The sequence below is a fragment of the uncultured Parabacteroides sp. genome, from assembly GCF_905196875.1.
In the GTDB taxonomy this organism is placed as follows: Bacteria; Bacteroidota; Bacteroidia; order Bacteroidales; family Tannerellaceae; genus Parabacteroides.
The window spans coordinates 1-41,406 of the sequence record NZ_CAJJWO010000046.1 but is presented as its reverse complement, the minus strand read 5'-3'; the positions used below and the strand labels follow the sequence as shown (position 1 = coordinate 41,406).

At 47.5% G+C, this 41,406-nt stretch carries 37 protein-coding genes; 19 read left to right on the top strand and 18 right to left on the bottom strand.

What is annotated here, in order from left to right; genetic code table 11:
• Positions 1-221 precede the first annotated feature (221 nt).
• The 3 genes from QZ076_RS14940 to QZ076_RS14930 all read right to left on the bottom strand — a co-directional run bounded on the left by QZ076_RS14940 (position 222) and on the right by QZ076_RS14930 (position 3,368).
• Positions 222-1,439 carry a sugar MFS transporter gene (locus QZ076_RS14940; RefSeq protein WP_293714368.1) on the bottom strand — a complete coding sequence of 406 codons (1,218 nt, stop codon included), beginning with the start codon at positions 1,437-1,439 and terminating at the stop codon, positions 222-224.
• Positions 1,440-1,449: 10 nt separating this feature from the next.
• Complete coding sequence (locus QZ076_RS14935) at positions 1,450-1,791, bottom strand: L-rhamnose mutarotase (protein ID WP_075558471.1); 342 nt, start codon at positions 1,789-1,791, stop codon at positions 1,450-1,452.
• Positions 1,792-1,883: 92 nt separating this feature from the next.
• Positions 1,884-3,368 (bottom strand): DUF4153 domain-containing protein, encoded by a 1,485-nt coding sequence (locus QZ076_RS14930; RefSeq protein ID WP_293714365.1) that lies wholly within the window; start codon positions 3,366-3,368, stop codon positions 1,884-1,886.
• A gap of 159 nt (positions 3,369-3,527) precedes the next feature.
• Here QZ076_RS14930 and QZ076_RS14925 point away from each other — a divergent pair, with 159 nt between their 5' ends.
• Complete coding sequence (locus QZ076_RS14925) at positions 3,528-4,010, top strand: ferritin (RefSeq protein ID WP_293714363.1); 483 nt, start codon at positions 3,528-3,530, stop codon at positions 4,008-4,010.
• A gap of 166 nt (positions 4,011-4,176) precedes the next feature.
• Here the strand turns inward: QZ076_RS14925 and QZ076_RS14920 are convergent, their stop codons facing one another.
• The 5 genes from QZ076_RS14920 to QZ076_RS14900 all read right to left on the bottom strand — a co-directional run bounded on the left by QZ076_RS14920 (position 4,177) and on the right by QZ076_RS14900 (position 8,534).
• On the bottom strand, positions 4,177-4,953 hold the full coding sequence (locus QZ076_RS14920) for a GDSL-type esterase/lipase family protein (protein WP_293714361.1): 777 nt from the start codon (positions 4,951-4,953) through the stop codon (positions 4,177-4,179).
• A complete protein-coding gene (locus QZ076_RS14915) occupies positions 4,901-5,839 on the bottom strand; it encodes a glycine betaine ABC transporter substrate-binding protein (RefSeq protein WP_293714359.1) in 939 nt (312 codons plus the stop codon). The genes QZ076_RS14920 and QZ076_RS14915 overlap by 53 nt, the downstream gene beginning before the upstream one ends.
• A 30-nt stretch (positions 5,840-5,869) precedes the next feature.
• Positions 5,870-6,685 carry a proline/glycine betaine ABC transporter permease gene (locus QZ076_RS14910; protein WP_075558476.1) on the bottom strand — a complete coding sequence of 272 codons (816 nt, stop codon included), beginning with the start codon at positions 6,683-6,685 and terminating at the stop codon, positions 5,870-5,872.
• Positions 6,682-7,908 (bottom strand): glycine betaine/L-proline ABC transporter ATP-binding protein, encoded by a 1,227-nt coding sequence (locus QZ076_RS14905; protein ID WP_293714357.1) that lies wholly within the window; start codon positions 7,906-7,908, stop codon positions 6,682-6,684. The genes QZ076_RS14910 and QZ076_RS14905 overlap by 4 nt, the downstream gene beginning before the upstream one ends.
• Positions 7,909-8,111: 203 nt before the next feature.
• The gene (locus QZ076_RS14900; protein WP_293714355.1) at positions 8,112-8,534 is read right to left on the bottom strand and encodes a hypothetical protein; all 423 of its coding nucleotides are present in this window, start codon (positions 8,532-8,534) and stop codon (positions 8,112-8,114) included.
• A 705-nt stretch (positions 8,535-9,239) separates the two neighbouring features.
• Here QZ076_RS14900 and QZ076_RS14895 point away from each other — a divergent pair.
• The 10 genes from QZ076_RS14895 to QZ076_RS14850 all read left to right on the top strand — a co-directional run bounded on the left by QZ076_RS14895 (position 9,240) and on the right by QZ076_RS14850 (position 21,264).
• Entirely contained in the window at positions 9,240-10,088 is an 849-nt protein-coding gene (locus QZ076_RS14895) for a DUF3298 and DUF4163 domain-containing protein (RefSeq protein WP_293714353.1), read from the top strand.
• Positions 10,089-10,097: 9 nt separating this feature from the next.
• Complete coding sequence (rsmG, locus tag QZ076_RS14890; protein WP_129732467.1) at positions 10,098-10,718, top strand: 16S rRNA (guanine(527)-N(7))-methyltransferase RsmG; 621 nt, start codon at positions 10,098-10,100, stop codon at positions 10,716-10,718.
• Positions 10,715-11,353, top strand: coding sequence for an MBL fold metallo-hydrolase (locus QZ076_RS14885; RefSeq protein ID WP_293714348.1), 639 nt, complete (start codon positions 10,715-10,717; stop codon positions 11,351-11,353). Before rsmG ends, QZ076_RS14885 begins: the two co-directional genes overlap by 4 nt.
• A gap of 14 nt (positions 11,354-11,367) precedes the next feature.
• Entirely contained in the window at positions 11,368-14,220 is a 2,853-nt protein-coding gene (gene gcvP / locus QZ076_RS14880) for an aminomethyl-transferring glycine dehydrogenase (protein WP_293714346.1), read from the top strand.
• Between the two features lie 19 nt (positions 14,221-14,239).
• On the top strand, positions 14,240-15,352 hold the full coding sequence (locus QZ076_RS14875) for a hypothetical protein (protein WP_293714344.1): 1,113 nt from the start codon (positions 14,240-14,242) through the stop codon (positions 15,350-15,352).
• Positions 15,353-15,464: 112 nt separating this feature from the next.
• On the top strand, positions 15,465-16,853 hold the full coding sequence (locus tag QZ076_RS14870; protein ID WP_293714342.1) for an MFS transporter: 1,389 nt from the start codon (positions 15,465-15,467) through the stop codon (positions 16,851-16,853).
• A gap of 154 nt (positions 16,854-17,007) precedes the next feature.
• Positions 17,008-17,916 (top strand): electron transfer flavoprotein subunit beta/FixA family protein, encoded by a 909-nt coding sequence (locus QZ076_RS14865; protein WP_293714340.1) that lies wholly within the window; start codon positions 17,008-17,010, stop codon positions 17,914-17,916.
• Between the two features lie 4 nt (positions 17,917-17,920).
• Complete coding sequence (locus tag QZ076_RS14860; RefSeq protein WP_293714338.1) at positions 17,921-18,940, top strand: electron transfer flavoprotein subunit alpha/FixB family protein; 1,020 nt, start codon at positions 17,921-17,923, stop codon at positions 18,938-18,940.
• A gap of 4 nt (positions 18,941-18,944) precedes the next feature.
• A complete protein-coding gene (locus tag QZ076_RS14855) occupies positions 18,945-20,651 on the top strand; it encodes an acyl-CoA dehydrogenase family protein (protein WP_293714336.1) in 1,707 nt (568 codons plus the stop codon).
• Positions 20,652-20,745: 94 nt separating this feature from the next.
• The gene (locus QZ076_RS14850) at positions 20,746-21,264 is read left to right on the top strand and encodes a transposase (protein ID WP_293714334.1); all 519 of its coding nucleotides are present in this window, start codon (positions 20,746-20,748) and stop codon (positions 21,262-21,264) included.
• Positions 21,265-21,296: 32 nt separating this feature from the next.
• Here QZ076_RS14850 and QZ076_RS14845 read toward each other — a convergent pair whose 3' ends face one another.
• The 5 genes from QZ076_RS14845 to QZ076_RS14825 all read right to left on the bottom strand — a co-directional run bounded on the left by QZ076_RS14845 (position 21,297) and on the right by QZ076_RS14825 (position 27,062).
• Positions 21,297-22,589 carry an MATE family efflux transporter gene (locus QZ076_RS14845; RefSeq protein WP_293714332.1) on the bottom strand — a complete coding sequence of 431 codons (1,293 nt, stop codon included), beginning with the start codon at positions 22,587-22,589 and terminating at the stop codon, positions 21,297-21,299.
• Positions 22,590-22,806: 217 nt separating this feature from the next.
• Complete coding sequence (locus QZ076_RS14840; RefSeq protein ID WP_293714330.1) at positions 22,807-24,879, bottom strand: BT4734/BF3469 family protein; 2,073 nt, start codon at positions 24,877-24,879, stop codon at positions 22,807-22,809.
• A gap of 155 nt (positions 24,880-25,034) precedes the next feature.
• The gene (locus QZ076_RS14835; protein WP_293714328.1) at positions 25,035-25,421 is read right to left on the bottom strand and encodes an HU family DNA-binding protein; all 387 of its coding nucleotides are present in this window, start codon (positions 25,419-25,421) and stop codon (positions 25,035-25,037) included.
• 286 nt (positions 25,422-25,707) lie between these two features.
• A complete protein-coding gene (locus QZ076_RS14830; protein ID WP_365325836.1) occupies positions 25,708-26,541 on the bottom strand; it encodes a HAMP domain-containing sensor histidine kinase in 834 nt (277 codons plus the stop codon).
• Entirely contained in the window at positions 26,538-27,062 is a 525-nt protein-coding gene (locus QZ076_RS14825; RefSeq protein WP_046150452.1) for a response regulator, read from the bottom strand. Before QZ076_RS14825 ends, QZ076_RS14830 begins: the two co-directional genes overlap by 4 nt.
• 176 nt (positions 27,063-27,238) lie before the next feature.
• Here QZ076_RS14825 and QZ076_RS14820 point away from each other — a divergent pair, with 176 nt between their 5' ends.
• From QZ076_RS14820 to QZ076_RS14810, 3 genes are all read left to right on the top strand, one after another.
• Positions 27,239-29,581: an FtsX-like permease family protein gene (locus QZ076_RS14820; RefSeq protein ID WP_293714324.1), complete on the top strand. Its 2,343-nt coding sequence runs from the start codon at positions 27,239-27,241 to the stop codon at positions 29,579-29,581.
• A gap of 47 nt (positions 29,582-29,628) precedes the next feature.
• A complete protein-coding gene (locus QZ076_RS14815; protein ID WP_007653611.1) occupies positions 29,629-30,309 on the top strand; it encodes an ABC transporter ATP-binding protein in 681 nt (226 codons plus the stop codon).
• Positions 30,310-30,476: 167 nt separating this feature from the next.
• Entirely contained in the window at positions 30,477-32,093 is a 1,617-nt protein-coding gene (locus QZ076_RS14810; RefSeq protein ID WP_293714321.1) for an arylsulfatase, read from the top strand.
• Here the strand turns inward: QZ076_RS14810 and QZ076_RS14805 are convergent.
• Both QZ076_RS14805 and tpx read right to left on the bottom strand, forming a co-directional pair.
• Entirely contained in the window at positions 32,041-33,276 is a 1,236-nt protein-coding gene (locus tag QZ076_RS14805) for an MFS transporter (protein ID WP_293714319.1), read from the bottom strand. The genes QZ076_RS14810 and QZ076_RS14805 overlap by 53 nt on opposite strands.
• Positions 33,277-33,564: 288 nt before the next feature.
• Entirely contained in the window at positions 33,565-34,068 is a 504-nt protein-coding gene (gene tpx, locus QZ076_RS14800; protein WP_293714317.1) for a thiol peroxidase, read from the bottom strand.
• Positions 34,069-34,227: 159 nt separating this feature from the next.
• On the opposite strand from tpx, the gene rmuC reads away from it, so the two are divergent.
• The 5 genes from rmuC (at position 34,228) to QZ076_RS14775 (ending at position 38,363) form a co-directional block, all read left to right on the top strand.
• Positions 34,228-35,505: a DNA recombination protein RmuC gene (gene rmuC / locus QZ076_RS14795; protein WP_293714315.1), complete on the top strand. Its 1,278-nt coding sequence runs from the start codon at positions 34,228-34,230 to the stop codon at positions 35,503-35,505.
• 2 nt (positions 35,506-35,507) lie between these two features.
• Positions 35,508-37,091, top strand: a complete 1,584-nt coding sequence (locus tag QZ076_RS14790; protein ID WP_293714312.1) for an AbgT family transporter — start codon at positions 35,508-35,510, stop codon at positions 37,089-37,091.
• Positions 37,092-37,129: 38 nt separating this feature from the next.
• Positions 37,130-37,507, top strand: a complete 378-nt coding sequence (locus QZ076_RS14785; protein WP_293714310.1) for a diacylglycerol kinase family protein — start codon at positions 37,130-37,132, stop codon at positions 37,505-37,507.
• 74 nt (positions 37,508-37,581) lie between these two features.
• A complete protein-coding gene (locus QZ076_RS14780; RefSeq protein WP_293714308.1) occupies positions 37,582-37,758 on the top strand; it encodes a DUF4250 domain-containing protein in 177 nt (58 codons plus the stop codon).
• Between the two features lie 38 nt (positions 37,759-37,796).
• Positions 37,797-38,363, top strand: a complete 567-nt coding sequence (locus QZ076_RS14775; protein ID WP_293714306.1) for a phosphatase PAP2 family protein — start codon at positions 37,797-37,799, stop codon at positions 38,361-38,363.
• 94 nt (positions 38,364-38,457) lie between these two features.
• Here the strand turns inward: QZ076_RS14775 and QZ076_RS14770 are convergent, their stop codons facing one another.
• From QZ076_RS14770 to QZ076_RS14760, 3 genes are all read right to left on the bottom strand, one after another.
• Positions 38,458-39,711 (bottom strand): ABC transporter permease, encoded by a 1,254-nt coding sequence (locus tag QZ076_RS14770; protein WP_293714304.1) that lies wholly within the window; start codon positions 39,709-39,711, stop codon positions 38,458-38,460.
• Positions 39,712-39,730: 19 nt separating this feature from the next.
• On the bottom strand, positions 39,731-41,026 hold the full coding sequence (locus QZ076_RS14765; protein WP_293714302.1) for an ABC transporter permease: 1,296 nt from the start codon (positions 41,024-41,026) through the stop codon (positions 39,731-39,733).
• 80 nt (positions 41,027-41,106) lie between these two features.
• A partial coding sequence (locus QZ076_RS14760; RefSeq protein WP_293714300.1) for an FtsX-like permease family protein occupies positions 41,107-41,406 on the bottom strand: 300 nt, incomplete at its 5' end.

The following is a 41,406-nucleotide window of genomic DNA, read 5'->3' as shown; positions in this document are numbered from 1 at the left end:
TTCGTTCATTTTTTTATTATACAAATCGTCCGATAAATGACTAAAAAAAACGACCCTTATTTTTAGTCACACCAATTAACATCCGTACCTCTTATTTTTCAAGATACAAAGTACAATTTATCCTCGTTTTTTAACAATTGTTTTTTCTCTTTCCTCGGAAGATTAGAAAAAGAATGTTAAGGCTTTGATCATTGGTTTGAGACGTATCATATTGTGAAAATTTATTTGCACTTAATGGCAAAATAAAGAATATAAAGGAAAGCAATCAGGGGTACGAAGAAACCGATTGCCATATTTTCCGCTCCGATATATCCCATCAACATCGGACTGAATGCGCCACCGGCAACTCCCATTACAATATAAGAAGAAGCCTTTTTGGTGTAGCCTCCCATACCTTCCAGACCCAATGCGAAGATAGTCGGGAACATGATCGACATAAAGAAGAAAGAAAGATAAAGCGCGTATAAAGAAACCGTTCCGGCCGAGACAACCACGAGAGCCATACAAACGGCATCCGCCAGGGCGAACCAGGTCAATAGCTTACCGGGCGACATCCATTTCATTGTGAAGCTACCAGACAGGCGGCCGATCATGAACAACGCCATACCGCCGAAAGCCAGGATACGAGAGGCCTCGATATTCGTCATCCCAGGGTCGAGCTCTGTTACATAGTTGATGAAGAAACTAAAAATTCCGGTCTGTGCCGCACAGTAGCAGAACTGGGCAATGACCGCACGCACGAACTGGCGGTGTTTCCAAATGCCGGTGGCAGGCAATTTCACGTCCGCCGGAGTTTCTTCCTGATCCTCCGCTTTTACTTCCGGTAGGCGGGTAAAGAAGAAGAGGACAGCAACCAATAATACGATACTTCCGACAAGGATATAAGGCTTTGTCAAGGCAAAGGCATCGCCCTCGGCACCTCCGAAGATCAACGCGCCACCGACCAATGGCCCGAGTATCCATCCCAATCCGTTGAACGACTGCGAGAGGTTCAGACGTTGTGCACCCGACTCCGACGGCCCCAGGATCGTGGAGTACGGATTAGCTGCCGTTTCCAATATACACAATCCGCAGGCGATGATGAATAGTGCGACCAGGAAAGGCGTAGCCGAATGCAGGAATGCTGCCGGGATGAAAGCGAACGCGCCGGCCGCAAACAACAACAATCCGAGGATGATACCTTTCTTATATCCGTAGCGTTTCATAAACATTCCTGCGGGAAGGGCCATCAGGAAATAGGCGATATAGGTAGAGAATTGCACCAGTCCGCTTTCGGCTTTCGTCATGGTGAATGCGCCCTGGAAATGCTTGTTCAGTACGTCGAGTAATCCGTGAGCGAATCCCCACAAAAGGAACAGGCTGGTGATAAGTATAAAAGGTAACAGGTATGATTTACCGTTCGGAGCGGCGAATAAGCTTTGTTTGTTTTTCTTTTCCATCTGATTATTTTTATTCGGGAAGTTTGAATATCCGGTCCATGAGCTGCCATTTTTCTGCCGAGGAAGCACCGGGGGCGACCTGTTGGTAGCGGGCTACAAAGTCCTCCCATTCGGCCTGCCGGTCGAGGGTGGCGAGACGGGCAAAGGCGGTGTCCCAGTCGAAGTCGTCGGGTGTTTCAAGGATCATGAACAGGCGGTTACCGAGGCGGTAGATCTGCATATCCAGTATGCCTACTTCACGGATACCCTGGCCGATCTCGGGCCAAAAATTCTCAGGCGAATGCCAATACATGTATTCCTGTATCAGCTTTTCGTCGTCTTTCAAGTCTAGTGTCTGACAATATCTCTTCATAACTAAAATATTAAGGAAACGCAAAGGTACTATTTTCTGTTAATAAATGAAGGCATAATTAAGGCGTCCGGGAATGCCGGACGCCTGGCGGGTTATTTCTTTTGCAGGTAACAGGCCGGAGTCATGTAGGAAACCCGATAGGCCGAATCGGACGAAGAACGGTAGAGGCTGATCGTCTGAAAAACGAGCTTTGCCGAATCCATATCAAACTCAAGAAGAATGGGAAAAGCCTCTTCGGGGATGGTGTCGCCGGGCTGGATGCCAGCTTTGGAAAGCTGGTTATTCCAGAAGGTGGAGATAGCTTCGCTGTAAACAGTCTCTTCCGCTTTGTTAAAAATATAAAATGTGTCCCGTTCGATGGCCGTCCACATACCGTTGCCACTTCTGTATCCGCTGATGGGTATCAATGTCCGGTAACCGGAAATATCGACCGGAGAATTGCCATCGATCTCTACGAAGGAACGGTAATCGTAGGTCGTTTCCTTCGGGGGATAATTGCCGCGCCGGGTTTGTGAGATCCGTTCGATATCTTCTGCCGTGATACCGGGTATATAGGTTACGGCCGACAGGAAAACGATAGCCAGGCATGCTGCATACAGGTAACGTCCCCACTGCCGGGTGAGAAACAGTCCGACAAGGCCGGTCAGGATACCCCCGACTGCCACCAGATAAACGCGCGGCTCGGTGAATCCGTACTGGTTGATGCGGTAGTAGACCCCGATCCAGTACATCACCAGTGCGGGTAATACGGCGAAGCTGGCATATCGGTAAAACCAGTCGTAATACCGTTTCGAAAGAAAGACCTGGCATCCCTTCAAAATAAAGGTAGCCGAAACGAAGCTGACAACGATATAGGCGACCGCTCCTTTCGGCAACGACCAGAGGACAGCTATCTTCACGAAGTAAAGATACAGGATCACCGCGTAGATCAACAGGGCCGGCGAAAGTACATAGTTCAGTAAAACTTCAAACAGGCGGTTGCGGCTCTCCTCCCCTTCCTCTTTCGCCTGGTTGAACATCAGGAACAACAGGGGCATGGCGCACATATATATAATGTAGGCGGCTTCGGTATAGAACCGCCGGTCGCCTCCCTGCCATATCTCGAATATATATTGTATGGAGACGTAGATCGAAATCGCCAACAGGTATGCGATACCCGCTAACAGTCCGGCCGACAGCATCGCTTTCATATACCGGAGGGCAACGCGCACAAATTCATCGTTCTCTTTCTTCCAGCCGCTCACCAGGTAGACGAGTTGCACGATGATAAGCGATACGAGGTACTGGGGCGTCCATATCTTCTCCATCGTCCACCAGAAAAAAGGCAGGCAAAAAAGGGCGGACAGGTAATAGATCCAGCGGTAGGACGTTTGCGAGAAGAGTCCGTTCAACGTATAGGTTGCCAGGAACAGGACGGGGAAATAGACCAGCGGAGTTTCCAGAAACTTATATTCGTATCCGCTTTCGAAATGGATGCATCCCAGCAGTGCGAAAGCTACCGATAGCAGTACTTCCACCGGATGCAGGCGGATGGCCAGCCGCAGCCGGGCAATCAGTATCTCTGTTTTCTTTTTCATATACGATATTTTTAGTTATAAAACGAAGATAAGGATTTCTTATTACATTAATATAAAGGATAGCATATATCCGATGCAACAAATCGTATTCTATCCGAACAAATTCGGAAGCTGTTTGTTTTATAAGTAAAACTATAAACATATATAAAACATACAGCTATGACTTTAAGTAGAAAATTATCCGATGCTCTTAACGAGCAGATCCTTGCAGAGATGTGGTCTTCAAACCTTTATCTGTCGATGTCCATTCATTTTGCCCAATTGGGGTTGGACGGTTGCGCACACTGGATGAAAAAGCAGTCGCAGGAAGAGTTGGAACATGCGTATTCAATGATCGATTATTCGATCAAGCGGGGTGGACAGGTTAAGCTGGACCAGATCAATGTGGTTCCGACAGCCTTCGGTACGCCTCAGGAGATATTCGAACATGTATATCAACATGAAGTACATGTATCCGAGTTGATCGACAAACTGGTAGACGTGGCCGCAGCCGAGAAGGACAAGGCTACCCAGGATTTCTTGTGGGGTTTTGTGCGTGAACAGGTTGAAGAAGAAGCGACTGCCAGGAATATTGTGGAGAAGCTCAAGATGTATGGCGAACATCACATCGCCATTATGGATCATCATTTGGGTAAAAGATAAATATAGGCTATTAGTTATTATTGAGTTTTTCTGTTAAAATCCGGCTTGTCGCTTTTCTGCCATTAAGCTGCATCCGGTAAAAATAAAAAATCCATCCGGAAGAGATTCGTTTCCCATCCGGATGGATATTTTTTTGCCCATAGGTATTTCCTAATTAACGGATTCTCTATTCTAATGCTTTCATGATCGCTTTTCCCCAAAGCTGCCCTAAAACGGCTGCTCCCTTCTCATTGGGGTGAAGGTAGAAAGTTCCGGCATTCCCGTCTTCGGGGAAAAGATCCGTTTGATAATTCTCTTTGAAATAATCGAAGCCATCGGTATCTCCCATGAAAACCTGGCCGGGGAAACGTTTGCCGTAGTCCGTCACCAGCGATTGCAATACGGGGTAATAGTTCTGCAAACGGTTCAGTCCTTCTTTCAGGTACATCGCCCCGTTATAGGTGTTCGGACTATACCATACCGGACGATGCAGGACAATCTTGCAGTTCGGATATAACGCCAATAACCGGTCGATGATCGCCTTCATGTTCTCTCCATATTTTTCCGGGGAAGCCGGGGCACCGTTCGGGCCGGTAATCGCGCTGTCGTTCGTTCCGAGCATAATGGAGAAGACCAGTGTGGCCCATGTTTCGTCTGCAAACTTGTCGGCCGCCGCTTTTGCTATCGGGAAAAGTTTTTCCGTCTGGGGCAGGTAGTCGGTAGTCGTGCAGCCGCTCACGCCCTGGTTCGAGTACTTTACCGAAGTGACGGAGGGTTGTTTAGTCAGGTACAGGGCAGCTTTGACGGGCGGAGCATCATGCGTAGGGTTCTTGATCAACGCTCCTTCCGTTATACTGTTTCCTATAAATACGACATTCAAATTTTTCATATTCTCTCCTTTAATAAAAGGACTACCGATTGCCAGTGCCAGCAACAGGCATGTTATTTTCCCGGTCAGTTTCATATTCGTTTTGCAGAGTTAATTGATTTGTTTGCGAAGATAAAAATAAATCAACTATTTCCGGATGCTTTTTCAACCAAACTTTCGCTCCTTCCAATTCCCGCATCGGATACTGCTCCATGATGTCCATAAGCTCACTCAACTGGTCGCCTGTGAACTTGAAGTTACGGAAGAACCGGGCTACGTCGGGATGTGTTTGCGAGAAGCCTTTGGTAGCAACGGCTACAATATGTTCGGCATCTCCGTAAATTCCTTTGCGGTCTTCCAGAAACTTCAAATTATACCGTGAAAACATCCAATGGGGCATCCAGCCGGTGACAACGATCCATTCATTATGCTCGACCGACTTCTGCAAAAAAGCGGTCATGGTCGGCCCGCTCGATGGCATCAGTTTCAGTGACAGGTCATATTCTTTGACGACCTCTTCCGTCAGGTTCATCAGGCTGGCACCGATATCGATACCGATAATTTCGTTGTTGAAGCGTTCCTTATTCGTCTCCAATTCCTCTATCGTATTGATTGTTACGTAGGAAGGGACGGCCAAACCCAGACGTGCATTGTCGAACGGCACACCGACTGCTTCCAACCGGTCGCCGTATTGCCGCATGTAGTCGACATGCGTATTCGGAAGCCAGGCATCCAGGAAAAGGTCTACTTTTCCCGCAGCGACTGAAGTAAAGATAGGCGCGATGTCTGCATTTTTCAACGTGACTTTGTATCCCTGCTCCTCCAACATCGCTTTAGCCAGATAGCTCATGGCAATCCCTTCCGACCAGTTCACGTAACCGATCGAGATCTCTTTCGGATCTTTCTCCCGGCTACACCCGGAAAGGAACATAATGACTGCCAGAAGCAGGATTAAACTGATAAGTATAACTAATCTTCTCATAAAAATTTCTTTTTTGTTAATCACTCGGGATTATCTCTTACGGACAAATCCCTGGGTTATACGGTCGAGCACGATAGCCAGAATCACAACGGCTATACCTCCTTCAAAACCGAGCCCGATCTTCATCTGGGTAATTCCTTTCAATACGATCTCGCCCAAACCTCCGGCAGAAATCATCGCAGCGATCACTACCATCGACAAGGCCATCATGATCGTCTGGTTAACTCCGGTCATAATCGTCGGCAATGCTAGCGGCAACTGCACCTTAAACAATAACTGCCGCGAAGTCGCTCCGAACGACCGGGTCGCCTCCACAATATCCTCCGGAACCTGACGGATACCCAAGTCTGTCAGGCGAACTACCGGCGGCATTGCAAAGATCACCGTGGCAAAAGCTCCCGGTACAGGCCCAAGCCCGAAAAATAATACGGCAGGAATCAGATAAACGAAGGCAGGCATCGTCTGCATCAAATCCATTAGCGGACGGATTATTTTGGCGGCTATGTTGTTGCGTGCCGTCCAGATTCCTAACGGTACACCCAGTACCAGGGCGATAACCGTAGAGGATAAGACCAGGGCTACCGTTTGCATCGTCTGTTCCCAGAAGCCCATCCCATAAATTAGGAATAGCCCCAGCAGGGTAAGTACCGCTGTACCTTTCCCCGCTTTAAACCAGGCTAAAACGGTTAGTGCCAGGATCATCACATAAAACGGTATCCATAATAAACCGTGTTGGAAGCCGTCGATAAAGCTACCGATGCCATTATTTATTATATCAAAGAAAGGGGCCCAATGTTCTGTCAGCCAGTTGATGGCTATTTCTATATATTGTCCGATATTAATCATAAATCTATTGCGTTTTGAATTATTTCTTCTATTTCTTTCTGGTCTTTCCCGGTCATTTCAATGATGATGGCGGAGGGGGAGACAACTCCGATCAGCCGGTTCCCATCATCGACGACAGGTAAAGCTTGGCGTACTTTCGGAAGCAACGGAAGCATATCCTCCACCGTCGTGTTCTCCAATACGGAAGGGACTTCCTTGAGGACAATGGAAGCAACATCTTTACTTCCCTCTTTTCGCAACTTCAGAACATCCTTATATTGTATTTCGCCGATGAACTGATCCTCACTTCCTATGACCGGCAAAGCATATAAACGTTTCTCGCGCATCTTGCGCAGGATAGTCTCAGGCCCTTCTTTCCGGAGCCTGACCACGACCGGCTGTTTCAGCATGATCGAAGAAGCTGTGACGATACGTCCCCGGTCTACGCTCTCTGTAAAACGGGTGACATAGGCGTTGGCCGGATCTGTCAGTATCTCTTCGGGGGTACCGACCTGTACGATCTCGCCGTCTTTCATAATTGCAATACGGTCGCCGAGCTTGATCGCTTCGTCCAGGTCGTGGGTAATGAAGACAATCGTCCTTTTCATCTTTTCCTGTAACAAGAGCAACTCGTCCTGCATCTGTTCGCGGATAAGCGGGTCGAGGGCGGAGAAGGCCTCATCCATCAGAAGTACCTCCGGGTTGTTTGCCAATGCGCGGGCCAGCCCGACACGCTGTTGCATACCTCCCGACAATTCGTCCACCCGCTGCTTTTCGTATCCTTTCAGGCCGACAAGCAAAACACTTTCCTGCGCTTTCTTCTCCCGTTCTTCTTTAGGAACACCTTGCAACTCCAGGCCAAACGACACATTGCTTAATACCGTACGGTGGGGTAATAGTCCGAAATGCTGGAAAACCATAGCCAGTTCTTTTCTGCGTATTTGTAATAACTCTTTATCGGATGAACGGGTGATGTCGACACCGTCCAGACGAATCTCCCCCATCGAAGGTTCGTTCAGCCGGTTAATGCATCGCAGTAATGTCGATTTTCCGCTACCGGACAGTCCCATGATTACGAACATCTCTCCTTCTTCTATCTCCAGGTTGGCGTTACGTACAGCTACAGTGCATCCTGTCGCCTTGAGGATCTTCTGTTTACTTTTTCCTTTTAAAATCATCTTTTTCGCTTTGGCCTTCTCAGGTCCGAAAAGGATAGATAAGTTTTTTATTTCAATTTTTGCCATATATATTTTGGGTTTATGATACAACGATCTTAACTCCCCGAACGCATCGTTCAGACAAGTATTATTCTGTGCCGGATTCATCGTGTGAGTCCGGCAAATTTCTAACCGTAAAATTTTGAATTATTTTATCTCAGGTGGTGACCTTTACTCTATGCCACATTTATAAAACAAGCAAACGTTGATTTAGTTCATTTAAAGCACATTTATAAATAAAAAGTTTTTATTACATACTCTTTCAAATGCCACCAGGCAAATTGTATATTTCCACTAAATATCCAATACCAGACCAACAAAGGGTTTGCATCCGGATGGTTCTTTTCGGGGCAAATATCTATTAATTTCCAGGCCGAAGTGTTACCGGATAATAAATAAACATACCCATTTCTTAATAAGACTTCTAAACTACCTTGAAATTCAAGAATATGAATGACATCTGAAAAATATATGATATTTTTGCGGGAAGAAGTCTCCTGCAGGTTCGGAGTTATGGAATCAGGATAAAGAACCAGTCGGGAAGTCTCCGGCAAGATCAATGCAGTATCTGTGAAGTGTATTTGATGTATTGCTGCATAAGTCTGGACCTGCCAGCAAATTTCAAAAGGGCTAACCGGCTCCAGCTGTTTCAAAAAGTAAAGGGTTAATTTATCTTTGAGATCTTTTTTCAGAAACATACCATACATGATTCAAGGCTAACAAACTATCCATCAATTCCCCGACTGGATAAAACAAAAAAAGAAGCGTGGAAACTGTTTATATATAGACATTGAGGCTCTCGACAGGCCCCCCAACAATATATATAACAGTACCACGCTCTTATCCATATACACGAATCAATTTTAAACAATTCTATATTGTGCATAGATAGACAAGAACATCTGCATTCACTGCCTATTATTTGTTGGGAATGAAATTGTCGAGATTTCAATGCCAAATAATATTTAAAACGCTTATGTCCAATAAAAAAAGCAATGCGCATTGCAACTCCTTGCATTTCATGCGCGGGACAAAGATAAGCAGAAGATTTAAATAATCAATTTTTCGTAAAAAAATATATGCTAAATCTTCCATAAACAGCCACTATACCGCCTGTTTCCTCTACAACAGATTTTATCTTATGACATCAATCAGATCGTTTCAATAGTCATATGATTAGTTAAAAAATATTACCCGGTAGGCTAATTTCATTTACCCGGTATATTAATCCTATTTACATGACATAGTATGACAAATTGATAGATGGAGAAGATTTATAAAATCGGTTATCTATTCGGTAATTCGGAGATAAACATGTACATTTGCAATTTAAAGTATAAAATTAAATCTGTATCACAATGAAGACGCAATTATGCCAGAAATTGGTGGCTCTATTTCTTATAAGTATTTTTGTCAGTGGTTGTAATATCGGGACAAAAAAGACAGCGGATAACGATATAAAATTCGACTCGATCAGTGTGGATAAAACCTATCATTTGCTTGAAAATCCGGAGAACCCGAATTGTAACCTGCAAATAAACTTTACATTTCCGGTACAGTCAGAGAATAAAGAGATACTGAAAAAGATCCAGCAGCAATTCGTGTCATCCTACTTTGGTGATAACTATGAGACATTGTCTCCCGAAGAGGCTACCGCCAAATACACGGAAGATTATCTGAACAGCTATAAAGAATTGGAAGAAGAATACAAGGCTGAAGTTGCGAAAGCAGATGAAACTCCGGTCGGAGCTTGGTTCTCTTACTTTGAAATGTCGTCGGATGATATTGCTTATAACAAAAATGATATTCTGAGTTATACAGTCAACTTTGACAACTACACAGGCGGCGCGCATGGTGCACACTCGTTCACCAACCACGTCATCAACACAAAAACAGGAGACCTGATCAAAGAAGAAGATATATTTATCGAAAACTTCCAGGACGATCTGGCTCAGATATTGGTAGACCGGATTGCTAAACAAAACAATGTTGATAATCCTAAAGAACTGGAAAGTGTTGGGTTTTTCAGTGTAGAAGAAATTTTCCCTAATGGGAATTTCCTGATAGACGACTATGGTATTACCTATACATTTAATGAATATGAGATCGCAGCCTATGTAGTCGGTGCAACGAATGTACATCTTCCGTATGAAGAAATACAATACCTGCTCAAAAAAGATAGTCCGATCGCTCATCTGGCATTTTAAAAACAATCTATGGAACTTATAAAAACTTATTTCCCGGAGCTAAGTGAAAAGCAACTGACACAGTACGAAGCTCTGTATGATTTATATACTGATTGGAATTCAAAGATCAACGTCATATCCCGTAAAGATATAGAGAATCTGTATCCGCATCATGTGCTCCATTCACTGGGGCTAACTAAAATGATGAAGTTCAAAAACGGCTCTACCGTAATGGATATAGGTACAGGGGGGGGATTTCCGGGAATTCCCCTGGCAATCTTCTTTCCGGAAGTGCAGTTCCATCTGGTCGACAGCATTGGAAAAAAGATCAAGGTCGGACAGGCGGTAGCGGAAGCAATCGGCCTGAAAAACGTAACTTTCCGTCATTGCCGTGCCGAAGAAGAAAAACAACAATTCGACTTCGTTGTCAGTCGGGCCGTTATGCCTTTAGGCGATCTGATCAAAATTTCCCGTAAAAACATAAAAAAGGAACAGCAGAACGCACTTCCCAATGGGCTGATCTGCCTGAAAGGAGGCGAACTCCAACACGAGATACATGCTTACCAGAAACAAGCGATCGTTATCGAATTGGGGGAGCATTTCAAAGAAGAATTTTTCCAAACTAAAAAAGTTGTATACGTACCGCTATGATTACAATACAAGCATTTCAATTTAATTACTTTCAGGAAAACACCTTCGTATTGTATGACGATACGAAAGAAGCAGTCATTATCGACTGTGGTTGTTGCCGTAAAGAAGAAGAGAAAGCACTGAGTGACTTTATCTCCGAAAATAAGCTGGTAGTAAAGCATTTGCTCTGCACCCATCTTCATCTGGATCATGTCTTCGGCAATCCGTTTGTATATAAGACGTATGGCCTGAAACCGGAGGCAAACAAGGCGGATGTTGAACAGCTTCCTGCTCCTGAAGAGCAAGCGAGACTATTCGGCGTTCCCGGTAAAATGGAAAATATTCCGGTTGGGAAATACCTGGCAGGTAATGAAGTGGTCAAATTCGGGCATTCCGAATTAGTGGTACTGACCGTTCCCGGACATTCACCCGGCAGTGTAGCGTTCTATAATAAGAAAAACGGCTTTGTCATTGTGGGTGATGCCTTGTTTGCAAACAGTATCGGACGTACAGACTTGTGGGGCGGAAACCAGGAAGTCCTGATAGCCGCAATTAACGATAAACTGTTATCTCTTCCTGACGAAACAGTCGTTTATCCCGGTCACGGTCCGGAAACAACAATCATCGACGAAAAATTAAACAATCCTTATTTATAAACACATTAAATACTATGGACACAAATAAATTTGTAAACCGTCATGTCGGCATTGCAAAGGAAGATATTCCGGCTATGCTCGAAGCTATCGGTGTTAAATCGGTTGACGAACTGATTGACCAGACCATTCCGGCCAATATCCGTCTTAAAGAACCTCTGAATCTTCCGGAACCGATGACGGAACGGGAATATGCCGAACATATCTCTGAACTGGCATCCAAGAACGAAGTATTTACATCCTATATCGGCATGGGCTGGTACGATACCATCTGCCCTGCCCCTATTCAGCGGAACGTATTCGAAAATCCTGCATGGTATACTTCCTATACTCCGTATCAGGCAGAAGTATCGCAGGGACGTCTGGAAGCTTTGCTTAATTTCCAGACAGTGATCAGCGAACTGACAGCATTGCCTCTTACCAACTGCTCCCTGCTGGATGAAGCAACTGCTGCAGCCGAAGCTGCTACGATGTTTCACGGTAGCCGCAGCCGTGCACAGGCTAAAGCCGGAGCCAATACATTATTTGTAGATGAAAATGTATTCGCCTCCACACTTGCAGTTATCAATACCCGTATGATCCCGCAAGGCATCAAGGTGGTAACAGGTGACTACAAGACATTCGAATTCACTCCTGATGTATTCGGTGCAATCGTTCAATATCCGAATGCAAGCGGTTCGATTGAAGATTATAAAGATTTTGTAGCCAAAGCTAACGCTAACGAAACCCGTGTAGCCGTAGCAGCCGACCTGATGAGCCTGGTATTATTGACTCCTCCGGGCGAATGGGGAGCAGATGTCGTATTCGGTAGCAGCCAGCGTTTCGGTATCCCGATGTTCTACGGTGGTCCGTCTGCTGCATTCTTTGCAACAAAAGACGAATATAAACGTGCTATTCCGGGACGTATCATCGGTATTTCGAAAGATGCTTACGGACATCCGGCTTATCGTCTGGCTTTGCAGACACGCGAACAACACATCAAACGTGAAAAAGCGACATCTAATATCTGTACCGCGCAGGCTCTGCTTGCCACAATGGCCGGATTCTATGCCGTTTATCACGGTGCAGATGGTCTGCGTGATATTGCCGGACGCATCCATGCATCAGCAGGCTTCCTGGCTGCAGAACTTGAAAAGTTGGGTTACAGACAACTGAATAAGGATTATTTCGATACGTTGAAGATCGAATTACCGGCTCATGTTTCTGTAAACGTTCTTCGCGAAATCGCATTGGAATGTAAAGTAAACCTTCGCTACTTCGAAGCCGGACAAGTAGGTATCAGTATCGATGAAACAACGCAACCGACTGATATAGGCGTGTTATTATACATCTTTGCCGGAGCTGCCGGAAAAGATTATATGTTGGAAGAAGCTATTCCGGAAAAGACTTATTTCGATAAGAAATTTGCCCGTGCGTCCGACTTCCTGCAGGAAGATGTATTCAAGAAATATCATACGGAAACAGAGTTGATGCGTTACATTACCCGCTTGGGACGTAAAGACGTATCACTGGCACAGTCGATGATCTCCCTGGGTTCATGTACCATGAAGCTGAATTCAGCCTCAAGTATGTTGCCACTGGGCCGTCCCGAATTCCAGAATATTCACCCGTATGCTCCGGAAGAACAAGTGGAAGGCTACAAAGAGTTGATTGAAAATCTTTGTAACTATCTGACAGAGATCACCGGATTTAAGGGAGCTACCCTGCAACCGAACTCAGGTGCTGCCGGCGAATATACCGGTCTGCGTGTGATCCGTGCTTACCTGGAAAGTATCGGACAAGGACATAGAAACATCGTCCTCCTTCCGGCTTCCGCACACGGTACAAATCCGGCAAGCGCAATCCAGTGTGGCTATACAACCGTTACTGTTAAATGCGACGAAAACGGAAATATCGATCTGGAAGACTTCCGTGCCAAAGCAGAAGAAAATAAGGAGAACCTGGCAGCAACCATGATCACTTATCCTTCCACACACGGTATCTTCGAAGTCGACATCAAAGAAATGTGTGATATCATCCATGCATGCGGCGCACAGGTGTATATGGACGGTGCCAATATGAATGCACAGGTAGGACTGACCAACCCGGGTACGATCGGTGCCGACGTTTGTCACCTGAACCTCCACAAAACATTTGCTATTCCTCACGGTGGCGGTGGCCCAGGTGTTGGTCCGATCTGCGTTGCAGAACATCTGGTTCCGTTCCTGCCGTCTCATCCGATATTATGGGGTTGCGATCAGAATACAGTATCTTCCGCTCCTTACGGTAGCGCAGGTGTTCTTCCTATCACATACGCTTATATTCGCATGTTGGGAACAGAAGGACTGGAAACAGTAACTAAAACTGCTATCCTGAACGCAAACTATCTGGCTTCTAAATTTAAAGATACTTACGGAATCGTTTATACAGGAGCCACAGGACGTGTCGGCCACGAGTTGATCCTCGAATGCCGTGGCGTAAAAGAAGCATCCGGTATCGATGAAGGCGATATCGCCAAACGTCTGATGGACTTCGGTTATCACGCTCCTACACTGTCGTTCCCGGTACACGGCACGCTGATGGTCGAACCGACCGAAAGCGAAAGCAAAGCCGAACTCGACCGTTTCGCCGAAGTTATGGATTGCATCTGGAAAGAGATCAAAGAAGTAGAAGAAGGAAAAGCTTCCAAAGAAGATAATGTGCTCAAAAATGCTCCGCATCCTGAATACGAAGTAACAGCCGATGAATGGAAGCATGAATACCCTCGTAGTAAAGCAGCTTTCCCGCTGGAATGGTTGCATGACAGTAAATTCTGGATCAATGTGGCACGCGTAGATAACGCTTATGGCGACCGTAACCTGATCCCGACTCTTTGTGCTTGTGAAATTTAATAACAACAAACAAATCTGAATGAAAAAAGTATTTATCGCTTTGGCAGCCGTTGCTCTTTTGGCTACGGCTTGCACCAAAGCTCCTGAAACAAAGATTAAAGCGTACGGCTGGCAAGGTGAAGGTGGCAATACCACCGAAGAAACTTTACAGGCCGATTTCAGCAAGTGGAAATCTCACGGTCTGGACGGTATTTGCTATAATGCCGGTTTCAACGTAGAAAAACAGGCACGTGCCGCCAAAGTAGCTCATGCCAACGGACTGGAATATCATGCATGGATACCCACCATGCTGAAAGGCGATGCCGACTCTACCTGGTATGCCGTTAACCGTAACGGAGAATCTGCCTACAACGTACAGGCTTATGTCCCCTACTACAAATTCATGTGTCCGAACAATGAAAATGTAATTAACTTCCTGACTGGCGAATATGAAAAGATTGCCGCTATTCCCGATGTTGATTATGTTCATTTCGACTATATCCGCTATGTCGATGTCATTCTGGCAAAAGGCTTGTGGGAAAAGTACGGACTGGTAATGAACGAAGAGTATCCGACTGCCGACTACTGCTATTGCGACAAATGTGTTGCCGACTTTAAGGCAGCAACAGGCATCGATATCAAAACAGTGGAAGACCCTTCTAAATGTGAGGAATGGGCACAATTCCGTTGCGACGTGATCACTCACCTGGTCAATCATATTGCCGACGCAGTCCATGCCAAAGGCAAAAAGGTCAGCGCAGCTGTATTCCCCGGACCCGATTCTCATGCTAAATGGATGGTTCGCCAGGAATGGGACGAATGGAATATAGATGCTGTATTCCCTATGAACTACAATGATTTCTATTTGGAAGATGCTGCCTGGGTTGGTAAGATCACTAAAGAAGAAGTGGATGCGGTTAATAATAAATTCCCGGTTTACAGTGGCCTTTTCATCTGCCATGACTGGCAGAACAAAGCCAATATCAAAGATCCGGAAGGACACGGACTGATCCCTTCTGAAATAGAAGAAGCAGTACGCGGAGCCATGGAAAGCGGAGCGGCAGGCGTTTGCCTTTTCACCCCGCAAGGAATGACGGACGAACACTGGAAAGCGTTCGACAAAGCCATTCACCAGACATACACGAAGAAATAAATAACTTATACAGTATGTAAACAACGCAGGTATACGCAGCTCTAATTTTCTCATCTGCTTATACCTGCGTTTTACATTTCTATTCTAAATTCTATAAACTAACAACTATCACATGAACACGACAGCAAAGAAAGAGAAAATCAAATTTAGTAAAGCGTTTTGGGTTGCCAACACCGTCGAACTTTTTGAACGTGCAGCCTACTATGGCGTATTTATCGTAATAACACTCTACCTCAGCCGCATTCTCGGATTTAACGATATCCAGGCGGCAACTATTGCCGGAACATTCTCCGCCTTCCTTTACCTGCTCCCCACATTTGCAGGAGCACTGGCCGACAAAATCGGTTTCCGCAACTCCATGCTGCTGGCATTTACATTACTGACTATCGGTTATGCCGGACTAGGGGTTTATCCTACCTGGTTGCAATCGGCCGGCCTCGTCGAGTATGGAACAACTACTACATTCAAAGGATTACTGGAAAGTAATCTTCGATACGGTATTATTCCGATCATGGCATTAATCGTTATCGGCGGTTCATTTATCAAAAGTGTGATCTCCGGAACAGTAGCCAAAGAAACAACCCCCGAAACCCGTGCCAAAGGTTTCTCCATCTTCTATGCCATGGTCAATATCGGAGCCTTCTCGGGTAAGACCATCGTAAAACCGTTGCGCGAAGCATTAGGGAACGAAGGGTTGATTACCCTCAACTATTTCTCGGCATCGATGACATTCCTTGCTTTGATAGCCATCTGGTTCTTTTATAAAAGTAGCCAGCATTCGGGCGAAGGAAAAACTTTCAGACAAATATGGGTTGCATTGATCAAAGTCTGCACCAACGGACGACTGATTACCCTGATCCTTATTATCACCGGTTTCTGGATGGTACAACATCAATTATATGCCACCATGCCTAAATATGTTTTACGTCTGGCAGGCGAAGGAGCCTCTCCCTCCTGGTATGCCAATGTCAATCCGTTGGTAGTCGTATTAACAGTAAACTTGGTCACTCAGTTAATGCGTAAAAAAACAGCACTGACATCCATGACATTCGGTATGTTCATTATGCCGGTATCGGCCCTTTGTATGGCATACGGAAATATGCTGGAAGGAAACACGACGATTCTGGGTATGCATCCGGTAGCTTTTATGATGGTAGTCGGTATTGTTTTCCAGGGACTGGCCGAGACATTCATTTCACCCCGTTTCCTCGAATATTTCTCGTTGCAGGCACCGAAAGGGGAAGAAGGCCTGTATCTTGGATTTAGTCATCTACACTCTTTTCTGTCGTCCATTCTCGGATTCGGTTTATCAGGTTACCTGTTAAGCAAATATTGCCCGGAACCGACGCTGTTTGCGACTCATGAAGAATGGGTTGCTGCCAGTGCACACGCACATTACATATGGTATTATTTCGGAGCGATCGCACTGGTATCCGCATTAGCCCTGATCGTTTACGGCCAGATAGTAAAGCGTCTCGATACCTCAAAAGTTAATAAATAATAGTCACGCCGCATGCTCAAAAAACCCTAAAGTGTGCACATTTCAGGTTAAAGTTCTTTGTTATAAAGAATGTTTGACTACTTTTGCAATCGGTAATTTTTTAACTAATTACCGACTAATTTTCAGACAATAGAAATCTAATATTCCTATTAATATGAGTTTAAGAATTATTGTTTTAGCGAAGCAGGTTCCGGACACACGCAACGTGGGAAAGGATGCGATGAAAGAAGACGGAACGGTAAACCGTGCCGCACTTCCCGCCATCTTTAACCCGGAAGACCTGAATGCATTGGAGCAGGCCCTGCGCCTGAAAGATGCCTACCCCGGATCAACTGTGACATTGCTGACTATGGGCCCGGGACGTGCCGCCGAAATCATCCGTGAAGGTTTATACCGCGGAGCAGACGGCGGCTTTTTGTTAACCGACCGCGCCTTTGCCGGAGCCGATACATTGGCTACTTCATACGCTTTGGCTACGGCTATCAAAAAAATTAATGATTATGACATCATCATCGGTGGCCGTCAGGCTATCGACGGAGATACAGCACAGGTTGGTCCCCAGGTAGCAGAAAAACTGGGATTGACACAGATCACTTACGCTGAAGAAATCCTGAATGTGGATGAAGCAGCACGCCGTATCACCGTTAAACGTCATATCGACGGAGGTGTGGAAACCGTAGAAGGTCCGCTGCCTATCGTCATTACTGTAAACGGCTCGGCAGCTCCCTGCCGTCCGCGCAATGCCCGACTGGTACAGAAATACAAACGTGCCATGGGTGCACAGGAAAAAGCTGCTCACCCGACAGCTTGCCATCCTGATATTCCAAGCGAACTGCCGTACGCCGATCTCTACGAGAAACGCCCGTATCTGAATATCCAGGAATGGAGCGTGAACGATGTAAACGGAGATCTGACACAATGCGGTCTGTCCGGTTCACCTACAAAGGTAAAGACTATACAGAATATCGTGTTCCAGGCAAAGGAAAGCAAAACACTGACCAGCGCGGATAAGGATATAGAAGAGATGATTGTTGAACTGTTAGCTAACCATACCATCGGATAAGATTATGAATAACGTATTTGTATATTGTGAGATTGAAGGCACAACCATTGCCGATGTAAGTCTCGAACTTCTGACCAAAGGTCGTAAGTTAGCGAATCAGTTAGGTTGCCAGCTGGAAGCGATTGTTGCCGGTAGCGGCCTCGAAGGTATAGAAAGCCAGGTGTTGCCTTATGGTGTCGACAAACTGCATGTGTTCGATGCACCGGGCTTGTTCCCTTACACATCCCTGCCCCATTCTTCTGTCCTGATCAACCTGTTCAAGGAAGAAAAACCGCAGATCTGCCTGATGGGTGCTACCGTTATTGGCCGCGACCTGGGTCCGCGCGTATCTTCTGCACTGACCAGCGGTCTGACTGCCGACTGTACTTCTCTGGAGATCGGTCCTCACGAAGATAAGCGTGCAGGTATCACGTATGAAAACCTGTTGTATCAGATCCGTCCTGCTTTCGGTGGTAACATCGTTGCAACCATCATCAACCCGGAACACCGTCCCCAGATGGCTACCGTTCGCGAAGGAGTGATGAAGAAAGAGATCCTGGATGCTAATTATAAAGGTGAAGTGATCCGCCACGACGTAGCTAAATTCGTTCCCGAAACGGACTATGTAGTGAAAGTGATCGACCGTCATGTAGAAAAGGCAAAACATAACCTGAAAGGCTCTCCGATCGTCATCGCCGGCGGTTACGGAATGGGTTCGAGGGAAGGATTCGACAAATTGTTCGAACTGGCTAAGGAACTTCATGCCGAAGTAGGTGCCAGCCGTGCAGCCGTCGATGCCGGTTTCTGCGACCACGACCGTCAGATCGGCCAGACAGGTGTAACCGTTCGTCCGAAATTATATATCGCTTGCGGTATCTCCGGACAGATACAGCACATTGCAGGTATGCAGGATGCAGGTATCATCATCTCTATCAACAACGACGAGAACGCTCCGATCAACACGATCGCCGACTATGTTATCAACGGCACGGTTGAAGAAGTGATCCCGAAGATGATTAAATATTACAAACAGAACAGCAAGTAAAGAGATGGCAAATTATTATACAGACATACCGGAACTCAAGTATCACTTGAACAATCCGATGATGGAACGTATTTGCGAACTGAAAGAACGCAATTACAGAGATAAAGAAGAGTTCGACTACGCACCGCAGGATTATGCCGATGCCATGGATTCATTCGACAAAGTGCTTGAAATCACCGGCGAAATCACCGGCGAGATCATTGCCCCCAACGCTGAAGGTGTGGACGAAGAAGGTCCTCATTGTGCTGACGGTCGTGTGGAATATGCTTCGGGCACGAAACAGAATCTGGATGCAATGGTTAAAGCCGGCCTCAACGGTATGACCATGCCGCGCCGTTTCGGTGGTTTGAACTTCCCGATCACTCCGTACACGATGTGTGCTGAGATCGTTGCTGCTGCTGATGCCGGATTCGGAAACATCTGGTCGCTTCAGGATTGTATCGAAACATTATATGAATTCGGAAACGAAGATCAGCACGAACGTTTCATCCCGCGTATCTGCGCCGGCGAAACCATGTCGATGGACCTGACGGAACCGGATGCCGGTTCGGACTTGCAGTCCGTTATGCTGAAAGCAACGTTCGACGAAAAAGAAAACTGCTGGCGCCTGAATGGTGTAAAACGGTTTATCACCAATGGGGATGCCGATCTGCACCTGGTACTGGCCCGTTCGGAAGAAGGAACGAAAGACGGACGCGGTCTGTCTATGTTCATCTACGACAAGAAACAGGGTGGTGTAGATGTTCGCCGTATTGAAAACAAACTGGGTATCCACGGATCTCCTACTTGCGAACTGGTTTACAAGAATGCAAAAGCTGAACTTTGCGGTGACCGTAAATTAGGTTTGATCAAATACGTAATGGCGTTGATGAACGGTGCCCGTCTGGGTATCGCCGCTCAGTCTGTCGGTTTGAGCCAGGCTGCCTACAACGAAGGATTGGCTTATGCCAAAGAACGTAAACAGTTCGGCAAAGCGATCATCGACTTCCCGGCTGTTTATGACATGCTTTCTATCATGAAGGCTAAATTGGATGCTGGTCGTGCCCTGTTGTATCAGACTTCCCGTTATGTGGATATCTATAAAGCGTTGGATGAAGTTTCACACGAACGCAAGCTGACTCCGGAAGAACGTCAGGAACAGAAAAAGTATGCAAAGTTGGCCGATTCATTCACACCGCTGGCAAAAGGTATGAACTCCGAATATGCAAACCAGAATGCATACGATTGTATCCAGATCCACGGCGGATCAGGTTTCATGTTGGAATATGCTTGCCAGCGTATCTATCGTGACGCCCGTATCACTTCCATCTACGAAGGTACGACACAGTTGCAGACCGTTGCCGCTATCCGTTATGTAACAAACGGCTCTTATCTGGCTACTATCCGCGAATTCGAAGCAATCCCCTGTTCGGCAGAAATGGAACCGCTGAAAGCCCGTTTAGTCGAAATGGCTAACAAGCTCGAAGCCTGCATGAACAAAGTGAAGGATGCACAGAACCAGGAACTGCTCGACTTCGTTGCCCGTCGCCTATACGAAATGGCAGCCGATTGTATCATGGCTCACTTGTTGATCCAGGATGCAACAAAAGCACCTGAATTGTTCGCCAAATCAGCCGTTGTTTATCTGAATTACACAGAAGCCGAAGTGGAAAAACACAGCAACTTCATCGACAAGTTCAACGCTGAGGAATTAGCAAACTACAGACAATAATAGATATTGTTTTCTCCATAAAAAGCCGGGTATCATTTGATATTCGGCTTTTCTTTTATACATTTGTGCCATCACAACCAAAAGAAGAATAACTATGAACAATTACGATCCCCACCAATTACATCATCGTCGCAGCATCCGCCTGCAAGGCTACGATTATTCCCAGGAAGGTTTATATTTTGTAACGGTGTGTGTGCAAAACCGATTAAATATATTCGGAAAAATAACCTGTGGAGTAATGAAATTAAACGAAAATGGTAAAATGATTGAAAAAACATGGTTAGATTTACCTAATCATAATTCCAATATCATACTAGATATATTCTGCATCATGCCCAATCATTTTCATGCCATTATCGAAATCATAGTCCCTGTAGGGGCAGGTTCCAAACCTGCCCAAAAATCCCCCAATCATAGTTTATCAGAAATTATCCGCCAATTCAAAACGTTTTCTAGTCGTCGTATAAACCAATTATCGGGTAAACAGGGATCTGTATGGCAACGTAATTATTATGAACATATTATACGAAACGATATATCATATAATAATATATACTGGTATATTATGAATAACCCTGAGAAATGGGAGGATGACAAATTATTTGAAAAATGATTATTTATATTGGGCGGGTTTAGAACCCGCCCCTACGAAGGCCTGGGTTTTCGATGCCATAATATCCATTGAATAATCCCCCGCATCGATAAATAAATAAGGAATGCCATCCACAATGCATGGTTACCCATGGATGCATAAAACAGATAATAGATAACGAAAAACATTCCTGAAGCCACCAGCATCGAATAAAGCATCAGGCGGGTGGCCGTGGCACCGATCAGGATGCCGTCCCAGAGGAAAGCGGCAAAGCCGGCCAGAGGAACAGCTAATACCCAATAATAATAGGTTCCTGCTGCCTCGATAACAGTTGTGTCATTCGTCAGCAATCCCAGGAAGCCCTGCCCTCCTATCATGTACAGGATGGTAAATGCTAACGACAATCCCCAGCCCCAACGAAACAACAGACGGATCATCTTTTGCAATCCGCTCCGGTTCTGCGCTCCGATATACCGTCCGGTCATCGCTTCACCGGCATAGGCAAAGCCATCCATGATATAAGAAAACAAGGTGAATAACTGCATCAACAAGGTATTCACCGCCAGCACCACATCCCCCTGCCGGGCACCTGTCGACGTAAAGAAGGTAGTGACAACCACCAGGCACAAGGTACGGAAAAAGATATCGCTATTCACCTCGAAGAACCTGCGCATAGCCGTCCTACCCACGATCTCACTCCACCGGAAAGCGATCTTCAACCTGCCATAATATCGTAACCAAAGCAATAAAGCCATGAACAATCCCGCATACTGGGCAATCAACGTTCCTAAAGCCACCCCTGTAATCTTCATATCCAACAGGAACACAAAAGCCAGACTCGCCACGATATTCACCACATTCTGCGTGATCGCTATAAACATCGGGAAACGGGAATTCTGCATCCCTATAAACCAGCCGGCAAACCCGTACAGTCCTAATACGGCGGGAGCCCCCCAGACACAAATATTAAAATAAACCGTAGCCAGCTGCCGTACCTCCGGCGTTGCATCGATCAGATGGAAAGCGATCGCCCGGATCGGATATTGCAACAACAGCAGACACAACGCAATAAAGCCCCCTACCGCCACCGCCCGCAGCAAAACCCGCGTCACCTCTTCCAGGTCACGCCGCCCAAAAGCCTGCGAAGTCATTCCACTCGTCCCCATCCGCAGGAATCCGAACAGCCAATAAATGATATTGAACAACATTCCCCCTACCGCGATCGCTCCGATATAAGCCGCCGATCCTAAATGACCAACAATAGCGACATCAATCAGCCCCAATAAAGGCACGGTTATATTTGAAACGATAGAAGGAATTGCCAGTTGAAGTATCTTTTTGTTCATTACATATTTTCTTATTATTCAGAGACAAATTTACTGATTACTTCATATATAATATCTATAAGCCATTAAGTTTCGGCATTAGCACTATCACACAATATTTTTCTGATTTTCGTCTGCCATCTGCAACAAACACACATAACACATTATATACATGACACTAACCTGATTGCAGACGACCTATTTCATCTGCAACCCCATCTGCCATCTGTCACTACCCTTACCCTATCTTCACCACAAAATAACAAGTTCCACGCTTGGTACGCCGGGAAGGATACTTGTTTTTCTGCAACAAACGACCGAAATAAGACAATCGTTTGTTCCCCAGCTTCACACCACTCATCTTTTGCAGATAAAGGATTATTTCAATCGGAGAAAGACATTCGCTTTCCTCATCCGGTAAAGCGGGACGGAAATATTGCAGAAGCAATTGCTCTTCGACAGGCATTTGCTGAAAAGCCTCATTACTTTTTGTCGTTGAAAACTCTTCTTCGGAAGTAAACCAATAACGCTCGCCCGCTGCTAAAGCAGCCGACGCCTGTGCATACAACTGCTCGTAATCTATTGCAGATGAATTATTGATCGTACCGGTTATTTCAATACAAATAAAACGGCGGCTTCCGGTAGGATCAGACAATAAATCGTAATTATTGCAGGTAGCAATGAAAGAGGCATAACGATGCAACGCGTCGACACTCCGCTTATAAGGCTGACGGGCATTGACCACCGGCTTTTGCAGGACATGTTTCAAAAAACTCTGGTAAGCGGAACTAACCGAATCGAACTCGTCGATATTAATAAGGGCAAAGCGGCTTAACATCAATTCCGCATTCCGCTTGTTACCGAAATCAATGCTATCGGTATAATATATACGCAAAGAAGGAGGCAACAAATTCCGGCACCAGGTAGACTTGCCACATCCTTGCGGGCCCACTAGTAACGGCAACGAACTGTTCGCATGCAGATGTTCACGCCTGCGCCAATGCATAACCATACTCAAAAACCAAATATAAAACAAATCCCTCCAATGCGGATTGCCGGTCGGTAACATATCCGCCAAAGCACGGATATGATCTTTTCCGTCCCAGACCGGCAAATGATCCAGAAAGTCATCCAACGGATGAAAAACAGGTGCACGATCCGAATAAACATACCGCTTCACATCCCTGTCCCACAAAGCCAGTCCCTCGGACTGAGCATTCAGCCCGATACTGTTCAAGACGGTATCCGTTACCGGAGCAAACCGGATATAATAAGAACCGCGGGCACGGAACTCCACATCTCCGGTCAGCATATTCCGGCGGAATTCATAACGCCGTTTCATAAACTCATCTGTTTTAACAGCCATCAACTGTTCCTGGGGAATAGAAAATTTCTTCCCGAAATTTCTGGATAACAAATAAGCCGTATGTATCGTTTCCCTTATTTCTTCCTCAAAAAACTTCAGATCCTGGTATATCATCGTCCAGCGGACAGCATCTTCTTCCGGGATACCCGAATGGAAACAGTTCTCGGCTAACCGGATCAGAAAAGGCCTGACCTCTTTTCCCTCATCCAAGCCACCGGTCTTATCCAAAGCATCCAGCACACAAGCATTATATAAGCGGGAAATAATATGGCTACGCTCATAACCAGGCATTAACCGCAATAAAGGGTCTTCGTTTTTTCCGACTGCCTCCCTATAAGTAGTTTCAGCAACCAATTGCATCGGTTGCTCTTGTGTCAGCGGGATAGCCGAAGAGTTATAATAGACTTCCGGATCGTACGAATGTCTGCATCCCTGTTCCAAAGACTGGTTTTCAAAAGGGATATCCCATTGTAACTGAGCACGGTAATAGTTCACCGCACGACGGCAAGCCGACGCATGAAAGAGCTCTGCCAACTCTTTCGTTTGCGGTAAAGAACCATCCGGCAACATAAACGGAAGCAAAATTTTTACACTTTTACCACTCGATCCCGTAAAAGCAGCCAATGTTTGCGGAGCTTCCGAAGCCAGTTTCTTTATCCTTGCCACTTCCCCACTATCGGCCAGATTATTAACCTGCACCAACACAAGACCATTGTATGTACTAAAATTCAGGCTATTATCTTTTTTCCTGAATAAGGCTGCAAACATTAATACGGGGATCTTTCCGGCATGGACATTTTTGTTTCCGGGCATTATGCTTATAAGCGATTCTCTTAACAGGCCTATTTCCCGGCTGTACTCTCCATTTCCTATTGCAGCCATGACAAGATCCAACTCCATATTTTTCAGCGACTTACCATCACCTTTTACTTGTGTTATTTTCATAGATACCGTTATTTTATTAGACATACAGATGACAGATGGCAGATACAGTTGCAGATAACACTCTATCATCTGCAATACCCAACAAAGTATTTTTCAACTATTTACTTTAAAAAGTGGCAGATAACAGATAAATTCCTGAAACTTTATGTACAATCTTATTTCAGCCTCGTAAACTCGATATCGCTCAGCCGGTCTTTCAGCTTCGGACTGGGTTTGAAGCCTATCCCTTTCAGTTTAATGGATTCAGCGCGGATTTTAGACGGTTCTTCCACATCGCGGTTCGGCTGAGCGGTTACAGAGAAGGTGCCCAGACCGTCGATCGTCACCGTATTGCCTTCTTTCAAGGCTTCCGATATCAAAAGAGTCAGATTTTCGATCATCCCTTTAACATCCCCATACGTGAAGGTGCTGGCATTGGCCATTTGCTCTGCCAGCGTATCGAGGTTGACATTACCATAACTTACGGTCGTAACCGAATACTTTACCTGCTCTTTGCCGGTAATATTATCATTGATTTTTGTGAGTTTGTACCTTACAGCCATGCGGTTCCCTTTCTGTTAGATTTAATATTACTACTAGTTATTTCAAAGGTTACTACCTTTTATATCATTGATTACTAGTTAGTAAAACCAGGCTGTACAGGATAATCGAATAAGGTGTACAGGCTGGCCGACCAGGGTGTACAGGATAATCAGCCAGGGTGTACAGGATGATATTACTAAGTCAGGACTAAAGGTATAAAATATAAGGAGATATGCAATAGTTTATCCTATATTTTTATCTTCTGTTGCCGTTCATGTTAATAACAACACTTCGATTTTGTTCAAACTAAGACACAATAAACGTCACCTGGAAACCGGGCACAGGCCGTTCAGCCAAACAAAGGTCCCGGCCTTGCCGAACCATCATCTGCCGGGAAAGTGACAAGCCGATACCCGAACCATTCTTTTTGGTTGTAAAGAACGGAACAAAAATCTCCCGTTCGACATCTGCCGGAATAGGCGCACCGTTGTTGCTGACCCACAACCCCTTATTCCAACGCACATCCATAGCCGTCGCCCCTGCTTCGCAGGCATTCTTGACCAGATTGATCAACACTTGGCGCAACATATTCTCATCCGTAAACATCGTGGCAGACAAAGGGATTGAAATATGCCACTCCAAATCCGGATAAAGCGTCCGAATTCTTTCCACGAAAGCGGCCAATGGGATCTCCACAAGAACCGGCTCCTGCAACTCTGCCAATTTCCGGTAACTGTCCACAAACAAGGCAAGCCCCCGGCTGGTGTCATGAATGGCACGGACTCCCTCCTCGTAAACCGTCCCCGCAATCGCTGGGTTATCCAAATAGGCCTGGCTGATGCTGGCAATCGGTGTCGTAGCATTCATGATTTCATGGGTGAGCACACGAGTCAGGCGCTGCCACGATTCCACTTCGTTGCGGGCAAGCAGCACGCCTATATCCTTACCTGTTTCGTTAAGGGCTTCCTGCAACGCCCGTTCTCCGAAGAACAGACCTTTCACTGGAAGACGGAACGTGAACTCTCCGTTGCGAATCGCCTCACGCATCAGATGTGCCCGGTCTCTCAACAACACCTGATGACGATAGAACCACCCGAAGAAGACAACAACGACCACCAAAAAAGAGACTATCAGAATCATAGTTTTTTCATTTTAGCATACAACGTCTGCCGGGTAATCCCCAACAGTTCGGCAGCCCGACTGATGTTGCCGTGGCAACGCTCCACGACCTTATGCACATGTTCCGCCTCGACTTGTTCCAACGAAACCACTTTCCGGCCGGCATCAATCGCATCTTTCAAGACACGGATCAACTCCTGGTTGTCCCAAGGCTTGGTAACAAAGTCTGCCGCTCCCATCTTCAACCCGCGCACCGCCAATTTGATATCAGCGTATGCCGTCACCAGCACCACCGGAATGGCCGGATGCTTCTTATGGATTGCCCGAAGCCAAAGCAAGCCGTCTTGTCCGGAGTTTCCCCCTTGCGTGAAGTTCATGTCGAGCAAAATCACATCCACCTCCTCTTGTGCCAATACCGTAAGAAGCGTGTCGGGAGAAACAAGCGTCAATACTTTGTCAAACTCACCGGCCAAACAGATCCTGACTGCCGTAAGAATCGCCGGATTATCATCCACCACCAATATCGTCCCGTAATTCGCCATATCCGATTCGTTTAGATTACCTTCATTTATCGGGGATAAAGGTACGGAAAAAGGCTGTATGAATATCATACAAACAGGTGTATGATTTTCATACAAACTGCTCTAACCGTGCTTTCCATCCATTGCCGAATGACGGCAACCCTATACATTTGTAACAAACAAAACAAAGAATAGAGATGAAATCGTACTTCACTTTTCTCAGCCGCAACAAGCTCTACACGGCTATCCAGTTCTTCGGACTGGCCATCGCATTGGGAGTCGTCCTCCTTTTAACACTATACGCTAAAACCGAATTCAATATCGGTAACAAACAGCCATACTCCCAGCAATTGTATGCCATCGGCTACGGCAATGACATCGGTATGACAGTCGGTACCGCCCCGGAATTATTCCCTTCCATTCCGGAAATAAAAGAATGGACACGCTTCATCAACAGCGAGTTGACGGACTTAACCATAGACAACAACTACTACCAGGCAAACAGCCTTGCCGTCGATTCCAACTTCTTCCGGATGCTGGGCTATTCGCTCATCGGATGCAACCGCGACAAGGCGCTAAACGGAACAGACGAGGCCGTCATTTCCGAACCGTTCGCCCGTAAAGTATTCGGTAATGAAAATCCTATCGGACGCACAATCATGTACCTGAACCAAACACCGCTACGGGTCATCGGGATTCTCCCGGCCTTCGATCCGACAGAACTGTTGAAACCGGTCGACCTCCTGGTCTCTATCAAATTGGAGGAAAAGACTTATGCCTGGATGGATAACTTCGGTCAGACCCAAACGTTCGTCACGTTAGCGGAAGGGGCAACACCCGCCAACGTCACCCGAAAACTGCTCGACAGTTATAAAAGTTATTGGGATTATTGGGAAGAAGACAACAGCACAAACTCCTTTGCGTGGGGTTCATCACTCACACGCATGGACGAAATATACTTTTCACCCATGAACCATAACACTCCTTTCCGCAACGGGACACGGAAACAGGTTCAAATCTTATTGGCCATCGCGATAATCTTGCTCCTTTCGGCCGTCTTCAACTACATCAACCTGACCGTGTCGCAAACCGGCAAGCGGGCACATGAGATGGCAACTCGCCGGTTGATGGGCGATTCTGCCGGGCAAATCGTATTGCGCTACCTCGCCGAGTCGGCAATCTTCACAACCGGGTGCTTCATCGGCGGATGCCTCATTGCCGTCATTGCCAAACCCTATTTCGAATACTTGCTCTCTACCCAAATCGCCATATCGCTTTCTCCCGCAACGGTCGCCTACGCCCTGTTGTTGTTGGCCGGAATCACCGGCATATCGGGATTACTACCGGCTCTCATCATCCGTAAATACAGCCCGATAGATATTGTAAAGGGGAACTTCCGCTTGCAAAACAAGCAACTGTTCAGCCGCCTGTTCATCATCGTGCAGAACGTGATCAGCACGTTCCTCATTGCGTTGGGGCTGACAATGGCCGTCCAAATACACTACCTTGCTACCCTGCCGACCGGTTATAATACCGATCTGGTCTTTGTACGGGCCTGGGATTTAGGAGCGACCTACGACAAACAAGCCATCCTCCAGAAACGTTTGCAGGCATTGCCCCAGGTGACAGAAGTGGCGTTGGCACGGAAACTGCCTTTCGTCAGCGGCCACGATGGCGTACGCCAGCCGGACGAAGAGGGAATGTCATGGCTCCACCTCTCGGATGTGGACAGCACAGCATTCCGGATGTTGGGCTTCGAAGTAGCAGAACGCTGGTCAGACCCGCTACCCGGCATGGTTTGGGTAACGGAAGAGACCTGCCGCCGTTACAACCTTTCGGCCGACAACCCCCATTTCGGGAAGAACGGCAACGAGAGCGGCTACCGGTATAACGTCTGTGGTGTTATCCGTGATTACCGTTCACTCATGCCGTTAAGCACTCCGACACCCGATTCGCACGGAGCGGTCGGGGTGATGGATCCGCAAGGCTATGTGATCAGTCAAGTCATCCGGACCCGAGGTGACCGGTCGGAAGCCCTGGCCGCCATCCGCCATACCTGTCGGGAAGTGTCCAAAGAGGTGATCGGGATACCGAAAGACCTGGAAGCCGATTATATCGATGATTATCTGAACAAAGATTTGACACACGAAAAAAACGTCGTGATGCTCGTCCTTTGCTTCATGGCCATCTCCATCCTCATCTCTGCCATGGGATTGTTTGCCATGTCGATAAGCTACACCGAACAGCAAAGCAAGCGGATTGCCTTGTGCAAAGTGATGGGAGCCGAAACAAGCGGTGCGGTATGGGAACTTTCCAAACGGTTCATGACGCTCTCGTTGCTTGCCGCCTGCTTCGCCCTGCCCATCAGTTTGAAAGCGGTTCAAATCAGTTTGGAGTCATTCTATAACCGCATCGCCTTCCCGTGGCACCTCATAGCCGCGGCTGTTTTGGCAACCATAGTCATCGCTTTCGTGTCAATCATCAGTCAAACTTTGAAAGTCGCCCGCCGCAACCCTATAAAAAGCATCCGGACGGAATAAAAAACAGTATATAACAGATAACATCATTATAAAAAACGAAACAAGTCATGATTAAAATAAAGAATCTCAGCAAAAGCTTCCGAACGGAAGAAATAGAAACCATCGCACTCAACGGCGTAAGCATGGAAGTGAAAAAGGGCGAGTTCGTCGCCATCATGGGTCCAAGCGGATGCGGCAAATCGACCTTGCTGCATATTCTCGGCCTGCTGGACAACCCGGACGAAGGCAGCTACCTGTTGGATGGGGAAGAAATGGGACACTTGAAAGAGAAAGACCGAACCCGTTACCGCAAAGGACGTATCGGGTTCGTCTTCCAGAGTTTTAACCTCATCGACGAGCTGACGGTGGAAGAAAACATAGACCTCCAACTGAAATACCTTGGCGTACCCAAAGCCGAACGCAAGCAGCAAGTACTTGACATCCTGCGCAAAGTGCGCCTCAGCCAACGCGCCAAACATTACCCGCAACAACTATCCGGAGGCCAACAGCAACGAGTAGCCATCGCCCGCGCCGTAGTAGGCAAACCTAAATTGATTTTGGCCGACGAGCCGACCGGCAACCTCGACTCCAAGAACAGTCTCGAAATAATGAAACTGCTCAGTCAGTTGAACGCCGAAGGAACGACTATCGTCATGGTGACACACTCGCAGCACGATGCCACATACGCCGACTACATCATCAATCTTTTCGACGGACAAATTGTCAATGAGTTGGATGGAATACTTTGAGTCAGGATTGGACTTGCTTGTGCCGGAGCATTTCCCCGTGAGGGTGCAACCGTTATTAAAGTTGACTCCCGTCGCCTGCCGGGGGAAGACCTTTTACAAAGCCGGATAGAATTATATAAAAACTTATCTGTAACTTTATCCCCATATCTATTATAACCTTAGATAACATGATGAATAAAATTCTATTAAGCTCCGTGGCAATTGTCTCGGTAGCACAAATTGCGGCAGCCAGAAATGCCGACAGTCAAACGCATCCTAACATTATCCTGATCCTGTGCGATGATATGGGATTTTCCGATTTGGGATGTTACGGTGGAGAGGTTCATACGCCCAACATCGACTTTCTGGGAGAAAACGGAGTACGCTTCAGCCAGTTCAAGAACACCGGACGCAGTTGTCCCAGCCGTGCGGCCCTGATGACGGGACGTTACCAGCATGAAGCGGGAATGGGATGGATGACGGCGGTCGACGAACACCGTCCCGGCTACCGGGGACAGATATCGGCTGATTATCCGACAATCGCCGAAGTACTCAAAGCAAACGGATATGCCACCTACATGAGCGGCAAATGGCACCTGACAGTAGAGGGGGCATATGATAAACCCAACGGCAGCTATCCCACGCAACGGGGATTCGATACCTATTACGGTTGCCTGAGCGGCGGGGGAAGTTATTATACGCCGAAGCCTCTCTACTCCGGTACGCAGCGGATCACGGAGCTTCCGGACGATTATTATTATACAACGGCCATAACAGATTCGGCTGTCAGCTTCGTTCGTAACCATCCCGCCGATGTCCCGATGTTTATGTACCTGGCCCATTATGCCCCTCACCTGCCGTTACATGCCCCTAAAGAGCGGGTCGAGGCATGCCGGGAAAGATATAAGGCAGGATATGACGTACTGCGGCAACAGCGTTTCGACCGCCAGAAGGCAATGGGACTGTTCGATGACGACCTGACATTGCCTTTGCATCAGAAAGAGTTTAAAGGCGGCCAGCCGGCATGGACCAGCCTGACGCCCGAACAACAGGAAGCATGGATAACTGATATGGCTACCTATGCCGCCATGATCGAGATAATGGACGATGGTATCGGGGAAGTCATTGCCGCTACCAAAGAAAAAGGGATCTACGAAAACACGGTATTTCTCTTCCTGAGCGATAACGGTTCGACCAACGAGGGAGGATTTATCGGGCAATTGATGGCCGACCTCAACAATACACCTTACAGGAGTTACAAACAATGGTGTTTCCAGGGCGGAACCAGTACGCCTTTTATCGTCATGTACGGCGATCCGCAAAAGAATGTCCTCAAAGGGAAGTTCAACCGCGAATACAGCCATATCATCGATGTGATGCCTACCTGCCTGGAGATAGCTTCGGCGGAATACCCCGGACAGTTCAACAATAAGCAATTGCGTGCTACTGACGGCAGAAGCCTCTTACCGGCCGTACAAAACAAAGCATTGGAACCGCGCGACCTGTTCTTCGAACATCAAAGCTCCTGCGCTATCATTTCCGACGGCTGGAAGCTAGTTCGCAACAACGGCAAGCAGCCCTGGGAGCTGATCGACCTGGCTACCGACCCGTTCGAAGAAAACGACCAGGCAACACAACAGCCTCAAAAAGTAAAAGACCTGGAAGAAAAGTGGAACCGATGGGCCGAACAACAACAGGTCTTCCCGTTTGAATATCGCCCATGGACAGAACGTATCAACTATTATAAGTCACTCAATCCGGATCAGAGCGGAAAAGATCAAAACTCTTTTTCAAACTCTTTATAGCCGGAGAAACAAAGGAAATCAAGCCAATCGCTCCTACCAGCACGCCGCCGATGATAAACGTATTCCCGATCCCGATCGTATCCGCCAGGAAACCGGTACTCAGCAATCCGATCATCGACGGCAACAGGCTGACACTCATATAAAAAGAGAATACCCGTCCCATCACTACCGGATTAATCCGGGTCTGCATGACTGTTGTAAAGGAAGCCATATAAAGGGCACCGGATATACCGCCTATCACAGTCAGTCCGACAAACAGAGGATACCCCGAAACCGGTAGCACCCCCGACAGCAGGAAGGTGATACCCAACAGGATATACATCCAGTTAATCAACGATATCTCATTCAGCCTAAACTTCTTTATCCCCAGAAAAGCGCCTCCCAGCAAGGCACCGCTCCCCCAGGCGGCTTCTACCAGACTGATCTGGTAAGCATTCCCCGAGTAATGCTCCAATGTCATCAACGGAAACAATACCCCTACCGGCATAATAAAGAAAGTGGCAAGAATAGACAGGATAAACAACCACGACAACCCGTTCTGCGCACGCACCTCCGTATAGGCTTCTTTGGCTTCTTTCCATAATTGTACCTTTTGACTCCTTTCCTCATTCTCCGGATCAGGAATCTTCACAAACAAAAGGGACGTACAGGCCAATGCCGCCCCGATCACATCCAGCAGCAGGATATTCGTCATCTCCATAAAAGAGATAAAAAGGGCAGCCAACGCCGGCCCGGCAATATTACAGGCCGATTGGATAATCTGATTGATCCCGGCTATACGGATCAACTCCGACTTCGGAGCCAGCAAGGGAACAGACGCCTGCATCGCTGGCATATGAAAAGCCGAACCGACCGAACGCAAAGCCAGCAGGATATAAACATGACCGAGCTTCGCTATATCCAGATAGAACAAAACGGCGAGTATCAAGGTACAGAAAGCGATAAAGCTATCCGCCATAATCATAACACGCTTCCTCTTCCAACGGTCGATAAATATACCCGTAAACAAACCGAGTACCGACTGCGGAAGCATGGCGGCAATAGCGGCAAAAGCCAAAACCTCTGCCGATTTCGTTTCGAAACTAAGCCATAGGATGATTGCAAAATTAACGATCGAGCTGGTCAGGATAGAGAAGAACTGACCGGTCCATATAATAGCGAATACTCTTTTCCAGTTATTCATAACTTCTTTTAATTAAAATAAAATATGTATAGAAAGTCGATCCCCGCAGTCTGCCGGGGAGTAAAAAACGAAGGCTCAAAAGATAAGAAGGCTCTTATCTGCCGTTACACAAAGTAAGCGAAGCCTGATTTAGAAGTTATTGAACACATAAAGATGAATTAATTTGTTTGCAAGTATACGAATAAAATCCGAATTATCAAACTCTTAAAAAACGAAGGCTGCGGGATTCACATCCGACAGCCTTCTACACTAACCCTTAACTTTAACCAATGAAAAACAATAATCTACTTAATTTTTTAATGAAGCAACAGCTGCTTCATAATTCGGTTCGTTCGTGATCTCGGAAACAAGTTCCTCATAAACGACCTTTCCTGCTTCGTCGACTACTATCACACCGCGGGCCAGTAACCCTTTCAGCGGACCGTCAACCATCAGCATCCCGTACTTATCTTCAAACCATGGACCCCGGAATGCAGAAAGCGTAATCACTTTATCTATACCTTCCGTAGTACAGAAGCGTCCATGTGCAAAAGGCAAATCTTTCGATACGGCCAGAACCACAGTGTTGGGTAAAGAAGCAGCTTCTTTATTAAAGCGTCTCACCGATGCAGCACATACGGCTGTATCCAGACTGGGGAATACATTGATCACAACATTTTTCCCTTTCAATTCTTTCAGAGACAATTCAGACAAGTCGCTTTTTACTCCTTTAAAATCCGGAGCCTCTGCTCCAACTGCTGGTAATGAGCCATTTGTATTTACGGCACTACCTTTAAATGCTATTTTTGCCATCTTTGTAGTATTTTATGTTTTACGTTAAAAGCGGCTCACAAATATAAGCTGCTTTGTATCACTAAAACAAAAGTTAAAGAATAATGTTCTTTCTTTTAACTCTTTTTAATTACTTAATGAGAGCACAGTTTTTCTATCTTTGACGCAAAATAAAAAGACATGGATTGGTTAATCATTTGCGGACTTCTTATCATCATTATTTTACAGATCTTATTCCGTCCGAAAAAGGACACTTCCGATACACAAAACGAACTGAAACGCCTGCTCGACGAAATGCAACGTTCTTTCGAACGCATCGAAAAAAACTTTCGCGAAGACTTCCGGCTGAACCGGGAAGAAGGACGTATCGTCGCCCGCGACAACCGGGAAGAACTGACCCGTTCCATGAACGAATTCCGCGAGGCTTTCGACCGGGGTATCGCTTCTTTCAACAACCTGCAACGGGAAAAGTTCGCCAACCTCGACGAACAGCAACGCCTGCTGATCGCCAATACGGAAAAACGACTGGAAGACATCCGCGTCACCGTCGACGAGAAACTGCAGAAAACATTGAACGACCGCATCGGCCAGTCGTTCCGCCTCGTCACCGAACAGCTGGAAAGCGTACAAAAAGGACTGGGCGAAATGCAGACGCTGGCACAGGATGTAGGCGGACTGAAACGGGTACTAAGCAATGTCAAGACACGGGGGAATATCGGAGAGATACAACTCTGTATGCTGCTCGAACAGATCCTGGCACCGGAGCAGTACGAAGCGAACTTCCATACCCGCAAAGGATCGGATACCGTTGTCGAATTTGCCGTCAAGCTACCGGGACGCGACGATATGCGCGAATACGTTTATCTCCCAATCGACGCCAAATTCCCTAAAGACATATACGAACAGCTACTGGAAGCCTACGACAACGCCGATCCACAGGCGATCGACGCAGCGGGCAAGCTACTGGAAACGACCATCAAGAAGATGGCGAAAGATATCTCCGACAAATACCTCGACCCTCCCGCTACGACTGATTTCGGTATTATGTTCCTTCCCTTCGAAGGCATTTACGCCGAAGTGGTGCGCCGTTCCGCCCTGCTGGAAGAGTTGCAACGTACTTATAAAGTGGTGGTGACAGGTCCGACGACACTGGCCGCCATCCTCAACAGCCTGCAAATGGGCTTCCGTACCCTGGCGATACAGAAGCATTCGGGCGAGGTCTGGACGATACTCGGTGCCGTAAAGAAAGAGTTCGAGAAGGTAGGCGGCATGCTGGAAAAAGCACAGAAGAACCTGCAAACGGCCAGCGGACAGATAGAAGAGGTATTGGGCACCCGCACCCGCGCCATCCAACGAAAACTGAAAGATGTGGATACGTTGAGCGACCGTGAAGCCCGCGCCATCATCCCCGAACTGGGGCCGTTGACAGAAATTGAAGAAGAAACAGATACAGAATAATCATGAAGAAAAGACAGATACCCCATACTTACGTCATTATATTTTACATCATCCTGTTTTGTGCCGCCCTGACCTGGTTCATTCCCGGTGGACAGTATATCGAAAGTATCGACGATGCAGGACAGAAAACAGTAGTCTACGAAACGGTGGACAGGGTTCCGCAGACCTGGCAAGTGTTCTCCGCATTCTATAAAGGCTTTGTCGACAAGGCGGACATTATCGTCTTTATCCTGATTATCGGCGGGGCATTCTGGATCGTGAACGACAGCAAGGCGTTCGATATCGGCACCGTCAGTTTCCTCAGGAAAGCCCGGAAGATGGAAAGTAATCCGCTGATACGTAAGATCGGTGTAGAGAATTTCCTGCTTACTTCGATCATGCTGCTGTTCAGTATATTCGGTGCCGTGTTCGGCATGAGTGAGGAGACGATCGCCTTCTGCCTGGTACTGGTACCGATGGCGATCTCGATGGGGTACGACTCGATCACCGGGGTCTGTATGGTGTTCGTTGCTGCCGGACTGGGCTTTGCCGGGGCGATACTCAATCCGTTCACGATCGGTATAGCACAGGGGCTGGCGGGTATCCCGCTTTTCTCGGGGATAGAATACCGCCTCTTCTGCTGGCTCGTAATCAACAGTATCGGGTTCACCTGGATACTGCGTTATGCAGCCAAAGTGAAGAAGAACCCGAAACTCTCCCCCGTCTACGAAGAAGACCGGTACTGGCGCGACCTGCACAGCAATACCTCGCTCGATGTCACTTACCATACGCCCAAAGCCGCCTGGATGAGCTTCGTCCTGCTGACGGTGGCACAGATCGCCTTCGCCGTTTATTATCCGCTTACGACTTTACGGATAGGAAACAGCATGATCGAGGGATTGCCCTTAATACCGATACTCACCGCCGCATTCGTCCTGACCTCGGTCGTTGCCCTGAGGAAAACGGTTCACCTGTACATACTGAACCTGCTGTTCTTTACGATCTTTTACCTTATCATCGGGGTAATGGGCTACGGCTGGTATATCATGGAGATAGCGACCCTGTTCTTCGTACTGGGGATTGCAGCCGGAATAGCCAACAACCGCACGCCGAACGAACTGGTCAAACTCTTCCTCGACGGATGCAAAGATATTATGAGTGCCGCCCTGGTAGTCGGACTGGCAGGCGGTATTATCGTGATCCTGCAGGATGGAAAGATCATCGATACAATCCTCTTCAACCTCGCCAAAGGGATGGAAGGACTCGGACAGGTGGCTACCGTCGGTATGATGTATATCATTCAGACCCTGATCAACCTGGTGATTCCTTCGGGCAGTGCGAAAGCCGCCCTGACGATGCCTATCATGGCTCCGTTCTCCGAGTTGATCGGCCTGTCGAAGCAGGCAACGGTGATGGCCTTCCAGTTCGGCGATGGCTTCACGAACCTGATCACCCCTACCTCCGGCGTACTGATTGCCGTACTGGGTGTGAGCCGCATCCCTTACGACAAATGGTTCGGCTGGTCCTGGAAGTTTATCCTGGTGATGGTGATCGTCGGATTCCTGTTATTGATACCGACAGTATTGATCCCGATGAACGGGTTTTAATTAATTTACCTATCTTTGTGGCTTCAACCGATTGGAATATGAAGAACGATGGTTTTACTTTCCGCAAACGGCTACGAAGTTTCCGGTATGCCTTCAACGGAATACGTTTACTGGTCACGAAAGAGCATAATGCATGGATACATTGCTTCGCCGCTGTCTGTGTAATCGCAGCAGGCTTCCTGCTGGATATCTCACAAACGGAATGGATCGCCGTAGTGATCGTGATCGGTGCCGTGCTGGCAGCCGAAGCAATCAACTCGGCCCTGGAGGCGATAGCCGACTTCGTGTCGCCCGAATACAGCGAAGCCATCAAACGCACCAAAGACCTGGCCGCCGGAGCCGTCCTGCTGATGGCGATTGCAGCCGCCGTCGTAGGGGGGATCATCTTCTTCCCCAAGCTGGTAGCCCTTCTCTGAAACCCGTACGTTTTAAACAAAACATAACGAATAACAGTTATTTGTATTATTCACTTTATTAATTAAACAAAACAATGAAACTTCCCGAAGACCCGATGATGCTTTTCAGCGTAGTTAACATGAAACTGCGCGACAGATATGCATCCCTCGATGAATTATGCACTAAGATGGATGTAGACAAGGATATGCTTGTCCACAAACTGGCCATTGCCGGTTTCGAATACAGCGCAGAGAACAATAAGTTCTGGTAAATGCCGTTCATATCAACGACATCAACAATAAAACAAATATGAAACCTATCAAACACATTCTTATCGTCCTGCTGGCTTTTGCCGCCTGCCTTACCACCCATGCACAGGAAATAGAGATCAGCGGAAGCCGCAAGGCAGTACGTACCTCCGGCGATGTGCTGGCTTTCGTAACACCGGCTGCCAGTCTGGCGACCATACTGGCTCTGCAGGACTGGCAGGGGCTGAAACAAGGGGTATTTGCCGGAGTAACGACTTTAGGAATGACATATGCGTTGAAGTATATCGTTAAGAAAGAACGTCCCGACGGCAGCGATAACCATTCGTTTCCATCCATGCACACCTCGGTTTCTTTCACCGGGGCGGCTTTTATACAACGCCGTTACGGTTGGAAATGGGGAATCCCGGCGTATGCCGTAGCCACATACGTAGGCTGGAGCCGCACGTATGCCAAGAAGCACGACTGGTGGGATGTGGCCGCCGGAGCGGCGATAGGTACAGGAAGTGCCTATATCTTTACCCGCCCGTTCGCCAAAAAACATAACCTGACGATCAGTCCGGTTGCCGGCGACAAGCAGTTCGGCATTTATGCCTCGATGAACTTCTGAAGCTTTCCGATGACAACAGAGAGTATAAAAAACAGCCCGGATATGTAATCACTACAAATCCGGGCTTCGTCGTTATAAATAAATCCGGTGTCTATTATTCGTAGTGCAGCGCTTCCGCCGGTTCGAGCCGTGCTGCTTCGTTGGCCGGATACCAGATACCGGCAATGATCATACCGACAATCAGCAGATAGGAAAGCAGAATTCCTCCTATGAAACGTCCTGCCGTGTTATCGATAAGTCCGGTACTTGTCAGGTCTGCCAGCGCTATATTCAGACAGATCAGCGAAGCGGGAATGAGCACGAGTGTCAGAAGCATCACCCCTTCCCCTAATACAGCCATGCGCAGCTGCCTGCGGGTAGAACCCAGAGCCATACGCAACCCCATTTCTCCCTGCCGCTGCCGGGTACGGAACCAGAAGGTGCCGACAATCCCCAGGAAGATATTCAACAGGAGAAAGAACAGGATGAACATGCGGGTCTTCATATCGCTTTTACCGTCCCGCAGGGCGTCCTCCCTTATATTCGACAGTGGGGTGATATTCTGGAGATACAGGTTACCCAGTTCCACCCCATCGCTTTTCTGTGTCATGAATGTTTCCGCAAAGTCCTTGTCCGCCTCCGGCTTTACCCTTACGGAGACTTCCGCCCACGGCAGCATATTCACACCGAAAGACTTCACATCCGCTTCCGACAGATACATGAATATCTGCGGCCTCACCTTATTGAACTCCGAACCGCGGGCAGTCCGGCTCACAGCCCCAATCGTCAGCGTCTGGTTGTCGTTGCCGGTGTAGACAGTTTGTCCGACAGCCTCCCTGCCGGGAAACAGGCGTTCTGCCGCATCTTCCGTAATTACAACTTTACGGGCAGCGATACCCTCCTTCAGGCTGGCTTTACTTCCCGATACCGGACGAATGCAGTAGACATCGAAATAGTCGGGCGACGTATAATAGAGCCGGCAGGGTACTGCTTCGGAACCGGTCGTATCGGATCTTAGCGACATGTAGTTATCCATCGTATTATACGGAGTACCGAACCGGGAAAAGGAAACCTCCTCCACCTCTGGCATACGTCGTATCCTGTCTATCGCCTCCCACAGGTCTTCCCCGACGGAAGACGGATGTTCGGCTACCGTGAGATACCCCTCCGCCCCTTCTTCACGGGTATTGAACTGGAAGTTGTAGGTATGATCGAGCTCAAAGCCTACCGGAGCATTGAATGTATAGAGGACGACCAGAAAGTAGTCGACGATATACCACAGGCAGACAAACACCAGCAACAATTCCCCCAGCAACCAGCTATTGCTCTTCCGCTGGTTCCAGATCAGTTTAAGTATATGTTTAATCATCTTCTTCGTGTATTTAGGGTTAGTATTCATTCAAGGCTTCGATGACATTCTTGCGCGACATCCGGTAAGCCGGTATCCCCGCCGACAGCAGGTTAAGCACCAGGCAAAACAGGAAAGCATAGAGGAAGATCACCGGGTTCAGCAGCTCGGATACCGACAACAGCGGCGTTCCCCCGAACACGGAAGAGATCGACCCGAAACTGCCACTCAACAGCCAGGTGCGCATCAGGTAGATAGCGATATACGACAGCAGCAACCCGACCGCTCCCCCCAATAGGGAAAGGAACATATTCTCCGATAATATCTGCACGAGCAACCGCCCTTTGGTCGCCCCGAAAGCCTTGCGGATACCAATCTCCGAGAGGCGGTTACGCATCTGCGAGAGGGTCATGCCCGAAAGGTTGATGGCGGGAACCAAGAGCAGGATAACGATCACAAGAAGATACTGAAGGATCGTCTTCGTCTTGTCAGGACCAATGGCACCCACTCCCTTAATTACTAGCTCCAGTTGGGTATCAGGTTGATTATAGAGAGACAGTTTATACTCCTTCAGCGAACTGTTATAACCAGCCAGCAGATTGTTCATCTCCGTACGGATCGAAGCGAAGTCGGCAGGCGAGCGAGCCAGGATCACGGCATGAAACCAGCCGGTGATACTCTCCGCCCAGGTGTCGTCGGCCAGCATATTCCCATCAACAGAGGAGTAAGGCAACCAGACCTCGGCATAGGCTGTCCGGGCAATAACGGAGACGTCCTTCACTACGCCGCTTACAGTATAGGGCTTGTAGCTGATCATAACGGTCTTGCCCACCGCATCGGCCGTACCATAGAGGCGGCGCGCCATCGTCTCGGTAATGACCGCCTTTTTGATGCCCGAAGCCACCTCTTCATGCGTATAAGGGCTACCGGAAATGAAGTCGAAGTTGAATACCCTCCAGAATACATCATCGGTAAACAGCATCAGGCAGTCTTTCTTCTCCTTCCCGCCCGGCAAAGAGACCAGCTGGCTGCGGCAAGGAGAGAAGAAGGAGACAGCTTCGGGCGTTTTCAGCGGAAGCAAGCATTCCTTAATGGTACGGAGCGATAGGTAACCGTTACCATAATTGTTACTGTTGAAGGTACGGCCGCCCCACCGTATGTAGAGGCTGCGGTCGCGGTTGTCTTCGGGGGAATAGTTCTTCACCCGCATCTGGTAGGTGATGACTATCACCATAATCATACAGATGGCCAGTGCCGTTCCCAGGATGGAGATCAGGCTCAGGAGCTTGTTCTCCTTTAGCATGCCCAGGGCTTGTTTGAGATATTGTTTGTACATATTTGTTGTCGTTGTTAATATTCTATTTGCAGGGCCTTCCGGGGAAGGGCGGTTCGCGAACCGCCCGTACGGGGGCCGGGTTATTCGTAATGCAGGGCTTCGGCTGGTTCGAGCCGTGCTGCTTTGCGGGCGGGATACCAGACGGCAAGCATGATCGTAGCCGCCAGGATAGCCCAGGTCAGCAGGCTGACGAGTGCAAGGCGGAACACCGTTACCGGCATTACGTCTGTACTCAGGAAGTCGAGGTAAGCCAGGTTGAAGCAGAGCAACAGAGCCGGGATAGCGACGAGGGTAAGGATCAGCAATCCTTCACCAGTCACCAGTCGATGCACCTCGTGGCGGGTAGAGCCTACGGCCATACGCAACCCCAGTTCCCCGCG

Excerpts from the sequence above, each read along its gene's own strand:
- QZ076_RS14850 (WP_293714334.1), top strand. The coding sequence starts at position 20,746 with ATGAACAATTACGATCCCCACCAATTACATCATCGTCGCAGCATCCGC.
- QZ076_RS14775 (WP_293714306.1), top strand. The coding sequence starts at position 37,797 with ATGAAACCTATCAAACACATTCTTATCGTCCTGCTGGCTTTTGCCGCC.
- QZ076_RS14815 (WP_007653611.1), top strand. The coding sequence starts at position 29,629 with ATGATTAAAATAAAGAATCTCAGCAAAAGCTTCCGAACGGAAGAAATA.
- QZ076_RS14855 (WP_293714336.1), top strand. The coding sequence starts at position 18,945 with ATGGCAAATTATTATACAGACATACCGGAACTCAAGTATCACTTGAAC.
- QZ076_RS14885 (WP_293714348.1), top strand. The coding sequence starts at position 10,715 with ATGATTACAATACAAGCATTTCAATTTAATTACTTTCAGGAAAACACC.
- QZ076_RS14935 (WP_075558471.1), bottom strand. The coding sequence starts at position 1,791 with ATGAAGAGATATTGTCAGACACTAGACTTGAAAGACGACGAAAAGCTG.
- QZ076_RS14940 (WP_293714368.1), bottom strand. The coding sequence starts at position 1,439 with ATGGAAAAGAAAAACAAACAAAGCTTATTCGCCGCTCCGAACGGTAAA.
- QZ076_RS14825 (WP_046150452.1), bottom strand. The coding sequence starts at position 27,062 with ATGGCGAATTACGGGACGATATTGGTGGTGGATGATAATCCGGCGATT.
- QZ076_RS14860 (WP_293714338.1), top strand. The coding sequence starts at position 17,921 with ATGAATAACGTATTTGTATATTGTGAGATTGAAGGCACAACCATTGCC.
- QZ076_RS14835 (WP_293714328.1), bottom strand. The coding sequence starts at position 25,421 with ATGGCTGTAAGGTACAAACTCACAAAAATCAATGATAATATTACCGGC.
- QZ076_RS14830 (WP_365325836.1), bottom strand. The coding sequence starts at position 26,541 with ATGATTCTGATAGTCTCTTTTTTGGTGGTCGTTGTTGTCTTCTTCGGG.
- gcvP (WP_293714346.1), top strand. The coding sequence starts at position 11,368 with ATGGACACAAATAAATTTGTAAACCGTCATGTCGGCATTGCAAAGGAA.
- QZ076_RS14790 (WP_293714312.1), top strand. The coding sequence starts at position 35,508 with ATGAAGAAAAGACAGATACCCCATACTTACGTCATTATATTTTACATC.
- QZ076_RS14915 (WP_293714359.1), bottom strand. The coding sequence starts at position 5,839 with ATGAGAAGATTAGTTATACTTATCAGTTTAATCCTGCTTCTGGCAGTC.
- QZ076_RS14920 (WP_293714361.1), bottom strand. The coding sequence starts at position 4,953 with ATGAAACTGACCGGGAAAATAACATGCCTGTTGCTGGCACTGGCAATC.
- QZ076_RS14905 (WP_293714357.1), bottom strand. The coding sequence starts at position 7,908 with ATGGCAAAAATTGAAATAAAAAACTTATCTATCCTTTTCGGACCTGAG.
- QZ076_RS14810 (WP_293714321.1), top strand. The coding sequence starts at position 30,477 with ATGATGAATAAAATTCTATTAAGCTCCGTGGCAATTGTCTCGGTAGCA.
- rmuC (WP_293714315.1), top strand. The coding sequence starts at position 34,228 with ATGGATTGGTTAATCATTTGCGGACTTCTTATCATCATTATTTTACAG.
- QZ076_RS14765 (WP_293714302.1), bottom strand. The coding sequence starts at position 41,026 with ATGTACAAACAATATCTCAAACAAGCCCTGGGCATGCTAAAGGAGAAC.
- QZ076_RS14770 (WP_293714304.1), bottom strand. The coding sequence starts at position 39,711 with ATGATTAAACATATACTTAAACTGATCTGGAACCAGCGGAAGAGCAAT.
- QZ076_RS14780 (WP_293714308.1), top strand. The coding sequence starts at position 37,582 with ATGAAACTTCCCGAAGACCCGATGATGCTTTTCAGCGTAGTTAACATG.
- QZ076_RS14840 (WP_293714330.1), bottom strand. The coding sequence starts at position 24,879 with ATGAAAATAACACAAGTAAAAGGTGATGGTAAGTCGCTGAAAAATATG.
- QZ076_RS14865 (WP_293714340.1), top strand. The coding sequence starts at position 17,008 with ATGAGTTTAAGAATTATTGTTTTAGCGAAGCAGGTTCCGGACACACGC.
- QZ076_RS14930 (WP_293714365.1), bottom strand. The coding sequence starts at position 3,368 with ATGAAAAAGAAAACAGAGATACTGATTGCCCGGCTGCGGCTGGCCATC.
- QZ076_RS14820 (WP_293714324.1), top strand. The coding sequence starts at position 27,239 with ATGAAATCGTACTTCACTTTTCTCAGCCGCAACAAGCTCTACACGGCT.
- QZ076_RS14845 (WP_293714332.1), bottom strand. The coding sequence starts at position 22,589 with ATGAACAAAAAGATACTTCAACTGGCAATTCCTTCTATCGTTTCAAAT.
- tpx (WP_293714317.1), bottom strand. The coding sequence starts at position 34,068 with ATGGCAAAAATAGCATTTAAAGGTAGTGCCGTAAATACAAATGGCTCA.
- QZ076_RS14925 (WP_293714363.1), top strand. The coding sequence starts at position 3,528 with ATGACTTTAAGTAGAAAATTATCCGATGCTCTTAACGAGCAGATCCTT.
- QZ076_RS14910 (WP_075558476.1), bottom strand. The coding sequence starts at position 6,685 with ATGATTAATATCGGACAATATATAGAAATAGCCATCAACTGGCTGACA.
- QZ076_RS14785 (WP_293714310.1), top strand. The coding sequence starts at position 37,130 with ATGAAGAACGATGGTTTTACTTTCCGCAAACGGCTACGAAGTTTCCGG.
- QZ076_RS14870 (WP_293714342.1), top strand. The coding sequence starts at position 15,465 with ATGAACACGACAGCAAAGAAAGAGAAAATCAAATTTAGTAAAGCGTTT.
- QZ076_RS14805 (WP_293714319.1), bottom strand. The coding sequence starts at position 33,276 with ATGAATAACTGGAAAAGAGTATTCGCTATTATATGGACCGGTCAGTTC.
- QZ076_RS14875 (WP_293714344.1), top strand. The coding sequence starts at position 14,240 with ATGAAAAAAGTATTTATCGCTTTGGCAGCCGTTGCTCTTTTGGCTACG.
- QZ076_RS14895 (WP_293714353.1), top strand. The coding sequence starts at position 9,240 with ATGAAGACGCAATTATGCCAGAAATTGGTGGCTCTATTTCTTATAAGT.
- rsmG (WP_129732467.1), top strand. The coding sequence starts at position 10,098 with ATGGAACTTATAAAAACTTATTTCCCGGAGCTAAGTGAAAAGCAACTG.